The sequence below is a fragment of the Mesorhizobium sp. B283B1A genome (assembly GCF_020165735.1).
In the GTDB taxonomy this organism is placed as follows: Bacteria; Pseudomonadota; Alphaproteobacteria; order Rhizobiales; family Rhizobiaceae; genus Mesorhizobium; species Mesorhizobium opportunistum.
Window position 1 is genome coordinate 110,332 of sequence record NZ_JAIUIQ010000013.1, and the last position, 57,671, is coordinate 168,002.

At 61.3% G+C, this 57,671-nt stretch carries 46 protein-coding genes; 29 read left to right on the top strand and 17 right to left on the bottom strand.

Annotated features, from left to right (window positions below; translation table 11 throughout):
• The first annotated feature begins 184 nt into the window (after window positions 1-184).
• Window positions 185-1,813: a fatty-acid--CoA ligase gene (locus tag LB577_RS13800; protein ID WP_224687097.1), complete on the top strand. Its 1,629-nt coding sequence runs from the start codon at window positions 185-187 to the stop codon at window positions 1,811-1,813.
• Between the two features lie 81 nt (window positions 1,814-1,894).
• Window positions 1,895-2,680, top strand: a complete 786-nt coding sequence (locus tag LB577_RS13805; RefSeq protein ID WP_023764455.1) for a DUF1499 domain-containing protein — start codon at window positions 1,895-1,897, stop codon at window positions 2,678-2,680.
• A 41-nt stretch (window positions 2,681-2,721) separates the two neighbouring features.
• Here LB577_RS13805 and LB577_RS13810 read toward each other — a convergent pair whose 3' ends face one another.
• Window positions 2,722-3,627 (bottom strand): MBL fold metallo-hydrolase, encoded by a 906-nt coding sequence (locus LB577_RS13810; RefSeq protein WP_023764454.1) that lies wholly within the window; start codon window positions 3,625-3,627, stop codon window positions 2,722-2,724.
• A gap of 171 nt (window positions 3,628-3,798) precedes the next feature.
• On the opposite strand from LB577_RS13810, the gene LB577_RS13815 reads away from it, so the two are divergent.
• The 10 genes from LB577_RS13815 (at window position 3,799) to LB577_RS13860 (ending at window position 14,819) form a co-directional block, all read left to right on the top strand.
• On the top strand, window positions 3,799-4,389 hold the full coding sequence (locus LB577_RS13815; protein WP_023764453.1) for a biotin transporter BioY: 591 nt from the start codon (window positions 3,799-3,801) through the stop codon (window positions 4,387-4,389).
• Between the two features lie 64 nt (window positions 4,390-4,453).
• Complete coding sequence (locus LB577_RS13820) at window positions 4,454-5,479, top strand: NAD-dependent epimerase (protein ID WP_023764452.1); 1,026 nt, start codon at window positions 4,454-4,456, stop codon at window positions 5,477-5,479.
• Between the two features lie 123 nt (window positions 5,480-5,602).
• On the top strand, window positions 5,603-6,484 hold the full coding sequence (gene rfbA / locus LB577_RS13825) for a glucose-1-phosphate thymidylyltransferase RfbA (protein WP_224687098.1): 882 nt from the start codon (window positions 5,603-5,605) through the stop codon (window positions 6,482-6,484).
• Complete coding sequence (gene rfbC, locus LB577_RS13830; protein WP_224687099.1) at window positions 6,485-7,039, top strand: dTDP-4-dehydrorhamnose 3,5-epimerase; 555 nt, start codon at window positions 6,485-6,487, stop codon at window positions 7,037-7,039.
• 29 nt (window positions 7,040-7,068) lie between these two features.
• Window positions 7,069-8,139: a dTDP-glucose 4,6-dehydratase gene (rfbB, locus tag LB577_RS13835; protein ID WP_224687100.1), complete on the top strand. Its 1,071-nt coding sequence runs from the start codon at window positions 7,069-7,071 to the stop codon at window positions 8,137-8,139.
• Window positions 8,136-9,038 (top strand): dTDP-4-dehydrorhamnose reductase, encoded by a 903-nt coding sequence (rfbD, locus tag LB577_RS13840; protein WP_224687101.1) that lies wholly within the window; start codon window positions 8,136-8,138, stop codon window positions 9,036-9,038. Before rfbB ends, rfbD begins: the two co-directional genes overlap by 4 nt.
• Window positions 9,039-9,136: 98 nt before the next feature.
• Complete coding sequence (locus LB577_RS13845) at window positions 9,137-12,400, top strand: glycosyltransferase (RefSeq protein ID WP_224687102.1); 3,264 nt, start codon at window positions 9,137-9,139, stop codon at window positions 12,398-12,400.
• A 17-nt stretch (window positions 12,401-12,417) separates the two neighbouring features.
• Window positions 12,418-13,101, top strand: a complete 684-nt coding sequence (locus LB577_RS13850; protein ID WP_224687103.1) for a class I SAM-dependent methyltransferase — start codon at window positions 12,418-12,420, stop codon at window positions 13,099-13,101.
• 6 nt (window positions 13,102-13,107) lie between these two features.
• On the top strand, window positions 13,108-13,893 hold the full coding sequence (locus LB577_RS13855) for a class I SAM-dependent methyltransferase (protein WP_224687104.1): 786 nt from the start codon (window positions 13,108-13,110) through the stop codon (window positions 13,891-13,893).
• Between the two features lie 128 nt (window positions 13,894-14,021).
• Window positions 14,022-14,819: a sulfotransferase family protein gene (locus LB577_RS13860; RefSeq protein ID WP_224687105.1), complete on the top strand. Its 798-nt coding sequence runs from the start codon at window positions 14,022-14,024 to the stop codon at window positions 14,817-14,819.
• 29 nt (window positions 14,820-14,848) lie between these two features.
• Here the strand turns inward: LB577_RS13860 and LB577_RS13865 are convergent, their stop codons facing one another.
• The 8 genes from LB577_RS13865 to LB577_RS13910 form a co-directional block, all read right to left on the bottom strand.
• The gene (locus LB577_RS13865) at window positions 14,849-15,628 is read right to left on the bottom strand and encodes a class I SAM-dependent methyltransferase (protein ID WP_023777244.1); all 780 of its coding nucleotides are present in this window, start codon (window positions 15,626-15,628) and stop codon (window positions 14,849-14,851) included.
• A 183-nt stretch (window positions 15,629-15,811) separates the two neighbouring features.
• Complete coding sequence (locus LB577_RS13870; protein WP_224687106.1) at window positions 15,812-17,743, bottom strand: hypothetical protein; 1,932 nt, start codon at window positions 17,741-17,743, stop codon at window positions 15,812-15,814.
• Window positions 17,740-18,120: a hypothetical protein gene (locus tag LB577_RS13875; RefSeq protein ID WP_023777246.1), complete on the bottom strand. Its 381-nt coding sequence runs from the start codon at window positions 18,118-18,120 to the stop codon at window positions 17,740-17,742. The genes LB577_RS13870 and LB577_RS13875 overlap by 4 nt, the downstream gene beginning before the upstream one ends.
• 1 nt (window position 18,121) lies before the next feature.
• Window positions 18,122-19,060: a WxcM-like domain-containing protein gene (locus LB577_RS33270; RefSeq protein WP_283257740.1), complete on the bottom strand. Its 939-nt coding sequence runs from the start codon at window positions 19,058-19,060 to the stop codon at window positions 18,122-18,124.
• On the bottom strand, window positions 19,057-19,995 hold the full coding sequence (locus LB577_RS13895; protein ID WP_198023947.1) for a glycosyltransferase family 2 protein: 939 nt from the start codon (window positions 19,993-19,995) through the stop codon (window positions 19,057-19,059). Before LB577_RS13895 ends, LB577_RS33270 begins: the two co-directional genes overlap by 4 nt.
• Window positions 19,992-21,122 carry a DegT/DnrJ/EryC1/StrS family aminotransferase gene (locus LB577_RS13900; protein ID WP_023777249.1) on the bottom strand — a complete coding sequence of 377 codons (1,131 nt, stop codon included), beginning with the start codon at window positions 21,120-21,122 and terminating at the stop codon, window positions 19,992-19,994. The genes LB577_RS13895 and LB577_RS13900 overlap by 4 nt, the downstream gene beginning before the upstream one ends.
• A 35-nt stretch (window positions 21,123-21,157) precedes the next feature.
• The gene (locus LB577_RS13905) at window positions 21,158-21,898 is read right to left on the bottom strand and encodes an ABC transporter ATP-binding protein (protein ID WP_023777250.1); all 741 of its coding nucleotides are present in this window, start codon (window positions 21,896-21,898) and stop codon (window positions 21,158-21,160) included.
• Between the two features lie 7 nt (window positions 21,899-21,905).
• Window positions 21,906-22,793 (bottom strand): ABC transporter permease, encoded by an 888-nt coding sequence (locus tag LB577_RS13910; protein WP_224687107.1) that lies wholly within the window; start codon window positions 22,791-22,793, stop codon window positions 21,906-21,908.
• 359 nt (window positions 22,794-23,152) lie between these two features.
• Between LB577_RS13910 and LB577_RS13915 the strand changes: the two genes are divergently transcribed.
• From LB577_RS13915 to LB577_RS13925, 3 genes are all read left to right on the top strand, one after another.
• Window positions 23,153-25,099 (top strand): UDP-N-acetylglucosamine 4,6-dehydratase, encoded by a 1,947-nt coding sequence (locus LB577_RS13915; RefSeq protein ID WP_224687108.1) that lies wholly within the window; start codon window positions 23,153-23,155, stop codon window positions 25,097-25,099.
• The gene (locus LB577_RS13920; protein WP_224687109.1) at window positions 25,099-26,031 is read left to right on the top strand and encodes a glycosyltransferase family 2 protein; all 933 of its coding nucleotides are present in this window, start codon (window positions 25,099-25,101) and stop codon (window positions 26,029-26,031) included. The genes LB577_RS13915 and LB577_RS13920 overlap by 1 nt, the downstream gene beginning before the upstream one ends.
• A gap of 120 nt (window positions 26,032-26,151) precedes the next feature.
• Window positions 26,152-26,700 carry a sugar transferase gene (locus LB577_RS13925; protein ID WP_023777253.1) on the top strand — a complete coding sequence of 183 codons (549 nt, stop codon included), beginning with the start codon at window positions 26,152-26,154 and terminating at the stop codon, window positions 26,698-26,700.
• Here LB577_RS13925 and LB577_RS13930 read toward each other — a convergent pair.
• Both LB577_RS13930 and LB577_RS13935 read right to left on the bottom strand, forming a co-directional pair.
• The gene (locus LB577_RS13930; RefSeq protein ID WP_224687110.1) at window positions 26,697-27,632 is read right to left on the bottom strand and encodes an NAD-dependent epimerase/dehydratase family protein; all 936 of its coding nucleotides are present in this window, start codon (window positions 27,630-27,632) and stop codon (window positions 26,697-26,699) included. The genes LB577_RS13925 and LB577_RS13930 overlap by 4 nt on opposite strands.
• An 18-nt stretch (window positions 27,633-27,650) precedes the next feature.
• Window positions 27,651-28,931 carry an O-antigen ligase family protein gene (locus LB577_RS13935; RefSeq protein WP_224687111.1) on the bottom strand — a complete coding sequence of 427 codons (1,281 nt, stop codon included), beginning with the start codon at window positions 28,929-28,931 and terminating at the stop codon, window positions 27,651-27,653.
• A gap of 581 nt (window positions 28,932-29,512) precedes the next feature.
• On the opposite strand from LB577_RS13935, the gene cysD reads away from it, so the two are divergent.
• Genes cysD through cysQ form a run of 3 tightly spaced genes read left to right on the top strand, consistent with a single transcriptional unit; the run spans window position 29,513 to window position 33,160 of the window.
• On the top strand, window positions 29,513-30,418 hold the full coding sequence (gene cysD / locus LB577_RS13940) for a sulfate adenylyltransferase subunit CysD (RefSeq protein ID WP_249490925.1): 906 nt from the start codon (window positions 29,513-29,515) through the stop codon (window positions 30,416-30,418).
• A 2-nt stretch (window positions 30,419-30,420) separates the two neighbouring features.
• Window positions 30,421-32,358 carry a sulfate adenylyltransferase subunit CysN gene (gene cysN, locus LB577_RS13945; RefSeq protein WP_224687112.1) on the top strand — a complete coding sequence of 646 codons (1,938 nt, stop codon included), beginning with the start codon at window positions 30,421-30,423 and terminating at the stop codon, window positions 32,356-32,358.
• 10 nt (window positions 32,359-32,368) lie between these two features.
• Window positions 32,369-33,160: a 3'(2'),5'-bisphosphate nucleotidase CysQ gene (cysQ, locus tag LB577_RS13950; protein WP_224687133.1), complete on the top strand. Its 792-nt coding sequence runs from the start codon at window positions 32,369-32,371 to the stop codon at window positions 33,158-33,160.
• A gap of 28 nt (window positions 33,161-33,188) precedes the next feature.
• Here the strand turns inward: cysQ and LB577_RS13955 are convergent, their stop codons facing one another.
• The 4 genes from LB577_RS13955 to LB577_RS13970 form a co-directional block, all read right to left on the bottom strand.
• The gene (locus LB577_RS13955; RefSeq protein ID WP_224687113.1) at window positions 33,189-34,331 is read right to left on the bottom strand and encodes a DegT/DnrJ/EryC1/StrS family aminotransferase; all 1,143 of its coding nucleotides are present in this window, start codon (window positions 34,329-34,331) and stop codon (window positions 33,189-33,191) included.
• Window positions 34,332-34,586: 255 nt separating this feature from the next.
• Window positions 34,587-35,510, bottom strand: a complete 924-nt coding sequence (locus LB577_RS13960) for a carbohydrate kinase family protein (RefSeq protein ID WP_224687114.1) — start codon at window positions 35,508-35,510, stop codon at window positions 34,587-34,589.
• Entirely contained in the window at window positions 35,507-35,953 is a 447-nt protein-coding gene (locus LB577_RS13965) for an RbsD/FucU family protein (RefSeq protein WP_224687115.1), read from the bottom strand. The genes LB577_RS13960 and LB577_RS13965 overlap by 4 nt, the downstream gene beginning before the upstream one ends.
• Window positions 35,954-37,180, bottom strand: coding sequence for an ROK family transcriptional regulator (locus LB577_RS13970; RefSeq protein ID WP_224687116.1), 1,227 nt, complete (start codon window positions 37,178-37,180; stop codon window positions 35,954-35,956).
• 268 nt (window positions 37,181-37,448) lie between these two features.
• On the opposite strand from LB577_RS13970, the gene LB577_RS13975 reads away from it, so the two are divergent.
• From LB577_RS13975 to LB577_RS14020, 10 genes are all read left to right on the top strand, one after another.
• On the top strand, window positions 37,449-38,426 hold the full coding sequence (locus tag LB577_RS13975) for a sugar ABC transporter substrate-binding protein (protein ID WP_411969262.1): 978 nt from the start codon (window positions 37,449-37,451) through the stop codon (window positions 38,424-38,426).
• 160 nt (window positions 38,427-38,586) lie between these two features.
• A complete protein-coding gene (locus tag LB577_RS13980; protein ID WP_023777263.1) occupies window positions 38,587-39,648 on the top strand; it encodes an ABC transporter permease in 1,062 nt (353 codons plus the stop codon).
• Complete coding sequence (locus LB577_RS13985; protein ID WP_224687117.1) at window positions 39,624-40,433, top strand: ATP-binding cassette domain-containing protein; 810 nt, start codon at window positions 39,624-39,626, stop codon at window positions 40,431-40,433. Before LB577_RS13980 ends, LB577_RS13985 begins: the two co-directional genes overlap by 25 nt.
• A gap of 132 nt (window positions 40,434-40,565) precedes the next feature.
• Window positions 40,566-43,034 carry a glycogen/starch/alpha-glucan phosphorylase gene (locus LB577_RS13990; protein ID WP_224687118.1) on the top strand — a complete coding sequence of 823 codons (2,469 nt, stop codon included), beginning with the start codon at window positions 40,566-40,568 and terminating at the stop codon, window positions 43,032-43,034.
• A 107-nt stretch (window positions 43,035-43,141) separates the two neighbouring features.
• Entirely contained in the window at window positions 43,142-45,355 is a 2,214-nt protein-coding gene (glgB, locus tag LB577_RS13995; protein ID WP_224687119.1) for a 1,4-alpha-glucan branching protein GlgB, read from the top strand.
• 52 nt (window positions 45,356-45,407) lie between these two features.
• Window positions 45,408-46,673, top strand: a complete 1,266-nt coding sequence (gene glgC / locus LB577_RS14000; RefSeq protein WP_224687120.1) for a glucose-1-phosphate adenylyltransferase — start codon at window positions 45,408-45,410, stop codon at window positions 46,671-46,673.
• A 23-nt stretch (window positions 46,674-46,696) separates the two neighbouring features.
• Window positions 46,697-48,142, top strand: coding sequence for a glycogen synthase GlgA (glgA, locus tag LB577_RS14005; RefSeq protein WP_224687121.1), 1,446 nt, complete (start codon window positions 46,697-46,699; stop codon window positions 48,140-48,142).
• A 3-nt stretch (window positions 48,143-48,145) separates the two neighbouring features.
• Window positions 48,146-49,774, top strand: a complete 1,629-nt coding sequence (locus LB577_RS14010) for an alpha-D-glucose phosphate-specific phosphoglucomutase (protein WP_224687122.1) — start codon at window positions 48,146-48,148, stop codon at window positions 49,772-49,774.
• A 52-nt stretch (window positions 49,775-49,826) separates the two neighbouring features.
• On the top strand, window positions 49,827-51,887 hold the full coding sequence (gene glgX / locus LB577_RS14015) for a glycogen debranching protein GlgX (protein WP_224687123.1): 2,061 nt from the start codon (window positions 49,827-49,829) through the stop codon (window positions 51,885-51,887).
• Window positions 51,887-53,521 (top strand): alpha-glucosidase family protein, encoded by a 1,635-nt coding sequence (locus tag LB577_RS14020; protein ID WP_224687124.1) that lies wholly within the window; start codon window positions 51,887-51,889, stop codon window positions 53,519-53,521. Before glgX ends, LB577_RS14020 begins: the two co-directional genes overlap by 1 nt.
• A 42-nt stretch (window positions 53,522-53,563) precedes the next feature.
• On the opposite strand, the gene LB577_RS14025 is transcribed toward LB577_RS14020, so the two are convergent.
• Entirely contained in the window at window positions 53,564-55,333 is a 1,770-nt protein-coding gene (locus tag LB577_RS14025) for a TadG family pilus assembly protein (protein WP_224687125.1), read from the bottom strand.
• A 2-nt stretch (window positions 55,334-55,335) separates the two neighbouring features.
• Window positions 55,336-55,782, bottom strand: coding sequence for a TadE/TadG family type IV pilus assembly protein (locus LB577_RS14030; RefSeq protein WP_023764417.1), 447 nt, complete (start codon window positions 55,780-55,782; stop codon window positions 55,336-55,338).
• Window positions 55,783-56,065: 283 nt separating this feature from the next.
• On the opposite strand from LB577_RS14030, the gene LB577_RS14035 reads away from it, so the two are divergent.
• On the top strand, window positions 56,066-57,658 hold the full coding sequence (locus LB577_RS14035) for a peptide ABC transporter substrate-binding protein (protein ID WP_023777272.1): 1,593 nt from the start codon (window positions 56,066-56,068) through the stop codon (window positions 57,656-57,658).
• Window positions 57,659-57,671 lie beyond the last annotated feature (13 nt).

The window sequence follows — 57,671 nt, forward strand, 5'->3', positions numbered from 1 at the left end:
CCATTCCCGTGGCACGAGGGATCAGCAGGCCCAAATCCAAAACATGTCGGAATTCAACCGTTTGCCGTTACGGCACGGACTCCGAAATTCGTTGGCCGCGCAAGCGGGCGACTGGACAATCCGCCGGTTCGCTTCACAATGCGCCAAAGCTACGACGCAAAATGCGCGAGGGAGGAGGAACGGGATGCTGGGGCTGATGCAGGAATGGCCGCTGATGTGCCACAAGCTGATCGACAACGCCGAACGGCAACATGGGGTGCGCGAGATCGTGTCGCGCTCGATCGAGGGACCGATCGTGCGCACCACCTATGCCGACATCCACCGTCGTTCCCTCAAGGTTGCCCAGCGGCTGGAACGCGACGGGTACGGGATGGGCGACCGCATCGCCACGCTGGCCTGGAACACCGCGCGCCACATCGAGGCCTGGTATGGCATCATGGGCGTTGGCGCGATCTATCATACGCTCAATCCGCGCCTGTTTCCCGAGCAGATCGTCTGGATCATGAACCATGCCGAGGACAAGGCCGTCTTCGTCGATCTCACCTTCGTGCCGTTGCTCGAAAAGATCGCCAGTGCCGTCAAATCGCTGAAACAGGTGATCGTGCTGACCGACGAGGCGCACATGCCGCAAACCACCTTGCCCAATGCCGTCGCCTACGAGGACTGGCTTGACGGGGTCGATGGCGATTTCGCCTGGAAGACCTTCGACGAAGGCACTGCAGCCGGCATGTGCTATACATCGGGCACGACAGGCGATCCCAAAGGAGTCGTCTACAGCCACCGCTCGAACGTGCTGCACGCCATGATTGCCGCCATGCCCGACGCGATGGGTCTGTCGGCGCGCGACACGATCCTGCCGGTGGTGCCGATGTTCCACGCCAATGCCTGGGGCCTTGGCCAGAGCGCACCGATGATCGGCGCCAAGCTGGTCATGCCCGGCTGCAAGATGGACGGCGCCTCGATCTACGAGTTGCTCGACACCGAGAAGGTGACCTTCAGCGCCGCCGTGCCGACCGTCTGGATGATGCTGCTGCAATATCTGGAGCAGACCGGCAAGACGCTTCCTCATCTGAACAAGGTCGTCATCGGCGGCTCGTCCTGCCCGCGTGCGATCATGACGAAATTCCAGGACAATTATGGGGTCCAGGTCATCCATGCCTGGGGCATGACCGAAATGTCGCCGCTAGGAACGCTATGCACCCTGAAGCCCGAATATGCCGGCCTCGAGGGGGAGGCCCGGCTCGACGTCCAGGGCAAACAGGGCTACCCGCCCTTCGGCGTCGAGATGAAGGTGACCGATGACGACAACAAGGCGCAACCGTGGGACGGCAGGACATTTGGCCGGCTGAAGGTGCGCGGCCCGGCGGTTGCCCGCGCTTACTATGGCGGTGTGGGCGCCGAGCAGTTCGACGAGGACGGCTGGTTCGATACCGGAGACGTCGCCCACATCGATGCCGGTGGCTACATGCAGATCACCGATCGCGCCAAGGACGTCATCAAGTCCGGCGGCGAGTGGATTTCGACCATCGACCTCGAGAATCTGGCTGTCGGTCACCCGGATGTGGCGGAAGCGGCGGCCATCGGCGTCCACCATTCGAAATGGGGCGAGCGGCCGTTGCTGGTCGTCGTCGCCAAGCCCGGCAAGGAGCCGACCAAGGCTGGTATTCTCGACTTCATGGACGGCAAGGTGGCCAAGTGGTGGATGCCCGACGATGTCGCTTTCGTCGGCGAGATACCGCATACCGCCACCGGCAAGATCCAGAAGATCACCTTGCGCCAGCAGTTCAAGGACTACCGCTTGCCGACGGATTGACGGGGATGTTGCATGTTTCGGCTTCAAGCCGTCGCGAAAAGGCACTAGACCTCGGTCCGGGTTGGGGCAGCGCAGAAAACAATGGTTAGCATTCCCGAACGGCAAACGTCGAAGGCGGCCGGCTGGTCGCGGCGCACGGCCGCATTTTCGGCGGTGCTGTTGCTGACCGACTATGTCGGCCATCGCTTCGGTCTTGTCGAAACGCCGGTGTTCCTGTGGGTGCTGGGCATTGTCGCGCTGCTGGCGGCGCTGGCGCTGTTGTTCGCCGCCTTTGCCTTTTCGAGGCTGTGGAATTTCGGTGATCGCGGCGGCCGCGACCTGACCGTCGGCGTCGTGCTGGCCCTGTTGGTGCTGATCCCCTTCGGCGTTGCCGCCTACTGGGCGACGATCTATCCGCCGCTCAGGGACATCTCGACCGACCTCGAGGAACCGCCGGCGCTCGACATCAGCGACCGGACGAAGGACATGAACGTGCTCTCCCCGCCGACGCCGGGCGAACAGCGGCTGCAGACCGACAGCTATCCGCTTGTCACCGCGCGCAGCTACGACCTGCCCTTCGAGACCATCGTCAACGCCGTTGAAACCGTGCTCGACCGGCGCGGCTGGGACCTTTCCCAGCCATACCCCGACCTCGCCGGGCAGAGCGACGTGACCATCACCGCAGTTGCCTCGAGCTTCGTGCTCGGCCTTCCCGCCGACGTGGCGATCCGCGTGACGGATGACGGGGACACGATCATCGTCGACATGCGGTCGGCGTCGCGTTATGGCCGCTACGACCTTGGCGACAATGCCGCGCGCGTCACCGATTTCCTGGCGGAACTCGATCAGGAAGTCGCCGGCCAGGTCGGTGCGGCTCCAGCCGAATAGTCGGTTTCCTCCGGATATGCGTTTGCGTCCGGGGAAGCCGATCAGGCAGGCGCGAAAATGCCGTCGATGGCGGGGGCGGCGTCTGTCGACACCATGCCGCGCGCCACCAGGTCCTCGAGATGGGCAAGCACCGATAGCCCGGCAGCGCCGTGCAGCCGCGGATCGGTATCACTGTAGATCGCCTTGACCATGTCGGGGATCGTCCGGTCACCGGTCCTGACCCGCTCCAGTATGGCTCGTTCGCGCATCTTGCGATGCGTCTTCAGCCCGCGCATGAAGTTGCGCGGCTCCGTCACTGGTCCGCCATGGCCAGGCAGCAGCAGGCGATCGCCGCGCTCGATCAGCCGGTCCAGCGACGCCATGTAATCGGCCATTGCCCCGTCCGGCGGCGCGACGATGGACGTCGCCCATGCCATGACATGATCGGCCGAGAACAGGATGCCGGTTCCTTCGAGCGCGAATGCCGCGTGATTGGCGGTGTGGCCGGGGGTCAGAACCGTCCGGATCGCCCAGCCGTCGCCGGCGACCAACGCCCCGTCCGGCAGCGCGATATCCGGAACGAAAGCGGTGTCGGCGCTGGCATCTAGCGCATTGGTTTCGCCGGTGTGCAGCGGCCTTGCCGGCCGATGCGGGCCCTCCGCCAGCACGGCGGCGCCGGTGCGCTCTTTCAGCCGCGTCGCCAGCGGCGAATGGTCACGATGCGTATGGCTGACGAAGATATGGCTGACCGGCCTGCCGGCGATCACGTCGAGCAAGGTCCGCAGATGCGCCTCGTCATCCGGCCCGGGGTCGATGACCGCAAGCGTGTCGCGCCCGATGATGTAGGAGTTTGTGCCGTGAAAGGTAAACGGGCTCGGATTTCGGGCCGTGACGCGCCGCACGTCGGCTGCCACGTCTATCCCGTAACCATAGCCGGGATCGAAACTGGTATCGAATTTGAGAGCCATGTCTTTTCGAACGACGTCTTTCGAACCATGTCGGGCACATTATTCCCTGGAACAATGTAGGCACTTTGTTCCAGGAACGGCAAAACCGATTGCCGCATAGCACGCAAGCCAATATAGGAAAACGCTGAGACCGCGATTGTTGGATCGCGACAAATCGGATTGGGGAAGACCATGGCAACTGCAACGACGATGCGCCCGCTTGTTTCTCTGGCTCTGCCGCAAGAAGGCGCGGCGCGACTGGCAACGCAGTTTCTCCTGGCGATTGCCGGAACGCTGCTGCTGACGCTGTCCGCCAAGACCAGGGTGGTGCTGGGTCCGGTCGATATCTCGATGCAGACGCTCGCCGTATTCCTGATCGCCGCCGCCTTCGGCATGCGTCTCGGCGTTGCCACCCTGCTGCTTTATATGGCGGAGGGCGCGATGGGCTTCCCGGTCTTCCAGGGCACGCCGGAGAAGGGTATCGGCATTGCCTATATGGTCGGGCCGACCGGCGGCTATCTCGCTGGCTTCGTCGTCATGGCCGCTATTGTCGGCTGGGCCGCCGATCGCGGCTGGGATCGCCATCCGATCAAGCTTGTCAATGCGATGCTGGTTGCCGAAGTCGTGATGATGGCAATGGGCTTCGCCTGGCTGGCCGTGCTCATCGGTCCGGAGAAGTCCTGGCAGTTCGGCGTCGTGCCGTTCATCGTCGGCGACCTGATCAAGGTTGCGCTCGCGGCGAGTCTGGTGCCGGCCGTCTGGTCGCTGCTGAAGCGCTCCTGAGTTCCCTCAGCAAGCCGGTATACCGTAGACGTCAGGGGTCCACTCCCGGAGACGGTCGTTTCTGATGAAGGTTCTGGTCACCGGCGTCGCCGGCTTCATAGGCTATCATGTCGCCAGGCGGCTCCTGGAGCGCGGCGACGAGGTCGTCGGCGTCGACAGCATCAACGACTATTATGATCCGCGCCTCAAGCGGGCGCGGCTGCGGCTTCTGGCCGAGGCGAGCCGAAGCACCAATGCCGGCTATCATTTCATCCAAGGCAATCTCGCCGACAGGACCGTGGTTGACGGCTGCTTTGCCGACCACACCTTCGACCGGGTAATCCATCTCGCCGCCCAGGCCGGGGTGCGCTACAGCCTGGAAAATCCGCGCGCCTATGTCGAAAGCAACATCGTCGCTTTCACCAACATGCTCGAGGCCTGCCGCCACAGCCGTGTCGGGCACCTGACCTATGCCAGCACCTCGAGCGTTTACGGCGCCAACACCGACATGCCGTTTTCCGAACATCGCCCGGCCGACCACCCGCTGCAGTTCTACGCCGCGACCAAGCGCGCCAACGAGCTGATGGCGCACAGCTACAGCCACCTGTTCGGGCTGCCGACCACTGGTCTGCGCTTTTTCACCGTATACGGTCCCTGGGGCCGTCCCGACATGGCGCTGTTCCTGTTCACCAGGAGCATCTTGGCCGGCGAGCCGGTCAAGCTGTTCAACAACGGCAATCACACGCGCGACTTCACCTATGTCGAGGACATTGCCGAAGGCGTGGTCCGCGCCAGCGACAGCCCCGCCGCGCCCAACCTTGCCTGGGATTCCGGCCATCCGGACCCGGCGACGAGCAGCGCGCCCTGGCGCATCTTCAACATCGGCAACAACAACCCGGTGAAGCTGGCCGCCTATGTCGAGGCGCTGGAAAACGCGCTTGGCCGCAAGGCCGTCGTCGAACTCTTGCCGCTGCAGGCAGGCGACGTGCCCGACACCTTCGCCGACACCTCCGCACTTCAACAGGCCGTCGGCTACCGCCCCGGCACGTCCGTTTCCGAGGGGGTAGGGCGGTTCGTGGAATGGTATCTGGCGTATTTTGGACGGGAATAGCGGGGTCGCTCTTTGCACGAAATAGTCCGCCCGTTTGCGGGACGCCGCATTGACAAGCCATTGCATGAAACCTAAGCACAGGCACTCAAGGCCGGGGGGCTTTGGCATGTCGAGGAGAGCTTCTTGAAAGGAATTATCCTTGCTGGAGGCAGTGGAACGCGTCTTTATCCACTAACGTTAGCAGTCTCTAAGCAGATCCTCCCGATCTACGACAAGCCGATGATCTATTATCCGCTGAGCGTGCTGATGCTCGCGGGGATCCGCGAAATTTTGATTATTTCGACGCCGCGTGATCTGCCGGCTTTCCGGGAGTTGCTGGGCGACGGATCGGAGTTCGGTCTGGCGCTGTCCTACGCCGAGCAGCCTCAGCCCAATGGCCTCGCGGAAGCCTTCATCATTGGCCGGGATTTCATCGGCAAGGACAGCGTCTCGATGATCCTGGGCGACAACATCTATTTTGGCGACGGGCTGTCGCAGCTTTGCCGCACCGCGGCATCGCGTGAGATGGGTGCTTCGGTGTTCGCCTACCATGTCGAGGATCCCGAACGCTATGGCGTGGTGTCCTTCGACAAGGCCACCGGAACCGCGCTGACGATCGAGGAGAAGCCACAGAAGCCGAAGTCCAACTGGGCTGTCACGGGTCTTTATTTCTACGACAATCAGGTCGTCGACATCGCCCCGATGATCCGGCCCTCGGCACGTGGCGAACTCGAGATCACGGCGGTCAACAACGTCTATCTCGAGCGTGGCCTGCTCCATGTTCACCGGTTGGGGCGTGGCTACGCGTGGCTCGACACCGGCACGCATGACAGCCTGCATGAAGCCTCTTCCTTCGTGCGCACCATCGAGCACCGCCAGGGCATCAAGGTCGCCTGTCCGGAGGAAATCGCCTTCGAACAGGGCTGGCTGACGGCGGACAAGGTGCTGGAGCGCGCGAGCCGCCTGGGAAAGAACGAATACGCGGCCTATCTGCGCCGGCGTGTCGCCGATCTTTCGGAGGGGTAGATGCTGGAGGTGAGATCGCTTGGCATCGACGGGGTGCTGGAAATCGTTCCGAAGCGGCATGGCGATGCGCGCGGCTTCTTCATGGAAACCTACAATGCCGAGCGCTTTGCGCAGGCCGGCATCGACCTCGTGTTCGTGCAGGACAACCATTCCTATTCCGCCGCGGCGGGCGTGCTGCGCGGGTTGCACTATCAGCTTGCACCGCGCGCCCAGGACAAGCTGTTGCGCGTCATCCGTGGCAGCGTCTTGGACATAGCGGTCGATATTCGCCGGGGTTCGAAAACCTTTGGAAAATGGGTCGCTCTCGAAGTATCGGCTGAAAAGGGCAACCAGATTCTGGTGCCGAAGGGCTTTGCGCATGGCTTCGTGACGCTCGTGCCTGACACCGAGGTCCTGTATAAGGTGACCGACACTTATTCGCCCGAGCATGACCGCTCGATCCGTTTCGATGATCCGGCCATCGGCATAGAATGGCCGTCGCTGGCGAGCGGGTTCCAGCTTTCGGACAAGGATCTCAAGGCGCCGCTGCTCGCCGCCGCCGAGGTGTTTGCCTGATGTTGCCAAAGGTGCGTGAGGACAGCAGCATGAATTTTCTGGTGACGGGCGGTGCCGGCTTCATCGGTTCGGCGGTGTGCCGGCATCTGTGCGCCAATCCGGCCTACCGGGTGACCAATCTCGACAAGCTGACCTATGCGGGCAACCTGGCCTCGCTGCGGCCGATCGAGAATGCCCACAATTACAGCTTCGCCCATGCCGACATCTGTGACGAGCGGGCGGTGCTGGACATTTTGCGCCGCAACGATATCGACATCGTCATGAACCTCGCCGCCGAGAGCCATGTCGACCGCTCGATCGACGGACCTGGCGCCTTCATCGAGACCAACATCGTCGGCACCTACAAGATGCTCAATGCCGCGCTGGAATACTGGCGTGGCCTTTCCGACGAGAGGAAAAGCCGCTTCCGCTTCCATCACGTCTCGACCGACGAGGTGTTCGGCGACTTGCCTTTCGACGGCGGCATGTTCGTCGAGGAGACCCCTTACGCGCCGTCGTCGCCCTATTCGGCCTCGAAGGCGGCCTCGGACCATCTCGTGCGTGCCTGGCACGAGACCTATGGCCTGCCGGTGGTGCTTTCCAACTGTTCGAACAATTACGGCCCCTATCATTTCCCCGAGAAGCTGATCCCGCTCGTCATCCTCAACGCGCTCGATGAAAAGCCGCTGCCTGTCTACGGCGCCGGCGCCAATGTGCGCGACTGGCTGTTCGTCGAGGATCACGCCCGGGCCCTGGAGCTCATTGCCACCAAGGGCACGCCGGGCGAGAGCTACAATGTCGGCGGCAATTCGGAACGCACGAACCTCGCCGTCGTCGAGACGATCTGCGACCTGCTCGACATCAGGCGTCCCCGCGCCGATGGCAAGCGATATCGCGACCTGATCGCCTTCGTCACCGACCGGCCCGGGCACGACCGCCGCTATGCCATCGACGCCTCCAAGATCGGCCGCGAGCTCGGCTGGACGCCAAGCGAGAATTTCGACAGCGGCCTGGCGCGGACGGTGGACTGGTTCCTGGACAACAAATGGTGGTGGGGGCCGATCCGCGAACAGCGCTATGCCGGCGAAAGGCTGGGCGAGGCGCGCAAGGAGGTCGTGTGAGGCTCGTTGTCACCGGACGCGACGGCCAGGTCGCGGCAAGCCTGCTGGAGGCTGGCCAGAGCCGCGCCGGCGTGGAAGTCATCGCCATCGGCCGGCCGGAGTTCGACCTGGCAAGACCCGATACCGTCTTTGACGCCATCTCGGCGGCCAAGCCGGATGTCGTCGTATCGGCCGCCGCCTACACCGCCGTGGATCAGGCCGAGGACGAGCCCGATCTGGCCTTTGCGGTCAACGCGGCCGGCGCCGGCAAGGTGGCCGAAGCGGCAGCACGGCTCGGCGTTCCCGTCATCCATCTTTCGACCGACTATGTCTTCGACGGCAGCGCTCCCGGCGCCTATGTCGAGACCGATGCGACCGCGCCCCTCGGCGTCTACGGCGCCTCCAAGCTCGCCGGCGAACAGGCGGTGGCCGCCGCCAATCCGCGCCACCTGATCTTGCGCACCGCCTGGGTCTACAGCCCGTTCGGCCGGAATTTCGTGAAAACCATGCTGCGGCTGGCCGCCGACCGCGACGAGGTCTCGGTGGTGGCCGATCAATGGGGAAACCCGACCTCGGCGCTTGATATCGCTGACGCGATCCTGCATGCGGCGGCCATGCTGCACCGCAACAAGGATATCGCTGTGTTCGGCACCTATCATCTGGCCGGCACGGGCGAGACCAACTGGAGCGGCTTTGCCCGTCATATACTGGACACAAGCCTGGCGTTTGGTGGTCCTTGGGCGCGGGTCCGGGACATTGCCACGATGGACTATCCCACCAAGGCACGCCGCCCCGCCAATTCCAGGCTATCGAGCGCGAAGTTTGCCTCCACCTTCGGATGGACGGCGCCGCACTGGCGGCAATCGACGGAAGCGGTGGTGAAGTATCTTGCCGGCGGTGGCGCGGAGGGCGCGGTATGACCGCAGCTACGAAGGGGCGGAAGAGCCAGGCTCGTAAAACACAGTCCGGGTTGTACGCCGAACCAATGGACTCTAGCGCGCCAGGTGAGCGTACAGTCTTGGACCTTCCCGAGGCTCTGCTGAACGGCGATCTGGCGCCGCTGTTCTGGCGACCGGAGCGGATGGATCAGCCAACAATTGCATGGCTCGGTCACACCCCGTTCGCCCACTGGTTGATCGGCGCCCAACATCCACGCGTTCTTGTCGAGTTAGGCACTCATGCAGGCGTCTCCTACTCTGCTTTCTGCTCCGCTGTCCTGAAGGGAAAGACCGGGACGCGCTGCTTTGCGGTGGACACGTGGAGGGGCGATGAGCAGGCAGGGATCTACTCCGAGGCGATATTTGAGGACTTCAAGCGCTTTCATGACGAGCGCTATGCTGAATTTTCGGAGCTGCTACGATGCACGTTCGACGAGGCGTCGACCCAGTTTGCGGACTCCAGCATAGATCTGCTGCATATCGACGGCCTCCACACCTACGAGGCCGTTCGGCACGATTTCGAACAGTGGTTCTCAAAGCTCTCGGACCGGGCGATCGTCCTGTTCCACGACACAAATGAACGACAGGCAGACTTTGGGGTCTGGAAGTTATGGGAAGAATTGCGGGGCAAATACCCCTCGTTCGAGTTTCCCCACAGTCACGGCCTAGGCGTCCTGCTGGTGGGAAAGAACCCAGCGGAAGCCATTGCCCAATTGTGCCAGCTCGACAGTGCCGACGCGGCGATTGTCCAGCGCCGAATGGAGCTCTTCGGCGATCGCTGGCGCGTCGAAGCGGCGAAGACGTTGGAAATTCAACGTCTCTCTCGCACACTGCCGACCGATGTCAGCGCACTTAACGCGGAATTAGCGGCGGCTCGCAAGCAAATCCGAGCCGGTATGCAAGCGCTGGAGAAGGCCAACACAAATCTCGTTGCAAGAGACGAGGACATAGCGGCGCTTGAACATAAGGTGCAGGAGCGCGATCAGCAGACGGCACTGTTAAATCGCGAAATCGAATTGATTCACAGCAGCCGGATCTGGCGCTATGGATCGTTCCTGCGAAGACTTGCGTCATTTCCGAATGCGGCGACTTTATATGCCGGCCGGACCATCGCGTTGCGCGCGCTCCATCATTTGGAAGGCTTGCCATTGGGCAAGCGAGTTACGGAGTGGACAATAACGGGTGATGATCCCCAGTTCGAACTTCTCTGGCGGGGCTCCCAGCCGTTGCCCCCCGGGCACTACCGGCTCAGCGCGTATGTGCCGGCCGAAGCGGAGGCGTTGACTGACGCGCGCCTTTATGTCGACAGCGGCAGGGGGTACAACGAAATCGAACGGATCGATCTGCGGTTTCGTTCGAACGGCAAAGGTCTGGCCGCGTCGACCTTCCCGCTTAGCGTAGCAGCCTCGAAACTGCGTTTCGATCCAAGCGACCGTTCCACCCAGATCACGATCGGCCGCGTCCGTTTGCGTCGGCTGGCACGGGTTGAATATTATGCTTGCCTCATCGCGAGAATCCTCGCCCGCCACGTGAAAAGCCCTGGTTCCCTCGTGCGGTCTGCCGCGCGTGGAGTAAAACTCTTGAGGCAAAGTGGCCTCCGGGGGTTTGCGGCCACCCTCCGATCAGCGGAGGCACGAGGCGCTCTGGGCAGCGTTACTTATGAAGGGTGGATTGCACTCAATGACACGCCGACTGAACAAGACGTTGCGGATTTGAGCCAGCGGTTGGCTCAGCTTGAGAAGAAGCCGCTCATTTCGGTACTCATGCCAGTCTACAATACGCCAGAGAGACTCCTGCGGGAAGCGATCGAGAGCGTCCGCGCCCAAATCTACCAGAACTGGGAACTGTGCATTGCGGACGATTGCTCGACGGAGCCGCATGTGCGGCGCGTTTTGAACGAATATGCGAAACGCGATCCTCGTATCAAGGTCGTCTTGCGTGACAAGAACGGCCATATCTCGCGGGCATCCAATTCCGCCCTGGAGATCGTCACCGGCGAGTGGGTTGCGATGCTCGACCACGACGATATTCTCCGCCCGCACGCGCTGGCCGAGATCGTTCTGGAAGTCGATCGCCATCCTGACGCCGAACTGGTCTATAGCGATGAAGACAAGATCGATTTGGAGGGCAGGCGTTATGATCCATGCTTCAAGCCGGATTTCTCGCGGGAGCTTTTCCGATCCCAGAACTATCTGAACCATCTCACCGCACACCGGGCGGAAAATATCCGCGCCGTCGGCGGCTGGCGACCCGGCTTCGAGGGCAGCCAGGATTATGACCTCAATCTGCGCGTCATCGAGCGCATTGCCCCTGAGAGAATTCGGCACATTCCGAAAGTGCTCTACCATTGGCGGGCGGTGGAAGGCTCGACGGCGCTTGACGGTTCTCAAAAGAACTACGCCTACATGGCGGGGTTGCGGGCGCTGGACGAATACGTCGAGCGCATGGGCATTCCGGCGAGAGCCGAGGAAGCTCCAGGCATACCCTGTTACCGTCTTCGATTTTTCGTGCCCGAGCCACAGCCGCTTGTGAGCCTTATCGTCCCAACGCGTGACAAGGTCGAACTCCTGCGCCGCTGCGTGGAGTCCATCCGCGAAAAGACAACTTACAGGAACTACGAGATTTTGGTGGTCGACAACGGCTCGGTGGAAGAGGAAACCCTTGCCTATTTCAGCGAGTTGAAGGAAGCGAAGAATGTTCGTGTGCTCCGTTACGACAAACCGTTCAACTATTCTGCGATCAACAACTTCGCCGTGGGGAAAGCGAAGGGATCGATCATCGGTCTTGTCAACAACGACATCGAAGTGATCTCGCCGGACTGGCTTACAGAAATGGTCTCCTGGGCCGTTCAGCCGGATGTGGGCTGCGTCGGCGCAAAGCTCTATTATGGTAATGATACGATTCAGCATGGCGGCGTGATTGTTGGCTTGGGCGGTGTCGCAAATCATTCGCACAAGCATTTCCCACGCCATCATCCAGGGTATTTTTGCAGGCTGAAGGTCCTGCAGAATCTCTCCGCTGTTACGGCAGCCTGTCTCCTGATCCGCAAAAGCTTGTTCAAAGAAGTCGGTGGTCTCAACGAGGTCGACCTGACGGTCGCCTTCAACGATGTGGACCTTTGTCTGAAAGTACAGGAAGCCGGCTACTCAAACGTCTGGACGCCCTATGCCGAGCTTTACCACCTTGAAAGCGTCTCTCGCGGCGTTGAGGATGCTCCGGAAAAAATGGCGCGTTTCAACAGTGAAATTGCGTATATGCAAAGGCGGTGGAAAAAGATCATCGAGCGTGATCCCTTCTATTCGCCGAACTTGACAAAAGCGCGCGAAGATTTCTCGCTAGGCTGATACCGGAAAGAATAGCAATGGCCGAATTCCATTTCGTCGAAGACTACGAAAAGCACGTCGCGAGACTCATGCGCGATCATCCGATCGACGAGGCGATGTCGCTCGCCGTCGGTGGCGCCTATGACATTATCGGCCGCATTGAAGCCGAAGCCCTCGTCAAGAACGGCTTGCGCGACGGGATGCGCCTTGCCGATGTCGGCTGCGGTTCCGGGCGCACGGCGGTTGCGCTCGCAAGACGCTTGCGCATCGACTATGACGGTTACGATATCGTTCAGGCTTTGCTCGACTATGCCAGGAGCAAGGCACCCGAAAAGTATAGGTTCCACATGAACCGAGCGGTGAAACTCCCGGCCCCGGACGCAACATTCGACTATGTGTGTGCCTTCAGTCTGTTTACCCACCTTCTGCACGAAGAGACCTTCATCTATATGCGCGACTGTCACCGTGTGCTGAAGAAGGGCGGCAAGCTGCTTTTTTCTTTCCTGGAGTTTCGCATGGCCGCCCTCTGGTCCATTTTTGAGGCGACTGTGAAACAATACGAGGCGAGTACTCGCCCGACTCTCAACATGTTCCTTGAACGCCAGGCCATTGAGGTCTTCGCGGCCAAGATCGGCTTTAGTGTGGAGGCATTCATCGACGCCGACGCTCCGGTTCTCGATGGGCATAAGCTCGGCCAGTCTATGTGCGTGATGGTGAGATAAAGTCAGATGCGATTATTTCAAAAGCCTCGCCCAGCGCTACCACCGCGCACGAAGAAAATCACTTCGGCGTTGAACCTTGCCGGAAAGGGTATCGAATACGGGCCTTTGCACGCGGTACTTTTGCGAAAGGCGCACTATGACGTTTCCTATGTGGACTATGCCGACCGCGCTTACTTGGCCGAGCACTATGCCAACAATCCTGACGTCGATGTCAGCCTAATCCCGGAGATCGACATAGTCACCGGCGGCAAGCTGATTTCTGAATTTCTCCCGGAAGAGTCCATCGACTATGTCGTGGCATCGCATGTAATGGAACATGTGCCTGACTTGCTTGGTTGGCTCGAATCGAATCTGCGTGTACTCAAGCTAGGCGGTCGGATTGCCGTCGCCTTTCCGGACAAGCGCTACTGCTTCGACCTGAAACGAAAAAATAGCACGATTTCTGACGTTATGGCGGCTTACTTGGAGAAGCGCACAAAACCTAGCTTCCAGCAGATTTGTGATCACTTCTGGAATGTTAGCAAGGCCAGGGCGGCGGATTGTTGGAAGAAGTCAACCACTCCCGACAACGCAGAATACGTTCATGACAGAAGGACCATCGTCGATACACTTCGAAAAATGGGGGCAAGGGAAGACTATATCGACTGCCACTGCTGGGTTTTTCCTGACTTCAAATTTCTTGAAACAATGAACGTGATAAGGTCCGTTCACAACGTTGGATTCGAAGTCGTATCGTTTTATCCGACTCAACCAAATACTTTGGAATTTTACGTGACTTTTGAGAAAATTTAAGAGTATTCGCATAATATTTGGAGTTGGTAGGTAACAGTGAGGCGATCGATGGCGCGCTTCGTGTAGTGAAGACAAGGAGCGATTATACCGATTGCGAACCTAGCCAAACACGGGGGTGTGTAGGCAAAATGCTGCAATATGATAAGATATTCTTTCTACATATTCCAAAGACTGCGGGCAGCGCTTTTAACCATATATTCAAACCGCTTTTTGGCCCGGATCGCTATTTTGAGCATATGGAGAGTCAGCCAGAGCTATTTCTATCGGTGCAACAGGACTGTCGCCCCTTCTTTCTGTCTGGGCATGTGTACTTTGAGGCTGCGTGTCCGCTGATCGAGAGGTCCGATGTCTTCACCGTCACCATCCTGCGCGAGCCAGTAGCGCAACTCATTTCACATTTGAAATGGGTAAAGTATGTAGGCAGCCCAAAGTACCCGGATCCGAACGCCATAGATGCCGAGATTTTGGAGTTTGCGCGGGAGCTTTTTCAAGTACCTCTCAATGACACTGAGAGAATCGCCGGTTTTTTGGATCGTCCGCTAGGATTAATGCTCTTTGACAACCTGCAGGTGCGGTACTTGTCTGATCCATTCGTTCCGCGGATCGGTCCAGTGCAAAGAACAAAGGCAGAAAACAATATTAAAAAATTCGATTTATTATTTACATTGGATGATATGGAGAAGGCTCTAGAGAATTTGGCCAATAAATTTCCTGGAATTGGAGATATAAATCTATATAATTCGGCCAAGATTGAGGACGAAGTAGATTTGGGAAACGTAGAAATTTTCGAATTCTACCACCGGCGCACCGCATTTGACCGGGATCTCTATTCTGCTGCTCGAGAATTTTCGCTGAAGTTTCATCTTTCGGCAGCAAAGCCCAAAATGCGCTGGTTTTCAAAGTTTGCCTTGGGCAACTGGCCCTGAAACGGCATCGCTCAGGGCCGGGAAAGCTCTTATTTTCGCGCCACTAGAGCTAGCGCCGGTCCATTTGGGTGTGCCGGATGGTCGAATTCGATTGCTTCCACTGTGAAGCCGGAATCGGTGATGGCCCTCATCAGGGAATCTCGGGTAAGCCAAAATGCCCATGGCTTTCCGCCGCCGCAGAAGCCGGCCCAGTTGAGTGCTTCTTCGTAGTTGCGTCTGCACACGGTGTATGAGTTACCGTTGACTTCGATCTCGTACGGCTTCTCGAACTGCTTGGCCAGATTTTCTCGGGTGCGGCGTAGCGAGTCGTCGTAGTAGTGCGTCCAAAGGAAGATCGTATCGGACACCCGAGCAATGTTGCCAAGAAATTCAACGGGGTCGGTCATATGATACAGTATGCCCGACGCCACGCATACATCGAAGCGTTCGCTGGTTTCCGACAGATACTTCATCGCGTCGCCGTAGAGAAATCGGGCACGACTGAGGTTGAAGATTTCCTTGACGCAGAGGCATTTTAGGTAGGATCGCGAATTGGCTTCGACAGCGAGTATCGATTCCGCACCTGCTTGATGCATCATGTAAGTGTGTCCCGCCTCCAGCGGTCCGAGCTCCAGAATGCGCTTGCTGGCAAATCCGCCAATGGTTTTCGAAAGCCAGTCGATGCGGGCGTCTTCAAATAGGGCCGCGCTCCCGGGCGTCGTCGTCGCGCCGGCCGTCGCCGGAAATTTGGACGACCACTCGCCTTTGAAAATATCAATTACATTCTGACTGCTTGGCGCCGTCGTCACGTACGCGTCTAAGATATCCATTTGGGTTCCTTTTTTCGAATGCTAGACGGATTGTAGCGACTTGCACAGGCTGCCCGTAGGCTTCTGAAACGGCGCAGCGTTCGCCGAACCCTTGTCTCATGCCGCAGCTCATTGTTGCGCCGTGTTGGTGGCTCTTGCGACCGATCGCCGTTTCAGGTTTCTCGCCAATGCGAGTGGTGTGATCTATCCCGCGACTCCAGGCTCTCTGAGAACGCATGAAACATTGAGCTCTTTTACAACCGAGGGCTGGCTGTCGGAAACCGGGTCAAGCCGAAACTCATTCTTGAAGCCGTGTGGTTCGATCACGAGGAACCGCACCGCATTCCCATTGCCTGCAGCAATTTGCCGGGTGCGGCTGTTGGCTTCGGAGAAGGTCGAAGCGCCCCACGGAACATAGAAGAGCTGGACAGTCGTGGGGTTTTCAACACCCACGGTGCTATCTACGCGGACTGCCAAGCAGTGATGAAGGTCACCTGCTTGCCCGACCGAAAAAGCCATCTGAACATCCTTGCCGGCGGACAGATTCAGTTGATTGCCAGGGCGGGTCTCGGCTTTCGCGTTGCTCACCGTGACGCCGTCAATTGGCTTGCCCAGCACGTTCCAGGTCGGGTTGCCGGGAGCACGCTCAAGCAGGTCGGGCGGAAAGTAGCGTATGAATGACGCCCCCATTTTCACCGCGTTTGCGTACGCCAGCGTCATGTCGCGAGGATAAAGCGTCGGACAATCGATAGGCCCTCCGATGAGCAGCTTCGCATGTAAACACGCGCCGTTTCGAAGCGTTAGATCAGATGTCTGCCGAAAGTAGGAAGCGTGGGCAAAGACTCCTGCCGCCATGGTGAACACGACGACGCAACTCGTTGCCACCACCGCAACGATGCGAATTGCCCCCATCTTCCTCGGCCACAGCATTGTCGCCATAACGATGGCGCCCGCAAACACCCAGGGCCAAATCAATGTCGCCCAAAAGAAGTGAAAGCGCGCGAAGCCAAAGGCGAAGAGTTGCAAAGGGGTGGATATGTTGGCGGGGCGCAAATCGCTTCGACCGGCGGCGACCATTAGAAGGTAGAAAAATACCGAGGCGAACAAGAGGAGGGTGATCAATCCGGAACGGGCAGGAACCGAATGCCGCGTCTCCGCCGTCTTGACATTGCGCAGGCCGGCTATTGCGACCGTCACGGCAAGGGCCATGCAAAGCAAGACGACCAAAAGAGATCGCAACGGATCCGAACCCGCCAGCATGAGACTGCGGCCTACCTTGCCGAACAAGTAAAACCAGAACTCGGGGCTGTTCGGCAGGGACCAGGGCGTTCCTGTATGCACTTGGCCATGTTGGACGAATACGAGGACGTAACCCTGAACGATGACGGTAATGACGGACGCGCAAAACAGCGCAACTCCGTCAGGAATCAAATCACCAAATGCGCGCCGATTAATCGCGATGCAGACAATGAGTGTGGCGGCCAATGCGAGTAAGGAGAAAGCGCCGGAAGTGTAAGTCAATCCCGAAAGAATGCCCATCACGAACAAAACGAAAGAGCGAACGGGCCACGGCCAGGGGCTTACGACTAAAATGTAAACTGCACCAAGAATGAATATCAGCGGTACAGCTTGGTGATAAGCTATGTTTTGTCGGCCCCAATAGCTATCCGACTGCAGCATAAGCAAAGTGAACGCAAAGGCGCAAGCTGTAAGCAGTCTATCGTCGAGAGCGGACTTGAGGAGGGTCCATTGCAATAAAAGGAGGAAACCGAGGGTAGTTGTCATGGAAAGTAGTTGATCTACAACAGAATTTCCTTTGAAAATCATAAAATTAAGAGACTCAAGAAATTTGCCAACGGCGTATAGAGTGTCGTTTGCCGGTGTAAAAAGATATTTAAGACTAAAAGATCCTGATGTTCCGTCAAAGTAGGCGCGCCAGTCATCAAAATATGGAAGGTCTATTCCATAGTTAACCCACTGAACTGCCATCCAAACGAGGCAGGCAATCGGGATGGCGATAAAAAGGGCGATAATGATACGCTCTGCCGGTCTCGGCGTGTGGTGAGGTGGGCGCATGGCATGGGGGGCTACTCCCAGCATGAGGTCCGCCGTTTGAGGCCCGACAGAACGTTTCATCGTTGTCTGCGCAGTATCCATCGAGAAACCAGGAAGTTGAGAATTGTCGTGAAGGCGAGCGTTGAAAAGAACGCCACCGTTCGGCTTTGCAGCAGTTGTTCGAGAAAATGAAGAGTTGCCAACCCGACAACAAACACGGCGGCGACCGAACCGCCGATCGCCAGTCGGTCCGCCAAGCCCGTACGGCCTCCGGGAAAGACACGATCGGGATAAAACGTCATCACAAATACGAGGCCTACCAACCAGGCGAGGCCGTAAGACAAGCTCGAAGTGAGCACGGTGAGGCCAGCGAAATATACGATACTGGTCAGGGCGGTGTTCAGGCCGCCGGCAACGAGGAACCGGGCAGCGTCTCCACCAATTCGATCAGCGGCCATCCTACCTGACCGTATCCAGGAAATCCGTGTAGTCCCTGATGTAGTCGTCGGCATCGTAGGGATGCGAGGCCATGACCAGGAGCACCGTATCCGGCTGAAACTTGTACTGAATTCCCCAGACGCCGGGCGGTATGTAGAGCCCGATAGACGGTTCGGTCAACGAAACCTCTTTCCTGTCATGGCCATCGTCCACGACAACCGAGAGACGGCCGTGAGCAGCGATAAGGAACTGGTGGCACTCGCGATGCGCGTGCTCACCCCTGACCTTGTCGGACGGCACGCCGTAGACCAGGAAAGACCGCGCCGGCTTGAACGGCAGGTTCAAACCGAACTCCAGCGGTGCGAGTTCGCCGCGCAGGTCGCCAAAATGCGGCAGCCGCCAGAGTTCGCTGCCGCCGACCGCAAGCGACATTTTCTCACCGACCGTGCCGGGGAAGGTTTGCGTGACGGCTGGCACGATCCGCGGGCCGGTCTGGTAGCCGATGATGATGGCGGGATTTCCGACCACAACAGCATTGGCAGGCACGTTCTTGGTCACCACGGCGCCGGCGCCTATCATCGCATGACGGCCAATGATGACGCCCGGCAGGATTGTCGCGTTGGCGCCGATCGACGCCCCGTCCTCGACCGTCGTCAGCAGGAACGCTTCGGGATATTCCTTGGAGCGCGGGAAGCGATCGTTGGTGAAGGTCGCGTTCGGACCGACAAACACGCTATTGCCCAGGCGTACGCCATCCCACAGCTGGACGCCGCTCTTGATGGTCACATCATTGCCGACGACCACATCGTTCTCGATGAAGACGTGATCGCAGATATTGCAGTTCGAGCCGATCACGGCGCCGGGGAGGACGTGGGCGAACGCCCAGATGCGTGTCCCGCTGCCGATTTGAGGGCTTTCGCAGATGCCGCGTTCATGCACGAAAAATGGCTTGTCGGTCATTTGGCTGTTCCGTCAACGACACGGCTGATGATCCTGAGAGGGCGTGACTTGGTGTTTTCAACGGCGCGCCAGAGATAGCAGCCAAGAATGCCCTGAACCAGGAGACTGGCCGACCCGAAACCGGTGATGAGCAGCACCAACGTCGTGTATCCAGCAGGGTCGATGTTGCCGAGCAGGCGCGCAATCACGGTAACAATTGCAAACAGAAGGCTTAGCACGCAGCCTGCAAAACCTAACCAGAGTGTGAGCATGATCGGAAAATCAGAGAACGATAAAATACTGTCCATCATGTATCGGAACCGCCGTGCCATGCCCCAGGCGCTTGTTCCGTGCTCTCGTTCGCGGCGACGGTAGGGTACGAATTCACGCCTGAAGCCAACCCAGAACAGTTGCACCACAAGCGAGCTGTTCGGCTCCTCGATCGACAGGATGGCCTCCAGCACTTGGCGGTTGCAGGCGAAAATATCCACGCCGCCGCTCGGCATGCTTGGCAGGACGAGCCTGCGGTAGGCGGCCCAGAAAGCCTTGGACAGAAATTTGGTCAGGGGTGGATCGCTACGCCCGGTGCGCTGCCCAAACACCACGTCGGCTTCATCCTTTTCCAGTTTCGAAAAGAATTCGACGATCAGTTCCGGTGGTTCCTGCAGGTCGGCGGCCATGGCGGCGACCTGGTCCCCTGAGGCATGTTCGAGCCCGGTTCGAATGGCGGTGAACGAGCCAAAGTTCCGGCTATGGAAGATGATCTTGTAGTCATAGCCCGAGCCTTTCAATTCCTTGACCAGGAGAGGGCCGGATTCGTCCGGCGATCCGTCGACAACGAAGACGAACTCGATGTCACCTCGATATCTGGAATGGAAATTGGCGACCGCCTCCAGAAGGGAAGGGATGTTCGCCTGATTTCGATAGATCGGGAAAACGATCGAACGTGTTGTCACATTGCCTCCCATTCGCGGAGGGCCAAGCACACTTGCTCTATTTCGTCACTCGTCATGTCGGGATAGCAAGGGACGGAGCAGAGACGGCTGACGCTGGCTCTTGAAACGGCGAGATTTTCCGTACCCTTCATCGGCAGATCGGCCCAGCCGATCTGGTCGCAGTCCAGCACGGGATAGTGAATGTCGGTGTCGACCCCGCGCTCTTTCATGAACGCTCGGAATGCATCCCGGTCGTCGCAGAGCGCGACGGCGAGGTGCGCGACAGCGCCGTCGCCACTTTCCAGGAATTGTGCTCGGCGCCCGGCGCTCGATTTATACCGGCTGAGGATGGCGCGCCGGTGCCCGTTGCGGATATCCACATCGCCCAGCAAAACGTCCAGTATCGCGGCTTGAACCTCATCCATGCGAGAGTTGCGGCCGTTGGGCACGCCGACATGATATTTTGAACTCCAGCCATATTGCTGCAACTGCCGTATGTGCGCGGCGGCTGACGCGTCAGGGGTGAGAACAGCGCCGCCGTCACCCATGGCCCCGAGATTCTTGGTTGGATAGAAGCTGAAAGTGGAGATATCTCCCAGTGAACCCGCAACTTCGTTTCTGATCCTTGCCCCGTGCGCCTGCGCGCAATCCTCCACAATTGGAATGTGCGAGAGGCCAGCCTCGGCAAGTCCGGCCCTCATGGCTCGGACATCGACGACGCCACCATAAAGGTGGGTGACGACGATCGCAGCGGTGTCTGCGTTGGCTGCTTTCAACACGGACTGAACGTCCATGAGCTGGCTAGCCGGTTCGATGTCGACATAATGCGGAATGAGGTCGTTGTGCCAGCAGGCGCAGCTAGCATAACCCCCTGCATTGGCCGCGATGATGACTTCGCGCCCGCGCGAGCTGTTGCGCCTGATGACAGCGGCCAAGGCAAATTCAAGTGCATCGGTGCCATTGGCGACAAGGACACATTCCGAAACACCTATATACTTGGAAAAATTTGCCGCAAATCTCTTGCCCGCCACGCCGTTGAGCCACCATCCGGACCGCAGCGTGCTCGCTACTTCACGCTCGATTTCAACCTGATAGCGCTGATACAGGCGCTTCAGATCATTCATCGGAACGGAGTCTTGTTTCGTCATGCGTCAGTCTCGCTATCCGATACCCGCGAAAAGGATTAGAGCTTGGCTGGCTTTCCAGCACGCTTAACCGGCTCTGTCGTGAACGATTCGATCCGACCGCTCCTGAGCGTCATTTTTTTCGTGCAGACGCTTTGGATAAGGGCCTCACTGTGGCTGGCCAGAACGACGATGCCGGCCTTTTCCGCCAGTTCATCCATGCGCCTTTTGGCCTTGGCCTGAAAAGAGGCGTCGCCGGCGCCGATCCACTCGTCCATCAACAGAATCTCGGGATCAAGCGCGGTTGCCGCCGAAAAGGCCAATCGCGCGGCCATGCCCTGGCTGTAGGCCTTGAATGGCAGGTCGATGAAGTCCCCGAGCTCGCTGAAGGCGATGATATCCTCCATCTTCTCTTCGATCTCGGCTTCCGTCCATCCGCTGATCAACCCACGCAACACGATATTCCTGCGCCCGGTGGCCTCGCGGCGAAAGCCTATGTTGATATTGAAAAGAGCGTCGACCTTGCCTTCTATCGCGACGCTTCCGCCCGATGGTTCGTAGATCCCGTAGAGCACCTTGAGTAGGGTGGTCTTGCCGGCTCCGTTCGGGCCAACCAGGCCCAGCCGGTCGCCGGCCTTCAACTCGAAGCTTATGCCGTCGAGCGCCTGCACAAACTGCTTTCTGCCCGAGCTCTCGATCCTGCCGCCTGGCCCACCCACGCGCCGGTCCGGCGCGGAAAGCGTCAGCTTCTCGTGGAGCTTGTAAACAAGGCTAACGTTGTCCAGTTTGATAGAAACCATCGAAGACTCAGATGATGAAGATGACTTGCTTGCGGTACCGGCCAAGCAGCAGCAATGCAATCATCCATATAGCCAATGACACGATGATCGTTACGGTGAAAGCATGAGCTGGAAATTCTCCAGTCATGATCGGCAAACGGACGATCTCGAGGAAATATGTAAACGGATTCCATTCGTAGGCGTATTTTTGTATGGGATCTTGCCCATTATACACCCAGAAAACGGGCGTGAAGAACATGCCAACCCGCAACAAATTGCCAACAATGAACTGACTGTCAGGAAAGAAGGCCCCAAGAAAAGCGAAGACGGTGATAAGGGCCGGTGTGGCGAACAAGATCAGGAACAATCCTGCCAACGACCAGAGCCATGGAGTAGCGACCGGAGAGCCGCTCAAGAGCAGAATGACAAGGCAACCAGCGATCGCATAGCCTGCCCGGATGGCAGACTGCAATGCCAGCCGCATCACATATACAAACAAAGGCAGCGTCGTGCCTTCGATGAAGCTCTCTTCGCGCTGGAACAGCGACACGCTCAGGGACATGACCTCCATCAGGTAGAACCATACCAGAAGGCCGATCGCGACATAGGCAGCATAGCCCGCGGCATCCTTGCCGGCAGGTTGGAACACGAAAACGAACGTGCCCACGAACGCAACGTAGTTGACCAGCAGCCAAAGCGGTCCGAGAGTCGTGCGTCTGTGCTGGTCGCCGATGTCCTCCTGGGCCAGCGCAACCCAGACCCTGTGCAGCCGCATGGCCCTGGAGATGTCGTCAAAAGCGCCGTTTAGTGCCGCAATCATCGTCTGGGGTATCGCAATCTGTCGTTCCGGCGCATTACTCTTCGCTGGCCATAGCGAACCACCAAGCCCCTCTCTAATAGCCATTTCGAAGAGCATATGGCAACGCATTGCGTCGTAACGAGGTCGAGAGCAGAGTCAACCGCGGCAAAATTGGATACACGCTCACGTTGCGGCAGTGTGCAAATCGCAAGGCTGGCCACAGGCTCGGCAACAACCATTCGGCAACAGGGCGTAAATCTTACTCTTATTCACACGCTCTACCCAAAAAACATCTAGCTATACCTCCCGGCCCGCAGTATGCGATACAACACGGCGGGGGCCGGGGATGGCACTTTGAGGGAGTGATCGGTCACGAATAATTTTCGTGTTCGCACTCTGTCGGTGCTCATGTTCGAGAGCCTGGAGTCTAGTGCCGCCCAATGAATTCTCCCCTTGTATTCGGACTCAGGCCCGAAATGCGGCGTGGCTTCATCATGGTCCAGGACGTGGTCATGGTCCTGGTCGCGGTGGCGCTCAGCCTCGTTCTTTCGCGGTCGAATCTTTCGTTCGAGGCGCTGTCGCTCGAGGGCCTTGTCACCTGGGCGAGCATCGTTCTCATCAGCCACCTGCTGTTCAGGTCCTGCGGCCTCTACACCACGGTGTGGCGCTTCGCCTCGACGCCTGACTTCTTCAACATCCTGAAGAGCTGCGCGATTCTGACGTGCGCGCTTTATGCCGTTTCGCTGGTGGTTCGTTTCTTCGAGCCCGTGGCGGGCCTCAACGAGCGCCAGTTCATCGTCTTCTTCCTCGTTTCCTTCACCATCATCTCGGCGCCCCGGCTGTTCTACCGCTTCCTGCGCGATGGCGCGAGCTGGGGGATCTTGAACCGCAAGACCGTCAAGGCGCGGACCAAGCAGGCGTTGTTTGTCGGCCGGCTTGGGGAAGCCGACCTGATCATCCGCTTCACGCGCACGGCCGAGCCCGCCGACCATTCCATCGCCGGCATCATGGCGACCGAGCGTGACGCGCCCTTGGGCACGCGCATTCAAGGTGTGCCCGTGGTGGCGACCCGGCCGCGCCTCATCGATGTGCTGGAGGATTACACGAGCGGCACCCAGAGCCTCGATCTGCTGATCTTCGGCAGCGGCGCCGAGCACGAGATCGAGGAGTATTCCGAGCTTGTTCGCGTCGCCCGGCAGGGTGACATAGCGGTCGTCCAGTTCTCGGGGCTTTCGCAACTGGGCCAGGAAGGCAAGCTCGTCCTCGATGCCGTCGAGATGGAAACGATCCTGCGCCGCCCCACGGTGCCGTCCGATATCGAGCGCATCGGCGCTTTCGTCGGCGGCAAGCGCGTCCTGGTTACCGGAGGCGCGGGCTCCATCGGCCGCACGCTGGTCAAACGGTCGCTGGAACTGGGGGCCGAGGCGGTTCTGGTCGCCGACAATTCCGAGTTCGGCATCTTCCAGTTGAGCCAGTACGTCAACGAGAAGGACCATGATCGCCTCAAGGTCCGCATCGTCGACGTCGCGGACCGGCGCCAGATGACGCGCGTCGTCACCGAATTCAAACCGGACATCATCTTCCATGCCGCGGCCCTGAAGCACGTCCCGCTGCTCGAGGAAAACTGGGAATCCGCCATCCAGACCAACGTCTTCGGGACGCTTGTCTGCGCCGAGGTCGCCGCCAAATGCGGTGTCGCGCAATTTGTCCTGGTGTCGAGCGACAAGGCCGTCGATCCGACATCCGTGCTTGGCATGACGAAGCGGGCCGCCGAACAGATCGTCAGCGGCTTGCATGGAATGCCGGCCGGCGAAGCGGGCGGGCGCCGCGCCGCCACCAAGTTCATAGCCGTCCGGTTCGGCAACGTCTTTGGCAGCAATGGTTCGGTGGCGACCATATTCCAGGCCCAGATCGAGGCTGGCGGGCCGGTCACCATTACGGACCGGCGCATGACGCGTTATTTCATGACTGTCGCCGAAGCCGTCGATCTCGTCATCATGTCGGGGGCCGATGCCGCGTCGCGGCCGGCCGGCCAGGATTACGCCGTCTACATGCTCGACATGGGCAAACCCGTGCCCATCCTCGAAGTGGCCGAAACGATGATCCGCATGTCCGGAAAGAGCCCCTACACCGACATTCCAATCCGCTTCACCGGCATCAGGCCGGGGGAAAAGCTCCACGAAACGCTGCACGGTGAAGACGAGGAATTGGTCGAACTCAGCATTTCGAAGATTTTTGGTCTTAGCACCGATGTCGTGCAATGGTCGGATGTCCACGCCGCGCTTGCCGCGCTGCAGCAATCGATGAAGAGCCAGGACAAGGCAGCCTCGCTCGCCGTGCTTGCCGATCTCGACCGTGCGACGAAGGCAAGGACGAACGTATCCCAGGACATGATCCCGAAGACGGCCGGGCAGGCGAGTTAGTGGGTAAGGCAGATCCGCGCATCGCGGTCCTGATGGGCACGAAGGACGGCGCTGCTTTCATCGACGAGCAATTGCAGTCCTTGGCTATGCAGTCGCACCCTTTGGTCGATTTATGGATATCCGACGACGGCTCGGTCGATGGCACGATCGCCATCATCGAGGCTTGGAAACCCCGCTGGGCAAAGGGTCGAATGACATTGCTTGATGGGCCACGGCAAGGCTTCGCCGCCAATTTCCGATCGATGATTCTCGACCGGCGCATCGACGCGGATTGCTATGCCTTCAGCGACCAGGACGATATCTGGGAACCGGACAGGCTGGAAAGCGCCGTCCGCTGGATGCAGGGGTTCGACGCGGGAAGACCGCTGATGTTCTGCTCGCGAACCGCGACCATGACCGAAACGGGAAGCCTGGTCGGCCGTTCGCCGCTGTTCAACCGGCCGCCGTCCTTCCGCAACGCACTCGTCCAGAGCATCGCTGGCGGCAACACCATCTTGCTCAATCGCGCGGCGCGCGATCTGCTGGCAAGGGCTTGCGCGCGGACCGGCTTCGTCAGCCACGACTGGTGGGCCTATCTGATTGTCACCGGCGCCGGCGGTGTCGTCCACTATGATCCGCGGCCGCTGGTGCGCTACCGGCAGCATGCGGCAAACCTGGTTGGCGCCAACGTATCGTGGCAGGCACGGGTCTCGCGGCTTGGCCGCCTGTTCAAGGGCGAGTTTGCCGGCTGGACCGATCTCAACCTTGACGGCCTCGCCGCCAACCGCGACCTCCTGACGCCCGATGCGGCGGCGTGCCTCGACCTGTTCGCAAATGGTCGCCAGGGCACCCTTTTCCAGCGCCTGCGTGCTCTGCGCAAAAGCGGCGTCTATCGACAGACTTTGGCCGGGACACTCGGGCTCTATCTCGCATTCGTCCTGGGTCGCATCTGAACATCGAATGACTGCGTGGCGCGCTTGGTCAAGAGGCGACCTCATGCTACGTCGGCCGGATGACGGGCTGCGCTTGGGCACGCCCAGGATAGCTTTGGCAGAGAGTATGATCGGCCGTTCATGAAGGCAGCCAAGAAAATCCTCGATCTCGCCGGCGCGGCTTTGCTGTCGATTGTCACTCTTCCTGTGCTGTTGCTCGCTGTCCTTGCCGTCCGGCTATCGTCGCCCGGTCCGGCGATTTTTTCGCAGACGCGTGTCGGTCGCGGTGGCGTCCTGTTTCGCTGCCACAAATTGAGGACGATGTACCAGGGAACGCCGTCCTTGCCCTCGCACGAGGCGCCCGTAGGCGCCGTGACATCGGTCGGCAAGGTCTTGCGGAAATTCAAGCTCGATGAGCTGCCGCAGTTCTGGAACGTTCTGCAGGGCGAGATGAGCCTGGTCGGGCCGCGTCCCTGTCTGCCGACCCAGACCGAATTGATCGAGTGCCGCAGGCGGCTGGGCGTTTTGGAGGCGCTTCCAGGCATTACCGGCCTTGCCCAGATCCGGGGCATCGACATGTCCAACCCGCACCTACTGGCCGAAACCGACGCTGCCTATCTCAGGACCGCGTCGCTCTGGCTCGACCTTCGGATTCTGTTTGGAACACTCTATCGCAACGCAGGCGATTAAGTGTTTCCAAGCCGCGCTATCGCGGCCAATCGCTCCAGCGTGGCGGCTTCCGGCAGCCAGCCTTCGGATGCGAGCAAGGAAGGATCGCATATCTGCGTCGCGGTCATGCTTTCCCAGATCATGCGCTTGCCCAGCAGGACCGCGGCTGCCCGCATCGGCCCGGCCGGCACGGCCATCAGGCGCGCCGGTCTTCCGAACCCTCTGCGAAAGGCGCCGACGATGGCCGCGACCGAAACCGGCGCCATATCGCTCGCACCATAGATCGGGCGAAGCGGTTCCGGATGGCTCAGCAGGTGCCACACCGCTGCTGCCGCCGATGACAATGACAGCAGCGAGCGGTTTCCCGTCAAGGCGCCTGTCGGCAGCGGCAGGGCGGTATCGGCCAGCCGCATCAGCGTCGCCAGGTTTCCTTTCATGCCGGGGCCGTAAACCGGAGGCAGCCGCAACGCGGCGGCGTCGGAACGGCCGTGCGACGCATAGGCGTCGCGCACCCTGATCTCGGCTTCGCGCTTCGAACGTCCATAGGCGCATTGCGGGTCGGGGATGGTGTCCTCGTCGATCGTTGCGCTGACACGGGCGCCGATCACGGCCCGGATCGAGGAGAGGTGGATGAAGCGTCCGCTTGCCTGCTCGGCGCTGGCTTGCGCCAGCCGTGCGCTCAATTCCGCATTGGCCGCCAGGAAATCGGCCTCGCTGGCGTTGCCCTGGTCGTTGTTCAGGCCCGCGCAATGAACGACGTCGGTGACATCCCTGGTCAGCGCCAGAAAAGCCGCGGCCGGCGCATCGAAACCGGGCATCGGCACGGCTTCGGACTTTGGATCAAGGCTCTCCGGGTGGCGGGAGGCGAGGCGAAGCTCGACGCCGGCCTCACGAAGCTGACGGACCACCTGACGGCCGATGAAGCCTGTCGCGCCTGTGACCAGGACTTTCATTGCCTTTGCCCGGAACGATTAATGATTGGCGGATGGAAGCGCCGGATCTTCCATCCCTGGCGAAAGCGCTTCTTTCGCCGCTGGCTGAAGGGTTTTTTCCGCCGCGGGTGGAAGCCCTTGGTTCTCCACCAAGGGCGCGAATGCCTGGTCTTGCGGCAATGGAGCCTGGCTGCCTGAGGCGAGATATGTTCCCGACACCAGGAAGACCATCAGCACCGAATCCAGAATGTCATGGCCGATCAGGATGCCGGTCATTCCGGCGCAGAGATAGGTGATCACCGTGACGGCAATCATGGTGGCGCCGAACCGCTCGATCGGATCGCTGCTGATCCGCAGCACCAGGGCGGCATTCCTGGCGGCAACCACAAAGATCGCCGCCAGCGCCACGGCGCCAAGGGTGCCTGCCTGCACCAGGGCCGTCAGGAAGCCGTTGTGGAAATGATTGAAGCCCAGCGGCAACGCGAACTGGTTCTGGAAGCCCTGGCTTATCAAGAGCTGCGTCGCACCGACCCCATGCCCGAACAAGGGCATCTCGCGGAATGCCTTGAGGCCGATCTGCCAAAGGGCGACGCGTATTCCCACCGAAGTGTTGTAGTCGCCGTGGCTGCCAAGCGCACTCAAGTCGGAGCGGAGAAAGTCGAGGCGCCCGGATATCGTCTGGAAGCCGAAAGCGGCGATGACGATGCCGACCGCTACCGCCAGCAGCAGCAGGCGAACGACATTGCGCCCTCTCACCCTATGCTGGTTGATCAGCAGAACGGCGATGCCGGCGATCAGCAGCGCCAGCCAGATGATGCGGGTGCCGGAGTAGACGATGGCGATCGTTCCGCCAAGCGCCGCGCAGATGAGGGCGGTCCTGTGCCTCTCGACCCCCGACAGGGCGCCGGCCACACAGACCATAACCGCGAGGCACAGAACCTCTGCAAACACGATTGCATTTCCGGATCCGCCCTCGGCACGCATGCCAAACCAATATTGCTGGAAGATCGCCAGCAGCAGCGCGGCAAAACAGGCCGCCATGCTGCAGAGCACGATGATGCGGACGAGCGTTGTTTTCTGCGTGATGCTCCAGGTCGAGTAGGAAATGGGGAAAAACAGGAAGGTGATGAGCGGGATCAGATGCGAGGCATCCCTGACGATCGCATTGTTGACGATGGAAGCCGCGAGATTGGCCGCGCAATAGGCATAGAACGCAACCGTCAGCGCCATCATAGCCGGGTCGATATTGAAGCGTCTTCTCCTGGAGGCGATCAACAGGACGGACCACAGGCCGCCGCCATTGAACACGAAGCTGACCACCGATCCCAGGACCGGTGGAAAAAAGAAACAAAGAATGGAGAAGTAGATATTGATCTGCGAAGGCGTGAATTGCCTTTTTATGGACGAAAGCGCGTTCAATTTGGGCTCGCTGTTTCGAGAAGCTTTATGCGGCACATTTTGTCTGGTGGAACCGAATGTGCGCGCCTCGAAATTGCCCATGCTTCAAGGCGCATCTTGCCGCTTCCGGTGGTGGTATAGCGGCTGAGCGCCTTTTTCGATAGTATGCCCGGTCGATTGCCACTGAAAATCGGCAACCGCGACGATCGGTGGAGGGCTCTCGGAGCGTCGACCCGCCAGCTTTCTCCAGGCAATATTTTTCCTGCGTTTCCTCAGCCGGAGATACGGCAAGGAGAAATTTCCGAGTTTTGGCGGAACCATGGAAAATTCATTCTCGAACCGACAGCTGCCCGGCTCGTCTTGCATTGTTCTGGGCCGCGCCGATCTGCTAGAACGCCCGCACGAAACACTTTGTCCAGAAGCGAAGCTTGAACCGGGCGCAGAAACCCGATGATTTGGCGCAAGGTCTTCTGTCGGAAAGCACGAGAGAACGCTCACAGTCCATGACAATAGCGCTTACGCATCTGCAGCGGCTTGAAGCCGAGTCCATTCACATATTCCGCGAGGTTGCGGCCGCCTTCACCAAGCCGGTCATGCTCTATTCGGTCGGCAAGGATTCATCCGTGCTGATGCACCTGGCGATGAAGGCGTTTTATCCGGCCAAGCCACCATTCCCGTTTCTCCATGTCGACACCACCTGGAAGTTCCGCGAGATGATCGCCTTTCGCGATCAGATGGCGCAGAAGCTCGGCTTCGATCTCCTGGTCCATGTCAACGAAGACGGCGTGCGCGACAACATCAATCCGTTCGATCATGGGTCCAACACCCATACCCATGTGATGAAGACCGTGGCGCTGCGCCAGGCGCTCGACAAATATGGCTTCGATGCCGCTTTTGGCGGCGCCCGTCGCGACGAGGAGAAGTCACGCGCCAAGGAGCGCATTTTCTCCTTCCGCAATGCCCAGCATGTGTGGGATCCGAAGAACCAGCGGCCCGAAATGTGGAAGATATTCAACACCCGCATCGCTTCGGGTGAATCGATCCGCGTCTTTCCGTTGTCGAACTGGACCGAGCTCGACATCTGGCAGTACATCCTGCAGGAGAATATCCCCATCGTGCCGCTCTATTTCGCCAAACAGCGGCCGGTCGTGGAACGCGACGGCATGCTGATCCTCAAGGACGACGAGCGCATGAAACTGCGCCCCGGCGAGGTCGTGGAGGACCGGCTGGTGCGCTTCCGCACGCTGGGCTGCTATCCGCTGACCGGCGCCATCGAGTCGGATGCCGACACGCTCGAGGCCATCGTCGGCGAGATGCTGACGGCGCGCACCTCCGAACGGCAAGGTCGCCTGATCGACCGTGATGAAGCCGGGTCGATGGAAAAGAAGAAGCGCGAGGGGTATTTCTGACCATGCGCCACATCATGGCAAAGAGCCTCGCCCCGACCGACGGCGTCCGCGACTATCTGGCCGCGCAGGAGAAGAAGTCGCTGCTGCGCTTCCTGACCTGCGGTTCGGTCGATGACGGCAAGTCGACGTTGATCGGCCGCCTGCTGTCCGACACCAAGCAGATCTTCGAGGACCAGCTCGCCGCGCTCGAACGCGATTCGCGCAAGCATGGCACGACCGGTGACGACATCGATTTCGCGCTGCTGGTCGATGGGCTGGAGGCCGAGCGCGAGCAAGGCATCACCATCGACGTCGCCTACCGCTTCTTTGCCACGCCGAAGCGCAAGTTCATCGTCGCCGACACGCCCGGCCACGAACAATATACCCGCAACATGGCGACCGGCGCCTCGACCGCTGACCTGGCGATCGTGCTGATCGATGCCCGGCAGGGTGTGCTGCGCCAGACCAGGCGCCATTCGATCATCGCCTCGCTGCTCGGCATCCGCCACATCGTGCTGGCCGTCAACAAGATCGATCTCGTCGATTTCGACCAGGCGGTCTTCGACCGGATCGTCGAAGACTACCGGCAATTCTCGCGCGCTCTCGGCTTTCAGACCATCGAGCCGATCCCGATGTCGGCTCGCTATGGCGACAACGTCAGCCGCCGCTCCGAGAACATGCAATGGTATTCCGGTCCGACGCTGATCGAGCATCTTGAGACCGTCTCGGTCGAAGAGGCGGCCGTCGAATTGCCGTTCCGTTTTCCGGTGCAGTACGTCAATCGCCCCAATCTCGACTTTCGCGGCTTTGCCGGCACGATCGCGTCCGGCGCCATTGCGCAGGGCGACGAAGTCGTCGTCGCCAAATCCGGCAAGTCCTCGCATGTCAAACGCATCGTCGCTTATGGCGGCGATCTCCAACAGGCGGTGGCCGGGCAGGCCGTCACGCTCGTCCTCGACGACGAGGTCGAGGTCTCCAGGGGCAACATGCTGGTTTCACCGGCCACCCGGCCGCAGGTCGCCGATCAGTTCGCCGCCAACATCGTCTGGTTCGACGAGCATGCCCTGCTGCCGGGCCGCTCCTATATCCTGCGCACCGAAACCGATCAGACCAGCGCCACCGTTACCGATCTCAAATACCGCATCAACGTCAACGACTTCGCCCACGAGGCTGCCAAGTCGCTTGAAATGAACGAAGTCGGTATCTGCAACATCTCGACACGGGCGCCGATCGCCTTCGACCCCTTTGCCGAGAACCGCACCACCGGCGCCTTCATCCTGATCGACCGGATCAGCAATGCGACGGTTGGCGCAGGCATGATCGTGCACTCGCTACGCCGGGCCGAAAACATCCACTGGCAGTCGCTCGATGTCGGCAAGCGCGTGCGCGCCGACATGAAGAACCAGCGGCCCGCCGTGTTCTGGTTCACCGGGCTTTCGGGCTCCGGCAAGTCGACCATCGCCAACCTGTTCGAGAAGAAGCTGTTCGCCACCGGCCGCCATACCTACATCCTGGACGGCGACAATGTCCGTCACGGTCTCAACCGCGATCTCGGTTTCACCGATGCCGATCGCGTCGAGAACATCCGGCGCGTCGCCGAGGTGGCCAAGCTCATGGCTGACGCCGGTTTGATCGTCATCGTGTCCTTCATTTCGCCGTTCAGCGCCGAGCGGCGAATGGCCAGGGAGTTGATGGCCGACGGTGAATTCATCGAAGTGTTTGTCGATACACCTTTCGACGAATGCGCCCGGCGCGATCCGAAGGGCCTCTACGCCCGCGCGCTGAATGGCGAAATCAAGAATTTCACCGGTGTCGATTCGCCTTATGAAGCGCCGGAGAATCCGGAAATCCATCTGAAGACGCTCGGCAAATCGGCTGAAGCGATGGTAGATACCCTGGAACACTGGCTGAACGAGCGTGACATTGCCGAAGACCAATATGACAGCGGCGGCGGCATCTGACGACAGGCTGATGCTCGAGACCTTCGAACGGCTGGCCCTGGCGGCCGGGCGCGAGGTCATGCGCGTGTTCCACGCCGGCTGTGCGGTCGACCAGAAATCCGACGCCTCGCCGGTAACCGAGGCGGATCGCGAGAGCGAGAAGATCATTCTCGCCGGCCTGCGCAGCGCATTCCCCGACATTCCCTGTGTGGCCGAGGAGGAAGCAGCGGCTGGCGTCATGCCGGCCGAACTTGGCGATGCCTTCTTCCTCATCGATCCGCTCGATGGCACCAAGGAATTCGTCAACCGCCGCACCGATTTCACCGTCAACATCGCGCTTGTCCGCCATGGCGTGCCGGAGGTCGGCGTCGTCTTCGCGCCTTGCACCGGCCGCTTCTTTTCCGGCTTGCCGGGCAGGGCGGAAGCTCTCGAAGTCGACGGCGATTACCAGATCGTCGCGCGCCGGCCGATCTCGGTGAGGACGGCGGCGATACCGCTGGCCGTGGTGGCCAGCCGCTCGCACAACACGCCGGAAACCGAGGCCTATATTCGCGACCTCGGCGCCGCCGAGATCGTCTCGGTCGGATCGTCCCTGAAATTCTGCCTTCTCGCCAGCGCCGAGGCGGATGTCTATCCGCGTTTCGGCCGCACCATGGAATGGGACACCGCGGCCGGCGATGCGGTGCTGCGGGCCGCCGGCGGCACGACGCGCACGCTGGACGGAAAGCCCTTGGCCTATGGCAAGCGCAATCAAGCCGATGACGCGGATTTCGCCAATCCGCATTTCATCGCCAGCGGCAGGGCAGGGGCGAGCCCCGCCTGAGAACTGCCGATTAGCCGAGACTTGCAGCTTACTCGGCTGCGGCCTGCGCCGAGTTGGAGCCGACATAGTTGCGGATCGTCTCGATGATCCGGTCCTGGTCGGCTTCGCTGAGATAGGGGTGCATCGGCAGGCACAGGATTCGCTTTGGCAGGTCCTCCGAGACGGCAAGACCGGTTGGCGTGCGCGGGTAGTCGCGATAGGCGATCTGATCGTGCAGCGGCTTGACATAGTAGATGACCGACGGAATCCCCTTTTCGCTCAGATGCGCCCTCAGGCCGTCGCGCTTGGGCGTCTCGATCGCGTATTGCGCCCAGGCCGAACGGCTGCCGTCCAGGTTGCGGGCGGCCGTGACGATATCGCCAAGCCCTTCGGCGTAGCGCTTTGCCACCGCCTGGCGAGCAACCATCTCGTCTTCCAGGATGGCGAGCTTTTCGATCAGGATCGCCGCCTGCAGCGTGTCGAGCCGCGAATTGATGCCGACGCGGATGTTGTCATATTGCGTCTCGCCCTTGCCATGGAAGGCGAAGGAACGCAGCTTGTCGGCCAGCGCGTCGTCGTTGGTGAACATCGCGCCGCCGTCGCCGTAGCAGCCAAGCGGCTTCGCCGGATAGAAGCTGGTCGAGCCGACATGGCCAAAGGCACCGCACATCTTGTCGCCAAGCGATCCGCCCATCGACTGGGCGGCGTCCTCGATCACCAACAGCCCTTCGCGGTTGGCGATCGCCATGATGGCATCGTAATCGGCGGCAAGGCCGAACAGGTCGACAGGGATGATCGCCTTCGGCTGCAGCCTGCCTTCCTTCTTGATCATGGCGATGGCCGCCTCGAGACTGGCGATATCGATATTGTAGGTTGCCGGATCGACATCGACGAAGACGGGCTCCGCCTTGGCCAGCGCCACCACTTCGGCGGTGGCGGCGAAAGTGAAGCTCGGCACGAACACCGCGTCACCCGGGCCGATGCCGGCGGCAAACAGCGGCAGCAGCAGCGCGTCGGTGCCGTTGGCGCAGGCCACGACATGCTTGGTGCCGACATAGGCGGCAAGCTTGTTTTCGAATTCGGTGACCTGTGGCCCCAGTATATAGCGGCCCTCGTCGACGACACGGTCGATGGCGATCCTCAGCCGGTCGCGGATTCGTTCGCGCTGCGCGCCAAGATCGATGAACTGCATGTCGGCCTCAAAAACGGTTTGACCAGGCGATTTAGCCAGATAACGGCCCGCTGGTACCAGAGTTGCGCCTGCCGAGAAAGCCGGGCAGGCGGAGCGACAAATTGCGGAGTTGTCGCAGTCCGTTACCTGTATTCCCGGTCTATGTCAGCCAGATGCCGGAAATCCGGGCTTTGTCGGGCGCTATGGCGCCTTTATAGCCCCATGGTTCGATCCTGCGAAACATAAAGTGATCGACGGGTTCAATCCGAGCGGTGCTCAGGCGATCTCATGCCGCCAGGGCGGGTTGGCGCCTGCCCGCGACACCGTCACCGCCGCCGCCTTGGCGCCGAGCGCCAGCGCCTTGCGGATGGCGTCCTGCGACAGTCCAGCGATTGCCGCCTTCGTCAGCAGGCCTTGTTCGTGCAGGGAGGCAAGGATGCCGGCGTTGAACGTGTCGCCCGCACCGACCGTGTCGACCACCTCGACCTTCTCCGGCACCACGGTGACGGCATGATCCTTGGTGTAGCCGACGGCGCCTTCGCTGCCATGGGTGACGACGATCAGCTTCGGGCCGCGGTCGAGCCAGTTGCGCACGACATCCTCGTGCGAACCCGCCTCGCCAAACCAGTTCAGGTCCTCGTCCGAGAGTTTCACGATGTCGGCCATCGCCATCATGGCGCGGATGCGCCGGAGATGCTTTGCCTTGTCCGGAATGAAGTTCGGCCGGATGTTGGGATCGAGCATCATGACGCGGCTCTCATGCTCGCGTTTCATGAACGCCTCATAGGCGCTGCCGGCCGGCTCCGAAATCAGGCTGATCGCGCCGAACAGCATGGCCTCGATCTCGCTGCCCAATATCGGCAGGTCGTCGATGGTCAGCATGCGCCCGGCGGTGTTCTCGTCATAGAATGTGTAGGTCGCCTGGCCGTTGTCCAGCCGCACGAAGGCAAGGGTGGTCGGGCGAGGGGAGGTGTGCGCATAGGTGGAACTGACTTTGCTCGCCCCCAGCGCATCGCGGAACTGGCCGCCGAAAAGATCCGACGACAGGCCCGAAAAGAAGCCTGCCGGCGCGCCGAGGCGGCCAAGCGCGATCGCGGAATTGAACACGGCGCCGCCGACATAGGGCGCAAAGGCCGGTTCACCCTGCGTCGTGGTGCGCGGCAGCATGTCGATCAGGGCTTCGCCGCAGCAGAGGATCATGGCTTCCTGGTCTCCGGCGGATAGATCACGCCCTTGCGGATGATGATGTTGGCGTAAAGCCGCGGCTCGCTTGTGGCGACGATGGCATGCGCCAATTTGACCCGTGCATAGAAGTCGGCGCCGGCCAGCGCAACCACCTTGCGGCCCGGCGCGCGTCTGGCACAGATCGCCTCGATCTCGTGATGAACGGGGTCGGCAAGCGACGGATCGCCCTTCACGGAGGCGCGAAACAGCGCCTCAGCTACTGCGTCGTCGACCGGCAGGATACTGAGGATGGCATCGAGCACCGGGATGAGGGGATGACCATCGGCCCGGATTAGGCGTCTAGCGTGCTCTTCGGCCGGATAATTTCCGTCGACAAGGGCGATCTCGTCGCCGTGGCCCATGGCGCGCAATGTCGACAAAAGGTCCGGACCGAGCAGCGCCGGGATTCCGATCAGCATTCAGGCGCTCCTGGAAATCGTCGTCGAGCCGATCAGGAAACGTTCGGAAAGCGGCAGGCTGGCGCCGCCGAGCGCGCGGGCATGGATGCCGACGGTTCCCTCGCGAACGGCGGGAAGTTTCAGGCCTTCGCCATCGATTGCCGCAATGGCGTCGACGACGGCATCGACCAGCCGGCGGCGCACCGCGTTCGGCATCCAGCCGTCGATCACCGCCGCCTCGAAATCGATGACAGAGGATGCCGCCACGATAGCATAGGCAAGCGCCCGCGCGGCGCTGGCGATCCAGTCGTCGAGCTCTGCGCCGATCTCGCCCCAGTCCTCGGGCGAGGTCCACAGATGCGAGGCCTCGACGCCACGATCATTGAGCGCCTTTTCCAGCATGGCGATCGAGGCCACGTCGATCAACTGGGTCGGCTTTCCGTCCGGGCCAGGCACAGGCATGGAGCCGAGCGCGCCGGCGTTGCCGGTCGGACCGCCGAACAGCCGGCCGTTGAGGACGATGCCGCCGCCGGCGAAGGCGCCGATGTAGAAATAGACGAAATCACGCGCTCCCCCCGCCTGACCGAAAACGAGTTCGGCGCCGCAGGCCGAGGTGGCGTCGTTCTGCAGATAGACCGGAAAATCGCACTGCGCCTGGATGTCGGCCTTGATGTCGCGGTGGCGCCATTCGTCCATGACATCGCGCGGCGCGCCGGCGGTGTCGGCCCAGTTCCACAGTTCGAACGGCATGGCGATGCCGAGCCCGGCAATGCGCTTGTCTTGCTCGGGCTTCAATTCGCCGCGCATCTTCTTCATGCCTGATGTGACGAACTCGACCGTCTCGCGCGGTGCCGGATAGCGATAGGAGTGCTGCAGCATCGAGCGCACATGCCCAAGAAAATCGATCAGCACGAGTTCCGCGCTGCGGCGGCCGATCTTGAGGCCGATGAAGAAGGCACCTTCAGGATTGAGCGCCATCGGGATGGAGGGCTGGCCGATCTTGCCGCGCAACGGTGCCTGGCGGACGAGCAGGCCTTCTTCCTCGAGTTCGCGCATGATGACCGAAACCGTCTGCGCCGAAAGTCCGGTCATGCGGGCGATGTCGGACTTCGCCAGGCTGCCATGCTGCCGCACCAACGAGAGCACTAGCCGCTCGTTGTGATCGCGCATGCCGCTCTGGTTGGTGCCGCGGTGAATAAGGCTGTCATTCGCATCGGGCGAACCATGCCTCGCAGTGGCGGTCTCCACCCTGTTCCTCCCGTCGTTTCCCCAGAATGCTTTTGGGCCAGAATGAGCGAGCAGAGCAAGACTGTCAATAATAAATAAGAGTGATTTAATTATTGACAGGGGCCTCGGTCTGGTGTCTGTTTGGGACAGCGTCCACGCTGGGAGAAATTCGTTGGATGCGCTGTTGGTGCCGGTTGGCCGGCACCCGGATGGTTCCACTGGGAGGAAGATCGTGACCAATACAAAACTGTTGAAATCGACCGTGTTTGCCGCAACTACCCTCGGTCTGATGGCGTTTGCCTCGTCTGCGTCCGCAGCTGGCGTCGGCGCTTGCCTGATCACCAAGACCGACACCAACCCCTTCTTTGTCAAAATGAAGGAAGGCGCGACCGCAAAGGCCAAGGAACTTGGTGTCGACCTCAAGACCTACGCCGGCAAGATCGACGGCGACAGCGAGAGCCAGGTGGCGGCGATCGAAAGTTGCATTGCCGACGGCGCCAAGGGCATCCTGATCACCGCATCCGACACCAAGGGCATCGTACCAACGGTGAAGAAGGCGCGTGACGCCGGCGTGCTGGTGATCGCGCTCGACACGCCGCTCGATCCGATCGACGCGGCGGATGCCACCTTCGCCACCGACAATCTCGAGGCCGGCAAGCTGATCGGCGCCTGGGCCGCCGCGACGCTCGGCGACAAGGCCAAGGACGCCAAGATCGGCTTCCTCGACCTGACGCCGTCGCAGCCTACCGTGGACGTGCTGCGCGACCAGGGCTTCATGATGGGCTACGGCATCGACGTGAAGGACCCCAACAAGATCGGCGACGAAACCGATCCGCGCATTGTCGGCCACGACGTCACCAACGGCAATGAGGAAGGCGGCCGCAAGGCGATGGAGAACCTGCTTCAGAAGGACTCCGGCATCACCGTCATCCACACCATCAACGAGCCGGCCGCTGTCGGTGCTTACCAGGCGCTCAAGGCCGTCGGCCTTGAAAAGCAGGTGCTGATCGTCTCGGTCGACGGTGGCTGTCCCGGCGTGAAGTCGGTTACAGAAGGCGTGATCGGCGCGACATCTCAGCAGTATCCGCTGCAGATGGCGGCGCTCGGCATCGAGGCGATCGCAGCCTTCGCCAAGGACGGAACCAAGCCGAAGCCGACCGAAGGCAAGAATTTCTTCGATACCGGCGTCAATTTGGTGACCGACAAGCCGGCCACTGGCGTCAAGTCCATCGACACCAAGGAAGGCCTCGCCAAGTGCTGGGGCTGATGCCGGTCTGACCGGCAATTACCGAACCTGAGCGGTCGGGGCTTGATCCCCGGCCGCTTCGGGTGGACGATGGGTCGCGTGACCGCGAACAATCCCGGCAGCAGACCGGAAAGGCGTGGACGGGCGTCAGCGTTTGGCTGATCCCTCACGGGGAGGAAACATGGCTCAAGCTCAGGAATTCGAGAAGGTTCTCTCGGGCAGTGACACAAGCGTCGCCGCCTTTGACGAGCACAAATCGGCCGTCAAGCGCATCCAGCATTTCCTGCATTCAACGCCGGCCGCTGTGCCGCTGATCGTGCTGGTCCTATCGATCATTATCTTCGGCATCACCATCGGCGGGCGCTTCTTCTCGTCCTACACGCTAACATTGATCCTGCAGCAGATTGCTATCGTCGGCATCCTGGGCGCCGCGCAGACGCTGGTCATCCTGACTGCCGGCATCGACCTGTCGATCGGCGTGATCATGGTGATTTCAGCCGTGATCATGGGCAATTGTGCGGTCAGCTACGGTATGCCGGCCATTCTCGCCGTAACGATCGGGCTCGCCGCGGGCGCGGCCTGCGGGCTGCTGAACGGGCTGCTGGTCGCGTACATGAAACTGCCGCCCTTCATCGTGACGCTTGGCACCTGGAACATCGTCATGGCCACGAACTTCATCTATTCGGCCAATGAGACGATCCGCGACACCGACGTCGACACCCAGGCACCGCTGCTGCATCTGTTCGCCATGAGCTTCAAGATCGGCACGGCGGTGCTGACGCTTGGCGTCATAGCCACAGTCGTGCTCGTAATGATCCTCTGGTACGTGCTCAATCACACGGCATGGGGCCGCCATGTCTACGCCGTCGGTGATGACCAGGAGGCGGCGAAACTCTCGGGCATCCAGACCAAGAAGGTGCTGATGACGGTTTATACCCTTGCCGGGTTGATCGCCGCTTTCGCTGCCTGGGTCTCCATCGGCCGCAACGGCTCGATCTCGCCTTCGTCAGCGGTCACCGACTACAATCTGCAGGCCATCACCGCCACGGTGATCGGCGGTATTTCCCTGTTCGGTGGGCGCGGCTCAATCCTGGGCACACTGTTCGGCGCGATGATCGTCGGCGTCGTCTCCATGGGCCTCAACATGCTCGGCGCCGATCCGCAATGGAAAGTGCTGCTTACCGGTGTGCTGATCATCGGCGCCGTGGCGATCGACCAATGGATCAGAAAGGTTTCGGCATAGTCATGACCGAGGAACCCATCCTTACCGCGCGCGGTCTGATCAAACGCTACGGTCGCGTCACCGCGCTCGACAATGCCGATTTCGACCTCTATCCCGGCGAAATTCTCGCCGTCATCGGCGACAATGGCGCCGGCAAGTCGTCGCTTATCAAGGCGATTTCCGGCGCGGCCGTGCCGGACGAAGGCGAGATCCGACTCGAAGGCAAACCCGTCGCCTTCAAGTCGCCGATGGAGGCCCGCGAAGCCGGTATCGAGACGGTCTACCAGAACCTGGCGCTGTCACCGGCCCTGTCGATCGCCGACAACATGTTTCTCGGCCGTGAGATCCGCAAACCCGGCTTCCTCGGCCAGTGGCTGCGCATGCTCGACCGCCCGGCAATGGAAAAGCGCGCCCGCGACAAGCTCACCGAGCTCGGCCTGATGACCATCCAGAACATCAGCCAGGCGGTGGAAACGCTCTCGGGCGGCCAGCGCCAGGGTGTCGCGGTGGCGCGCGCCGCTGCGTTCGGCAGCCGCGTGGTGATCATGGACGAGCCGACGGCCGCACTTGGTGTCAAGGAGAGCCGCCGCGTGCTCGAATTGATCCTCGACGTCAAGAAGCGCGGCCTGCCGATCGTGCTGATCTCCCACAACATGCCGCATGTTTTCGAGGTGGCGGACCGCATCCACATCCATCGCCTCGGCCGTCGCCTCTGCGTCATCGATCCCAAGCAGTATACGATGTCCGATGCTGTCGCCTTCATGACCGGTGCGAAGGCTCCTCCGGAGGCGGCGCTGGCAACCTGAATTGCCAAATTGCCGCAGGGTAAGCTGGCGGCCGTTTGTCTAAATCGATTGAATATATGTTGCGATGCGGTAACAAGGGCTGGGATGAATGGTGAAAGCCGGTATGATCGTGGCAACCGCACGAGAGGCAGCATGACGCGCGCGATGACATCCGAACCCCTTCCGCCACTGCTCGAAAATCCTGATCCGATGACGCTCGCAAGGGAAGTCTTGATGGCCCTCAAATACAGGGTCGGCAAGGACACCACCGTCGCGACCCAGTACGACTGGCTCACCGCCTCGATCAAGGTCGTGCGCGACCGCATCGTCGATCACTGGATGCAGGCAACCAGAGAGGCCTACGACCAGCAGGAAAAGCGCGTCTATTATCTGTCGCTGGAGTTCCTCATCGGCCGCCTGATGCGCGACGCCTTTTCCAATCTCGGCCTGATGGACAACATGCGCGAAGCGCTGTCGTCGCTCGGCGTCGACCTTGATCTGATCGCGGCGCTCGAACCCGATGCCGCGCTCGGCAATGGCGGCCTTGGCCGGCTCGCCGCCTGCTTCATGGAAAGCATGGCGACAGTCGACATTCCGGCGCATGGCTACGGCATCCGCTACGCCAACGGCATGTTCCGCCAGGAGATCCACGACGGCTGGCAGGTCGAACTGCCCGAGACCTGGCTCGATCACGGCAACCCCTGGGAGTTCGAGCGCCGCGAACGCGCCTTCGAGGTCGGCTTCGGCGGCGCGGTGGAATCGATCACCTCGAAGGACGGACGGCTCGAGCGCCATGTCTGGAAGCCGACCGAGCATGTCCTGGCGGTCGCCTACGACACGCCGGTCGTCGGCTGGCGGGCAAACCGTGTCAACACGCTGCGGCTCTGGTCGGGCATGCCGATCGACCCGATCCTGCTCAACAAGTTCAATGCCGGCGACCACATCGGCGCGCTGGCCGAAAGCAACAAGGCGGACGCGCTGTCTCGCGTGCTCTATCCGGCCGATTCCCACATGGCCGGGCAGGAGCTCAGGCTGCGGCAGGAATATTTTTTCTCCACCGCATCGCTGCAGGACATCGTCCAGCGCCATCTCAGCCAGTATGGCGACCTCAAGTCGCTGCCCGACAAGGCGGCGATCCACTTGAACGACACCCATCCGGCGATCGCCGTTCCCGAGCTGATGCGGCTGTTGATGGATGTCCACGGCATGGACTTCGACCTCGCCTGGGACATCACCAAGCGCACCTTTGGCTACACCAACCACACGCTTCTTCCCGAGGCGCTGGAAAGCTGGTCGGTGCCGCTGTTCGAGCGGCTGTTGCCGCGCCACATGCAGATCGTCTACGCCATCAACGCGCAGGTTCTGCTCGAAGCCCGCGCGACCGACCAGTTCTCGAACGAGCAGATCAGCCGTATCTCGCTGATCCAGGAAAATGGCGACCGCCGCGTGCGCATGGGCAACCTTGCCTTTGTCGGCTCGCACTCGATCAACGGCGTCTCGGCGCTGCATACCGAGCTGATGAAGGAAACGGTGTTCGCCGACCTGCACAGGCTCTATCCCGATCGTATCAACAACAAGACCAACGGCATCACGCCGCGGCGGTGGCTGATCCAGTGCAATCCCGGGCTGACGTCGCTTGCCCGCGAGGCGATCGGTGACCGTTTTCTCGATGACATCGACGCCATCAAGGGGCTCGATGCCTTCGCCGACGATGCCGTCTTTCGCGACAAGTTCGCCGCCGTCAAGCGGCAGAACAAGGTGCGGCTGGCCAATCTCGTCGCCGACCGGCTCGGCATCAAGGTCGACCCTTCGGCGCTGTTCGACATCCAGATCAAGCGCATCCACGAATACAAGCGCCAGCTCCTGAACATCCTCGAGGCGGTGGCGCTTTACGACCAGATCCGCTCGCATCCGGAGCGGGACTGGATGCCGCGCGTGAAATTCTTCGGCGGCAAGGCGGCGCCCAGCTATCACAACGCCAAGCTGATCATCAAACTCGCCAACGACGTCGCCAGGGTCATCAACCGCGATCCGGCCGTTCGCGGCCTGCTGAAAGTGGTGTTCGTGCCGAACTACAATGTCAGCCTGGCCGAAATCATGATGCCCGCCGCCGACCTGTCCGAGCAGATCTCGACCGCCGGCATGGAAGCGTCCGGCACCGGCAACATGAAGTTCGCGCTGAACGGCGCATTGACCATCGGCACGCTCGATGGCGCCAATGTCGAGATCAAGGAGTGCGTCGGCGACGACAACATCTTCATCTTCGGCCTCACCACCGCCGAAGTCGCCGAGCGGCGCAACAATGGCTACAATCCACGCGGCGTCATCGAAGCGTCGCCGGAACTGGCGCAGGCCGTGGCCGCTGTCTCATCGGGCGTCTTCTCGCCCGATGATCCCGACCGCTACCGCGACCTCGTCAACGGCCTCTATGACAGCGACTGGTTCATGGTCGCCGCCGATTTCGACGCCTACGCCGCCGCTCAGCGTGAGGTCGACGCCGTCTGGCGCAACAGTCCGGACTGGTATGCCAAGGCGATCCGCAACGTCGCGCGCGTCGGCTGGTTCTCGTCCGATCGCACGATCCGTCAATACGCGAAAGAAATCTGGAACGTGCCTGCCTGATGTGATTGCATGAGGCCACGAGCAATGTGGTCCCGGTGATGCGGGTTGAAAGTCAGTTCGCATCACCAGAAACAAAACACCTGGTGCCCTGGGAGGGACACTGCCTGATGAGGAAGCCGCGCGCGACCGCTGCGACAAGCGGGCCGGACGGACTGGCGCCAGCCAGCGATGTTGCGGCGATTGTTGCCGGCACGCACGGAGATCCGTTCGCTGTCCTCGGTGTCCATGAGGTCGGCAAGGGCCTGTTTGCCCGTTGCTTCGTTCCGAATGCTGAATTCGTCACCGCCTACACGCTGACCGGCATCAAGGCCGGTGAGCTGGCCAGGCGGGACGATGCCGGTTTCTTTGAAGGCAAGCTGTCGATCAAGAAGCGGCAGCCGCTGCGCTACCACGCGCGCAATGCCGGCGGCGACTGGTGGCTGACCGACCCCTATTCGTTCGGCCCGGTACTCGGTCCGATGGACGACTACTATATCGCTGAGGGTTCGCACCTCCGGCTGTTCGACAAGCTCGGCGCCCATGTCATCGAGCACGAGGGCGCCACCGGCGTGCATTTCGCCGTATGGGCTCCAAATGCCCGGCGCGTCTCGGTGGTCGGCGATTTCAACGATTGGGACGGCCGCCGCCACTCGATGCGCGATCGCCGCGATACCGGCATCTGGGAGGTGTTCATTCCCGATATCGGCGCCGGCCGGCCCTACAAATACGAGATCATCGGCCCCGACGGCGTCAGGCTGCCGCTGAAGGCCGATCCTTTCGCCTTGAAGTCCGAACTGCGCCCGGCCACCGCTTCGGTCGTCGCCGTGCCGCCCGCCCATCAGTGGGGCGACGAGGCGCATCGCACGTTCTGGCGCAACGCCGATCCCCGGCGCGAGGCCATCTCGATCTACGAGGTCCACGCCGGCTCCTGGCAGCTTCGCGACGATGGCACGTTCCTGTCATGGGACGAACTGGCCGATCGGCTGATCCCCTATGCCGTCGAGACCGGCTTCACCCACATCGAGTTCCTGCCGATCTCCGAACATCCCTATGATCCGTCCTGGGGCTACCAGACGACCGGCCTCTACGCGCCATCGGCCCGCTTTGGCGATCCTGACGGCTTTGCCCGCTTTGTCGACGGCGCCCACCGTGCCGGCATCGGCGTCATCCTCGACTGGGTGCCGGCGCATTTTCCGGTCGACGAGCACGGGTTGGTCCATTTCGACGGCACCGCGCTCTATGAGCATGCCGATCCGCGCAAGGGCTTTCACCCCGACTGGAACACCGCGATCTACAATTTCGGCCGCCGCGAGGTGGTGTCGTTCCTGGTCAACAACGCGCTGTTCTGGGCCGAAAAATACCATGTCGACGGACTGCGCGTCGATGCGGTCGCCTCAATGCTCTACCTCGACTATTCACGCAAGCAAGGTGAGTGGATCCCCAACGAGAAGGGCGGCCGCGAGAACCTGGAAGCTGTCTCCTTTCTGCAGAAGATGAACAAGGAGGTCTACGGCCACCATCCAGGCGTCATGACCATCGCCGAGGAATCGACCTCATGGCCGAAGGTCTCGGCGCCCGTGCATGAAGGCGGGCTTGGCTTCGGCTTCAAGTGGAACATGGGCTTCATGCACGACACGCTGGAGTATTTCGCCAAGGAGCCGATCTTCCGCAAGCACCACCACAACGACCTGACCTTCGGCCTGACCTATGCTTTCTCGGAGAATTTCGTGCTGCCGCTCTCGCATGACGAGGTCGTGCACGGCAAGGGCACGCTGCTTGGCAAGATGGCCGGCGACGACTGGCAGAAATTCGCGACGTTGCGTGCCTATTACGGCTTCATGTGGGGTTATCCCGGCAAGAAGCTCTTGTTCATGGGACAGGAATTCGCGCAGCGCCGCGAATGGAGCGAGGCGCGCGCGCTGGACTGGAACCTGCTCGATTTCCGCCCGCATCGCGGCGTCTGGCAGACGGTGCGCGATCTCAACTATCTCTACCGTTCGCGCCCGGCGCTGCACGGCCGTGACTGCGAGCCGGAAGGCTTCTCCTGGCTGATCGTCGATGACAGCCAGAATTCGGTTTTTGCCTGGGTACGCAACGCGCCGGGCGGCAGCCCGGTGGCCGTCATCTCCAATTTCACGCCGGTGCCGCGCGACAATTATCGCGTGCCGTTGCCGAAGGCCGGCAAGTGGCGCGAGATCATCAACACCGACGCGTCCGAATATGGCGGCTCCGGCATGGGCAATGGCGGCTTGGTCGAGGCAAGGGCGGAGGGCAAAAGCATCTCGGCAACGATGCTCTTGCCGCCGCTGTCGACGATCATGCTTGAACTCGTAGCCGGCTGAGCCCGTCAAGGCGGGGCAACAGGGCGAGACTGAGTAACTTGGGAGGGTAGAAATGGCAGACTTGAAACGGACCCAGCCGCTGGCGCGCGATGCCATGGCCTACGTATTGGCCGGCGGCCGCGGCAGCCGCCTCAAGGAACTGACCGACCGGCGCGCCAAGCCGGCTGTCTATTTCGGCGGCAAGACGCGCATCATCGATTTCGCGCTCTCCAATGCGCTCAATTCCGGCATCCGCCGCCTTGGCGTCGCCACCCAATACAAGGCGCATTCGCTGATCCGCCATTTGCAGCGCGGCTGGAACTTCCTGCGGCCCGAACGAAACGAAAGCTTCGATATCCTGCCTGCCAGCCAGCGCGTGTCGGAAACGCAGTGGTATGAAGGCACGGCCGACGCCGTCTACCAGAACATCGACATCATCGAGGCCTACGGCCCCGAATACATGGTCATCCTCGCCGGCGACCACATCTACAAGATGGACTATGAGCTGATGCTGCGCCAGCATGTCGACGCCGGCGCCGATGTCACCGTCGGCTGCCTTGAAGTGCCGCGCATGGAAGCGACCGGGTTCGGCGTCATGCATGTCGATGCCAAGGACAACATCATCGCCTTCGTCGAAAAGCCCGCCGACCCGCCCGGCATTCCCGACAAGCCCGAGTTTGCCCTGGCCTCGATGGGCATCTACGTGTTCAAGACCAAGTTCCTGATGGAACAACTGCGCCGCGACGCCGCCGAGCCCGGCTCGAGCCGCGACTTCGGCAAGGACATCATCCCCTATATCGTCCAGCACGGTAAGGCGATCGCCCACCGCTTCGCCAAGTCCTGCGTGCGCTCGACCGCCGAGAACGAGGCCTACTGGCGCGATGTCGGCACGGTCGATGCCTATTGGGAAGCCAATATCGATCTGACCGACGTGACGCCCGAACTCGACCTCTATGATCGCGACTGGCCGATCTGGACCTATGCCGAGTTGAAGCCGCCGGCAAAGTTCGTCCATGACGAGGACGGCCGCCGTGGCTCGGCCGTGTCCTCGCTGGTCTCGGGCGACTGCATCGTCTCCGGCGCTTCGCTGAAGAGAAGCCTGATCTTCACCGGCGCGCGCATCAATTCCTATTCGACGCTGGAGGAAGTCGTCATGCTGCCCGACGTTCATGTCGGCCGGAACGCAAAGTTGAAGCGCGTGGTCATCGACCATGGTGTTAGGATACCGGAAGGGCTGGTGGTGGGCGAAGACCCAACTCTCGACGCCAAGCGTTTTCGGGTCTCGGAAAAAGGCATCTGCCTGGTCACGCAGGACATGATCGACAAGCTGAAGCTGTAGACACAAAATCGGACCATAAACGCATGCAGGTTCTGTCGGTCACGCCAGAGATCTTCCCGCTGATCAAGACCGGCGGACTTGCCGATGTGACTGGTGCGCTTCCCATCGCGCTGGCGGCCAAGGGCGTGAGCATGCGCGCGCTCATGCCGGGCTTTCCGAGCGTGATGGCCGCCTTCAAGAAAAAAAAGGCTGTCCTGCAATACCCCTTGCTGCAAGGCGGCAAGGCTTCCGTCCATTCCATCCAGCTTGCCGGCCTCGAACTGTTCGTGCTCGACGCGCCGCATTTGTTCGATCGCCCCGGCGGTCCCTATGGCGATGCCAGCGGTGGCGACTGGCCGGACAATTGGCGGCGCTTCGCGGCATTGAGCCAGGTCGGCGGCGACATCGCCGGCGGCGCCATCTCCGGTTACCAGCCCGACATCGTCCACGCCCATGACTGGCAGTCGGCGATGACGCTGGCTTATATGCGCTACGGCAAGGCGGTCGGCGTGCCCTCGATGATGACCGTCCACAACCTCGCCTTCCAGGGCCAGTTCGGCGCCGGCATCTTCGGCGAGCTTGGCTTGCCGGCGGCGGCTATGGCGCTCGATGGCGTCGAATATTATGGCGGCGTCGGCTTTCTCAAGGCCGGCCTGCAGGCCGCCTGGGCGATCACCACGGTCAGCCCGACCTATGCGCAGGAAATCCGCTCGCCGGAATTCGGCATGGGCCTCGACGGGCTCATCAACATGCGTTCCAGCGATCTCTATGGCATCGTCAACGGCATCGACGTCGGCATCTGGGATCCGGAAACCGACAAGCACCTGGTGTCGAACTACACCGCCGAAACACTCGATGCGCGCACGCCTAATCGGGCAGCGGTTGAGGCGCGCTTCAGTCTGGAGCCCGACGGCAGCCCGATTGTCTGCGTCGTCAGCCGCCTGACCTGGCAAAAGGGCATGGATATCTTGGCAATGGCGGTCGACGGCATCGTTGCGACCGGGGCGCGCCTGGCCATACTGGGCTCGGGCGATGCCGGCCTTGAAGGTGCGCTGCTCGCCGCCGCCGCACGCCACCGTGGCCGTATCGGCGTCGTCGTCGGCTATGACGAGGCGCTGTCTCACATCATGCAGGGTGGCTGCGACGCCATCGTCATTCCCTCGCGCTTCGAACCCTGTGGGCTGACGCAGCTTTATGGCCTGCGCTATGGCTGCGTGCCGGTGGTCGCCCGCACCGGCGGCCTGGCGGACACGGTCATCGATGCCAACGAGGCCGCCGTGTCGGCCGGCGTCGCCACCGGCTTCCAGTTCGCTCCCAACAATGGCGGCGCCTTGCTGCACGCCATGCGTCGTCTCGTCGATGCACATGCCGATCCGGCGATCTGGAAATCGCTGCAGCGCCAGGGCATGAAGGCCGATGTGTCATGGGACAAGAGCGCGGAAAAATACATTGAACTCTATCGCTCGCTGCTTTCGAAAAGGGTTGCCTGAAGCATGATCCGTACCTTCCCCACCAAACCCTATCTAGACCAGAAGCCAGGCACGTCGGGCCTGCGCAAGAAGGTGCCCGTGTTCCAGCAGGAGCACTATGCCGAGAATTTCATCCAGTCGATCTTCGACGCGCTCGACGGGTTCAAGGACAAGACCCTGGTGATTGGCGGCGACGGCCGCTTCTACAACCGCGAGGTCATCCAGAAGGCCATCGCCATGGCAGCCGCCAACGGCTTCGGCAAGGTGATGGTCGGGCAGGGCGGTATCCTGTCGACGCCCGCCGCCTCGCACGTCATCCGCAAATACAAGACCTTCGGCGGCATCATCTTGTCGGCCAGCCACAATCCCGGCGGTCCGCACGAGGATTTCGGCATCAAGTACAATGCCGGCAATGGCGGCCCGGCGCCTGAAAAGCTGACCGATGCGATCTTCGCCAAGACCAAGGCGATTTCGACCTTCAAGACCGCCGACATCGATCCGATCGACATCGACACGATAGGCACGGTCAAAGCCGCCGGCATGACGGTCGAGATCATCGATCCGGTCGCCGACTATGCCGAGCTCATGGAAAGCCTGTTCGACTTCGATGCGCTGCGCAAGCTGTTCAAGTCTGGCTTCCGCATGCGCTTCGACGCCATGCATGCGGTGACCGGCCCTTACGCCAAGGAAATCCTCGAAAACCGGCTCGGCGCTCCGAACGGCACCTGCCGCAACTTCAAGCCGCTGCCGGATTTCGGCGGCCATCATCCGGACCCGAACCTGGTCCATGCCAAGCACCTCTATGACGAGATGATGGGCGCCGACGCACCGGATTTCGGTGCTGCTTCCGACGGTGACGGCGATCGCAATCTGATCATCGGCAAGGGCATTTTCGTCACCCCATCGGATTCGGTGGCGATGCTCGCCGCCAATGCCCGCCTGGCGCCGGGCTACAAGGACGGGCTGAAGGGCATCGCCCGCTCGATGCCGACCAGCGGTGCTGCCGACCGCGTCGCCGAAAAACTCGGCATCGGCATCTACGAGACGCCGACCGGCTGGAAGTTCTTCGGCAATCTGCTGGATGCCGGCATGGCGACGATCTGCGGCGAGGAGAGCGCCGGCACCGGCTCCAACCATGTGCGTGAAAAGGACGGCCTGTGGGCGGTGCTGTTGTGGCTCAACATCCTCGCCGCGCGCGGCGAAAGCTGCAAGCAGGTGGTCACCGAGCACTGGGCGGCCTATGGGCGCAACTACTATTCGCGCCACGACTATGAGGAGGTCGAGAGCGACCGTGCCAACGCGTTGGTCGACGAGTTGCGCGCCAAGCTCGGTTCGCTGCCCGGCACCAGCGTGCGTGGCCTGAAGATCGCCAATGCCGACGACTTCGCCTATCACGATCCCGTCGACGGCTCGACCAGCGAGCACCAGGGCATCAGGGTGCTGTTCGAAGGCGGCTCGCGCGTCGTCTTCCGGCTCTCCGGCACCGGCACCTCGGGCGCGACCTTGCGCGTCTATATCGAGCGCTACGAGCCGGACAAGGCGAGGCACGATCTCGACACGCAGGAAGCGCTCGCCGACCTGATCGCGGCGGCCGACGACATTGCCGGGATCAAGAGCCACACCGGCCGCAACAAGCCGAGCGTGATTACTTGAGAACGGTGCTGCGCGTTTTCCTTCTTCCCCTGTGGGAGAAGGGGGAGCCTGCATGATCCAACTCGGCGCCACCGTCACCCGTGACGGCATCCGCTTCGCCGTCTGGTCCTCGTCGGCGAGGCGCCTCTGGGTGTCGATCTTCGATCGTGCGGGCTACCACGAGACCGACCGGCTTGAACTCCAGCCGGAAGGACAGAGCGTCCACGCACTCTTCGTCTCCGGTCTCGCCGCCGGCACGCGCTATGGCTTTCGCGCCGACGGCGATTATGCGCCTGAGCAAGGGCGGTGGTTCGACCCAGACAAGCTGTTGACCGATCCCTATGGTATCGAAATCGATCGGCCCTATGCCTATCACTGGCGGCTTGCCGCGCGGCGCAACGAAGGTGCCGACACGGCATCATTGATGCCGAAGACCGTGGCGCTCGCGCTGTCCAGGCCGATGCCGGCCCGGGCGCCTGTCTTTTCGCCGGGTGGGCTGATCTATGAACTGAACGTTCGCTCGTTCACCAAGCTGCATCCGGACATTCCGGAAGAGCAGCGCGGTACGATCGCGGCACTTGCTCATCCTGTCATCATCGAGCATCTCAAAAAGCTCGGCGTCGCCGCCGTCGAACTGATGCCGGTGACGGCGTCGATCGACGAGCGGCATCTGCCGCCGCTGGGGTTGAGCAATGCCTGGGGCTACAATCCCGTCACCTTCATGGCGCTCGACCCGCGCCTGGCGCCCGGCGGCCTGGCTGAATTGCGCGACGCGGTCGCGGCACTGCGTGAGGCCGGTATCGGCACCATCCTCGACCTCGTCTTCAACCACACGGGGGAAAGCGATCGGCTGGGGCCGACCCTGTCGCTGCGCGGCCTCGACAATCAAGCCTACTACCGGCACCAGCCGGATGGCAGGCTGGTCAATGACACCGGCACCGGAAACACGGTCGCCTGCGACCACCCGGTGGTGCGGGAAATGGTGCTCGACACGCTTCGCCATTTCGTCCGCCATGCCGGCGTCGACGGTTTCCGCTTCGATCTGGCGCCGGTGCTGGGCCGCGTCGACGGCGCGTTCGATGCGGCCGCGCCGTTGCTCGGGGCGATCGCCGGCGATCCTGTCCTTGCCGACCGCGTGTTGATCGCCGAACCGTGGGACATCGGTCCCGACGGCTATCAGCTCGGCAATTTCCGGCCGCCTTTCCTTGAATGGAACGATCGCTACCGCGACGACGCCAGACGCTTCTGGCGCGGCGATGCCGGCATGATCGGTGGGCTGGCGACGCGGCTTGCCGGCTCGTCCGATATTTTCGGCAAGGGCGGCCAGCCGACCAGCCGCAGCGTCAATTTCATCGCCGCGCATGACGGCATGACGCTGGCCGACATCGTTGCCTATGAGCGCAAGCACAACGCGGCCAATGGCGAGCAGAACCGCGACGGTCACAACGACAATTTGTCCTGGAACAATGGCGCCGAGGGCGAGACGGACGACACGGCGATCGCCAAGGCGCGCTTCGACGACCGGTGCGCGCTGCTTGCGACGCTTTTCGCCTCGCGCGGAACGATCATGCTGACCGCAGGCGACGAATTCGGCCGCACACAGAAGGGCAACAACAACGCCTACGCGCAGGAAAACGCGATCACCTGGCTCGACTGGGCAGGCCGCGACCAGGCGCTGGAGCGATACACCTCGGCGCTCGCGGCACTTCGCCGCGCCGTTCCTGCCTTGTCGGACACGCATTTGCTGACGGGTGAGGTGGCCGAGTCTTCAGGCATCCCCGACGTCGCCTGGCTGGCGGAAACCGGCGCGCCGCTTGCCGAGGCGGACTGGAATGATCCCGCCCGGCATCGCCTCGTCATGCTGCTGGGCGATGCCGGGGGCGGCCGCCTTGCCATCATGGTCAACGGCGATCGCCGTCAATGCGTCTTCACTCTGCCAGTACGGGAAGGGTTCCGATGGCAGCCGGCGATCGAAACGCAGGCGATCGACCTTGCACGCCCGCTGCCGGGCCGCAGTGTGAGTTTTATGACAGAGCATCGGATCGAAAAGTGGCAACCGGTTTTCGGGCAATCCGATGCGGAAAAAATTGGTCCGCGCCGGCCCGGCAAGAGCCACGACAGGAAGGGTTCGTGATGGCTGACGACAATTCCGGGCAGGGCGCGGAATGGTGGCGCGGCTGCGTCATTTATCAAGTCTATCCGCGCTCCTTCCAGGACACGACAGGCGACGGCAGCGGCGATCTCAGGGGCATCACGGCAAGGCTGGCCCACATCGCCTCGCTTGGCGTCGATGCCGTCTGGCTGTCGCCCTTCTTCAAGTCGCCGATGGCCGATATGGGCTACGACGTTTCGGATTATCGCGCCGTCGATCCGATGTTCGGCACACTGGAGGATTTTGACGCGCTGGTCGCCGAGGCGCATCGGCTGGGTCTGAAGATCATCATCGACCAGGTGCTGTCGCACTCGTCCGACAAGCATGAATGGTTCATCGAAAGCCGTTCAAGCCGCGACAATCCCAAGGCTGACTGGTACGTCTGGGCCGATACGAAACCCGATGGCAATGCACCCAACAACTGGCTGTCCGTCTTCGGTGGCCCGGCCTGGGAGTGGGATTCGACCCGGCGGCAATATTACCTGCACAATTTCCTCGCCTCGCAGCCGGATTTGAATTTCCACAACCCGGAGGTCCAGGACGCGCTTCTGGACACGGTGCGGTTCTGGCTGGAGCGTGGCGTCGACGGTTTCCGGCTCGACACGGTCAATTACTATGTCCACGACCGCTGGCTGCGCAGCAATCCGCCTTTGGCGTCGAGCGTCGCCGGCACCAACGGCGAGACCAACACCTATCTTTACCAGGAGCATATGTTCGACAAGACGCAACCGGAGAACCTTGCCTTCCTCAGGCGTTTCCGGGCGCTGCTGGACGAGTATGAGGACCGCGCCGCGGTCGGCGAGATCGGCGATGAAGGCCGTTCCCTGCAGACGCTCGCCGCCTACACCTCCGGCGGCGACATGCTGCAGATGTGCTACACGTTCGATTTGCTCGGTCCGCAGTTTTCAGCGGCGCATGTGCGCGGCTGCGTCGCGGCCTTTGAAAATGCGGTGGCCGATGGCTGGGTCTGCTGGGCCTTCTCCAACCATGACGTGGTGCGCCACGTCAGCCGCTGGACGCCGCCGGACGGCGCCCCCGACGCGGTGGCCAGATTCTCGATCATGCTGCTCGCCTGCCTGCGCGGCTCGATCTGCCTCTACCAGGGCGAGGAACTCGGCCTGGAGGAGGCCGAGCTTGCTTATGAGGATTTGCGCGATCCCGTCGGCATCCGCTTCTGGCCCGGTGTGAAGGGCCGGGATGGCTGCCGCACGCCGATGGTCTGGGAGGCTGGGGTCGACAATGCCGGCTTCTCCACCGGCAGGCCCTGGCTGCCGGTGCCGGCGAGCCATCGCGCCCGCGCGGTCGATGTGCAGAACAGCGACGAGCAATCGGTGCTGTCCGCCTATCGCTCGGCGCTCGCCTTGCGCAAACGGCATTCGGCGCTGGTCGGCGGTTCGATCCACTTCCTTGACGCCGAGGGTGACGTGCTCGCCTTCATCCGCGAAGCAGGCGGGGAGAGGCTGCTCTGTGTCTTCAATTTCGCCGGGGAGGCGACAAATTGGCCGCTGCCGCCGGACATTGGTCCGGTCGCCGTTGTGTTGGATGGCACTGCTGCAGTCGAGGGAGAAGCGCTTTCGCTGCCGGCTCTCGGTCGCTTCCTCGGTCGGCTCGACTGATTGGCGGTCTTTGCGCCAAGCGATCCGCTTGGCGCAAATGCCTTACTGAACGAGCACCGCGCGTCCGCAGATCGCGCCGGTGACACGCACGTCGGCCTGGCCGACGCCGACACCCAGCGCTGACAGCACATTGTAAAGCAGGTCGTCGACCGGCGCCGTGACAGTGTTAAGCAGGGTCACCACCGCCGGCTTCACCGTTCCAAGCAGCGCGGTCAGATCGATGCCGAGACCAAGCGCATTGACCGAAAGCGACAGGTTGTTGACCAGCGACGTGGTCAGCGACTGCGAGATATTTCGTGTCGAAACGGTCTTGATCGTCTTGTTGGCGATGTCGGTCGCGTTGAACGTCAAGGTTTGCGGGCTGTTGTTGGTGATCGCGGTCGCGGCCGAACCCATCACCTTGATCAGCGGGATGTTGATCAGCAGGAGCTTGAAGCTCACATTCGCGATCTCGGCGTCGGTGAAGGTCTGTGGCTGGCTGAAATCCGCGAAGCCGGAGGGATTGTTGCTGTTGGCCAGGTTGAGCCGGGCAATACCGGGATGCGCGGCAATGGAAACACTGATGCTGGACGGTCCTGCCGGACAAGTGATGTCGGTCAGCTTGGCTTCGGCATAGGCGACTTCGACATTGAGCGGCAGGTTGACGGCCAGCAGGCTGATGCCGCCGCCGAGACCTGGTGTGCCGACACCGACGGACGCCGTCAGTTTGATGCGCGTCTGGGCCGTTCGAACGACAGTGCCGATGCCGCCGACCGCGAGCCATGGCGAGGATTGCGCCGGCTCGCCAATGGCGATGCTGAGCTTGGTGGAAAGCAATCCCGGGATGGTGGCGCCGAGATCGATGTCGGCCTGGTTGGTGCCGTTCGCGAGCACTGCGGCGGCGGTCAGCATTCCCATCGCGCTTGCGTCCACGCCAAGGCCGGACGGCTGTTGCCCGAGCCCCAGGCTGCCAATGGAACCAAGGTCGACAAGACTGCTGAGCGGGATCTTGACCGTGCTCGTCGACTTGGACGCAATGCTCTGCAGCGCGATCTTTGCCGTGTTGCCGAGGCCGGGGACGTTGGCCATTGCGGTGGCGATCTGGCCCACCGTCGCCTTCGAGGCCAGGACGTTCGAATAGGTACCGCCGGTCACGTTCAATTGTGTGGCGAGCGCACTGATGAAGGAAAGCACGCTGACATCGGCCGAAATCAGCCCGTTATAGTCCATGACGCTGAGCGAGATGTTGCCGCCGAGAAGTCCGCTCAAAAGCGCATTGAGGATGCCGCCATTGACGCCGAGCAGCCTCGACCCGACCGAGAATGTCGCCTGCGGCGTCATGCTGGCCGTGGCTTGGGTGCCGATCACCGGTGTGGGGATGAGCGAACTGGCGAAATAGCGGGCGGGGATTTTCGCCAGCGTGACACGCACTGCATTGTAGGGGGTCACCCCCGCCTGGAAGCGCTGGGTGACAGTGGCGGTCGATGAGGCATATCGGCCTTGCGTGACCGTCACCACCGTCTTGCCGACCGCCGGGGCAATGGTCTGGCCGGAAGCTTGAACGACGACGCCTGGCATGCCGTTATCGGTGAGCGTGGTGACGACTGCCGTGTTGACATTGTTGATGTTCGAGGCCGCGGTGATCGCCGCCAGGTCGACCATCGCCTGGGCTTCCCGGCGCTCAGTGTAGATCGAGGCCTCGTCGATCGCCACCGCCGCCAGCGCCAATGCGACCGGAGCGATCAGTGCCGTCATCACGGCGAAATTCGCCTTGCTGTCTCCCACCATCGACCGTGCAAGCCGGCCGATGCCCTTGCCCGCCCGCATCGGCATTTTCAGATCCCTCCGACCCTGATCGTCGACTGGCGTTTGATCGTGGTCCCGGGCATCGCTATGCCCGGGAAGAGATTCCAGATCGGCAGGTTGCGCGCATCGTACGAGACGGACACCACGAACTGGCTGCCGTCGGCCACGCTGTCATTGGCCTGGTAGGACAGTTTGCTGGCGTCCACGAAGGGATAGCCGGCGGCGTTGTTGGTGAGGAATGCGGCCACCAGCGTCTGGCGCTCGGTCTGGTTCAACCCGGCGATCGCCGTCCGGGCGGCGTCGGCCGCAATCTGCTGAATAGAGCTGGCGGCTCCGAAATAGATGCCGTATGCAACCATTCCGAGCAAGAGAAGGATGAACAGCGGTGACAACAGAGCGAACTCGACCGCTGAAGTTCCCGAAGCGTCCATTCGGAACGCACGCCTTCGGACCTTGGAAATGAGGATCTGAACCATGATACCAGCATGCCAAAGTTCGCATGCAGAAAGCGAAAACCCTGGGTGCAATCAGGGGGTGCATGCGATTGAAAAAGCCGCTCTAAATTAGGCGTTGCTTCTTCAGCTATACTGATTGACTTAGGGTCAATCAGTACTCGGTTGAAAAGAGCTTACCTCCTGTCTAGTCTCCTGCCACCAGCTGCCGGGGGGAACCGGCGGCGCGCTCGAAGGGGCCAGCCATCGGCTCCGGGGCGTCAACACTTAGAGGCGCGCCGACGGCAGCGCCGACAGGGAGAACTTCATGCTGAAAAACATGCTGAAGGCGACGGTTTTCGCCACGACCATGGCAGTGACCGCCGGCACTTTCTACACGCCGGCTTTCGCCGAAATTGTCTACAACCGCGGCACCGCTGCAGAATCAGAATCCGTCGACCCGCACAAGACCTCGACGGTTTATGAAGCCAATGTCCTGCGCGACCTGTTCCAGGGCCTCGTCATGCAGGACGAGAAGGCGAACCTCATTCCTGGCGCCGCCGAGAGCTGGACGGTATCGGACGACGGCACCGTCTATACCTTCAAGCTGCGCAAGGACGGCATGTGGTCGGACGGCAGCCCGGTGACGGCGGACGATTTCGTCTACGCGTTCCATCGATTGGAAGACCCGGCGACGGGCGCCGAATACGCCTCGATGCTTTATCCGGTAAAGGGTGCGGAGGACGTCAACACCAAGAAGGGCAAGCCTGAGGACATGGGTGTCAAGGCGATCGACGCCAACACCCTGGAGGTGACGCTGAAGGCGCCGACGCCTTACTTCCTGGAGATGCTGACCCACCAGGCGACCTATCCGGTCAGCAAGGCCTCCATCGAAAAGCTCGGCGCCGATTGGATCAAGCCCGGCAATCTTGTCTCGAACGGGGCCTATACGCTGGCCGAATGGGTTCCCAACGACCACATGAAACTGGTCAAGAATCCGAAATTCTGGGACGCCGCGACCGTCAAGTTCGACGTGGTCAACTACATCCCCACCGAAGACCGCTCATCGGCGATGAAGCGCTTCGAGGCCGGCGAACTCGACAGCTATGACGACCTGCCGACCGAACAGCTCGCCGATCTCAAGACCAAGTTCGGCGACCAGATCCACGTCGGTCCATATCTCGGCACCTACTATTACGCGATCAAGACCGACAAGGCGCCTTGGAACAATCCCGAGCTGCGCAACGCCATCTCGATGGCGATCGACCGCGACTTCCTGGCCGAAAAAGTCTGGCAGAACTCGATGCTGCCTGGCTATTCGATGGTGCCTCCGGGCATCGAGGGCTATACGCCGGCAGTGGCCAAATATGCCGACATGCCGCAGATCGACCGTGAGGACGCAGCCAAGAAAATCCTCGAGAAGCTCGGCTACACGCCGGAGCATCCGCTGAAGATGGAAATCCGCTATAACACCTCGGAGAACCACAAGAACACCGCGGTCGCCATCCAGGAACAGCTGAAGCCGCTCGGCGTCGACGTCACCCTGCTCAACACCGACACCAAGACCCACTATTCCTTCCTCGAGCAGAAGGGCGACTATGACGTGGCCCGTGCCGCCTGGATCGCCGACTACAAGGATCCCGAAACCTTCCTCGGCATCTCGCGCAAGGCGAGCGGCAACAACTACTCGAACTACGACAGCCCGGCCTATGAGGCGGCCATGGACAAGGCCGCGGCCGCCGGCGGCAAGCCCGAAGAGCGCATGAAGGAGCTCTCCGAGGCCGAGCGCATCCTGGTCGACGATGTCGGCCAGATTCCGCTTCTCTACTACAGCTACCACGACATCGTTTCCTCGAAGCTGCATGGCTTCGTCGACAACGTGATGGATGTGCATCCGTCGCGCTTCGTCAGCAAGGACTGATCCCTGGCCAGGC

Bases quoted from the DNA above. Each gene is read 5' to 3' on its own strand.
- LB577_RS13800 (WP_224687097.1), top strand. From the start codon at position 185: ATGCTGGGGCTGATGCAGGAATGGCCGCTGATGTGCCACAAGCTGATC.
- LB577_RS13805 (WP_023764455.1), top strand. From the start codon at position 1,895: ATGGTTAGCATTCCCGAACGGCAAACGTCGAAGGCGGCCGGCTGGTCG.
- LB577_RS13810 (WP_023764454.1), bottom strand. From the start codon at position 3,627: ATGGCTCTCAAATTCGATACCAGTTTCGATCCCGGCTATGGTTACGGG.
- LB577_RS13815 (WP_023764453.1), top strand. From the start codon at position 3,799: ATGGCAACTGCAACGACGATGCGCCCGCTTGTTTCTCTGGCTCTGCCG.
- LB577_RS13820 (WP_023764452.1), top strand. From the start codon at position 4,454: ATGAAGGTTCTGGTCACCGGCGTCGCCGGCTTCATAGGCTATCATGTC.
- rfbC (WP_224687099.1), top strand. From the start codon at position 6,485: ATGCTGGAGGTGAGATCGCTTGGCATCGACGGGGTGCTGGAAATCGTT.
- rfbB (WP_224687100.1), top strand. From the start codon at position 7,069: ATGAATTTTCTGGTGACGGGCGGTGCCGGCTTCATCGGTTCGGCGGTG.
- LB577_RS13850 (WP_224687103.1), top strand. From the start codon at position 12,418: ATGGCCGAATTCCATTTCGTCGAAGACTACGAAAAGCACGTCGCGAGA.
- LB577_RS13855 (WP_224687104.1), top strand. From the start codon at position 13,108: ATGCGATTATTTCAAAAGCCTCGCCCAGCGCTACCACCGCGCACGAAG.
- LB577_RS13860 (WP_224687105.1), top strand. From the start codon at position 14,022: ATGCTGCAATATGATAAGATATTCTTTCTACATATTCCAAAGACTGCG.
- LB577_RS13865 (WP_023777244.1), bottom strand. From the start codon at position 15,628: ATGGATATCTTAGACGCGTACGTGACGACGGCGCCAAGCAGTCAGAAT.
- LB577_RS13870 (WP_224687106.1), bottom strand. From the start codon at position 17,743: ATGAAACGTTCTGTCGGGCCTCAAACGGCGGACCTCATGCTGGGAGTA.
- LB577_RS13875 (WP_023777246.1), bottom strand. From the start codon at position 18,120: ATGGCCGCTGATCGAATTGGTGGAGACGCTGCCCGGTTCCTCGTTGCC.
- LB577_RS33270 (WP_283257740.1), bottom strand. From the start codon at position 19,060: ATGACCGACAAGCCATTTTTCGTGCATGAACGCGGCATCTGCGAAAGC.
- LB577_RS13900 (WP_023777249.1), bottom strand. From the start codon at position 21,122: ATGACGAAACAAGACTCCGTTCCGATGAATGATCTGAAGCGCCTGTAT.
- LB577_RS13905 (WP_023777250.1), bottom strand. From the start codon at position 21,898: ATGGTTTCTATCAAACTGGACAACGTTAGCCTTGTTTACAAGCTCCAC.
- LB577_RS13910 (WP_224687107.1), bottom strand. From the start codon at position 22,793: ATGCTCTTCGAAATGGCTATTAGAGAGGGGCTTGGTGGTTCGCTATGG.
- LB577_RS13915 (WP_224687108.1), top strand. From the start codon at position 23,153: ATGCGGCGTGGCTTCATCATGGTCCAGGACGTGGTCATGGTCCTGGTC.
- LB577_RS13925 (WP_023777253.1), top strand. From the start codon at position 26,152: ATGAAGGCAGCCAAGAAAATCCTCGATCTCGCCGGCGCGGCTTTGCTG.
- LB577_RS13930 (WP_224687110.1), bottom strand. From the start codon at position 27,632: ATGAAAGTCCTGGTCACAGGCGCGACAGGCTTCATCGGCCGTCAGGTG.
- cysD (WP_249490925.1), top strand. From the start codon at position 29,513: ATGACAATAGCGCTTACGCATCTGCAGCGGCTTGAAGCCGAGTCCATT.
- cysN (WP_224687112.1), top strand. From the start codon at position 30,421: ATGCGCCACATCATGGCAAAGAGCCTCGCCCCGACCGACGGCGTCCGC.
- cysQ (WP_224687133.1), top strand. From the start codon at position 32,369: ATGCTCGAGACCTTCGAACGGCTGGCCCTGGCGGCCGGGCGCGAGGTC.
- LB577_RS13955 (WP_224687113.1), bottom strand. From the start codon at position 34,331: ATGCAGTTCATCGATCTTGGCGCGCAGCGCGAACGAATCCGCGACCGG.
- LB577_RS13960 (WP_224687114.1), bottom strand. From the start codon at position 35,510: ATGATCCTCTGCTGCGGCGAAGCCCTGATCGACATGCTGCCGCGCACC.
- LB577_RS13965 (WP_224687115.1), bottom strand. From the start codon at position 35,953: ATGCTGATCGGAATCCCGGCGCTGCTCGGTCCGGACCTTTTGTCGACA.
- LB577_RS13975 (WP_411969262.1), top strand. From the start codon at position 37,449: ATGGCGTTTGCCTCGTCTGCGTCCGCAGCTGGCGTCGGCGCTTGCCTG.
- LB577_RS13980 (WP_023777263.1), top strand. From the start codon at position 38,587: ATGGCTCAAGCTCAGGAATTCGAGAAGGTTCTCTCGGGCAGTGACACA.
- LB577_RS13985 (WP_224687117.1), top strand. From the start codon at position 39,624: ATGGATCAGAAAGGTTTCGGCATAGTCATGACCGAGGAACCCATCCTT.
- LB577_RS13990 (WP_224687118.1), top strand. From the start codon at position 40,566: ATGACGCGCGCGATGACATCCGAACCCCTTCCGCCACTGCTCGAAAAT.
- glgB (WP_224687119.1), top strand. From the start codon at position 43,142: ATGAGGAAGCCGCGCGCGACCGCTGCGACAAGCGGGCCGGACGGACTG.
- glgC (WP_224687120.1), top strand. From the start codon at position 45,408: ATGGCAGACTTGAAACGGACCCAGCCGCTGGCGCGCGATGCCATGGCC.
- glgA (WP_224687121.1), top strand. From the start codon at position 46,697: ATGCAGGTTCTGTCGGTCACGCCAGAGATCTTCCCGCTGATCAAGACC.
- LB577_RS14010 (WP_224687122.1), top strand. From the start codon at position 48,146: ATGATCCGTACCTTCCCCACCAAACCCTATCTAGACCAGAAGCCAGGC.
- glgX (WP_224687123.1), top strand. From the start codon at position 49,827: ATGATCCAACTCGGCGCCACCGTCACCCGTGACGGCATCCGCTTCGCC.
- LB577_RS14020 (WP_224687124.1), top strand. From the start codon at position 51,887: ATGGCTGACGACAATTCCGGGCAGGGCGCGGAATGGTGGCGCGGCTGC.
- LB577_RS14025 (WP_224687125.1), bottom strand. From the start codon at position 55,333: ATGCCGATGCGGGCGGGCAAGGGCATCGGCCGGCTTGCACGGTCGATG.
- LB577_RS14030 (WP_023764417.1), bottom strand. From the start codon at position 55,782: ATGGTTCAGATCCTCATTTCCAAGGTCCGAAGGCGTGCGTTCCGAATG.
- LB577_RS14035 (WP_023777272.1), top strand. From the start codon at position 56,066: ATGCTGAAAAACATGCTGAAGGCGACGGTTTTCGCCACGACCATGGCA.